At 58.8% G+C, this 55,667-nt stretch carries 58 protein-coding genes, 1 tRNA gene and 3 pseudogenes (1 of these 62 cut by a window edge); 38 read left to right on the top strand and 24 right to left on the bottom strand.

Annotated elements, in window-relative coordinates; genetic code table 11:
* The 4 genes from J2J99_RS18010 to J2J99_RS18025 all read left to right on the top strand — a co-directional run.
* On the top strand, positions 1-249 hold the final stretch of the coding sequence (locus J2J99_RS18010; protein ID WP_168296165.1) for an HlyD family secretion protein. It extends 861 nt beyond the left edge of the window; 249 of the gene's 1,110 nt are visible here — the last part of the coding sequence; the start codon falls outside the window, past its left edge; it ends in the stop codon at positions 247-249.
* Positions 250-262: 13 nt separating this feature from the next.
* Positions 263-3,013 (top strand): ribosome-associated ATPase/putative transporter RbbA, encoded by a 2,751-nt coding sequence (gene rbbA, locus J2J99_RS18015; RefSeq protein ID WP_207600932.1) that lies wholly within the window; start codon positions 263-265, stop codon positions 3,011-3,013.
* A gap of 3 nt (positions 3,014-3,016) precedes the next feature.
* Positions 3,017-4,129: an ABC transporter permease gene (locus J2J99_RS18020; protein ID WP_168296164.1), complete on the top strand. Its 1,113-nt coding sequence runs from the start codon at positions 3,017-3,019 to the stop codon at positions 4,127-4,129.
* 191 nt (positions 4,130-4,320) lie between these two features.
* Positions 4,321-5,196, top strand: coding sequence for a bile acid:sodium symporter family protein (locus J2J99_RS18025; RefSeq protein WP_168296163.1), 876 nt, complete (start codon positions 4,321-4,323; stop codon positions 5,194-5,196).
* Here the strand turns inward: J2J99_RS18025 and J2J99_RS18030 are convergent.
* On the bottom strand, positions 5,183-6,574 hold the full coding sequence (locus tag J2J99_RS18030; protein WP_246638673.1) for a DUF2254 domain-containing protein: 1,392 nt from the start codon (positions 6,572-6,574) through the stop codon (positions 5,183-5,185). The two genes, J2J99_RS18025 and J2J99_RS18030, sit on opposite strands and share 14 nt — an antisense overlap.
* 230 nt (positions 6,575-6,804) lie before the next feature.
* Here J2J99_RS18030 and J2J99_RS18035 point away from each other — a divergent pair, with 230 nt between their 5' ends.
* Both J2J99_RS18035 and mgtA read left to right on the top strand, forming a co-directional pair.
* Complete coding sequence (locus J2J99_RS18035) at positions 6,805-7,578, top strand: CBS domain-containing protein (RefSeq protein ID WP_168296162.1); 774 nt, start codon at positions 6,805-6,807, stop codon at positions 7,576-7,578.
* Between the two features lie 74 nt (positions 7,579-7,652).
* Entirely contained in the window at positions 7,653-10,262 is a 2,610-nt protein-coding gene (gene mgtA, locus J2J99_RS18040) for a magnesium-translocating P-type ATPase (protein ID WP_168296161.1), read from the top strand.
* Positions 10,263-10,315: 53 nt separating this feature from the next.
* Here the strand turns inward: mgtA and J2J99_RS18045 are convergent, their stop codons facing one another.
* The 3 genes and pseudogenes from J2J99_RS18045 to J2J99_RS18055 form a co-directional block, all read right to left on the bottom strand.
* Positions 10,316-10,756 carry a baeRF12 domain-containing protein gene (locus J2J99_RS18045; RefSeq protein WP_246638672.1) on the bottom strand — a complete coding sequence of 147 codons (441 nt, stop codon included), beginning with the start codon at positions 10,754-10,756 and terminating at the stop codon, positions 10,316-10,318.
* A gap of 154 nt (positions 10,757-10,910) precedes the next feature.
* Positions 10,911-11,267: a GNAT family N-acetyltransferase gene (locus J2J99_RS18050; protein WP_246735344.1), complete on the bottom strand. Its 357-nt coding sequence runs from the start codon at positions 11,265-11,267 to the stop codon at positions 10,911-10,913.
* 246 nt (positions 11,268-11,513) lie between these two features.
* Positions 11,514-12,545 (bottom strand): annotated as a pseudogene (locus J2J99_RS18055) (zinc-dependent alcohol dehydrogenase family protein); the annotation flags it as partial.
* A 289-nt stretch (positions 12,546-12,834) separates the two neighbouring features.
* Here J2J99_RS18055 and J2J99_RS18060 point away from each other — a divergent pair.
* Positions 12,835-13,194, top strand: a complete 360-nt coding sequence (locus J2J99_RS18060) for an ATPase inhibitor subunit zeta (protein WP_168296159.1) — start codon at positions 12,835-12,837, stop codon at positions 13,192-13,194.
* A 235-nt stretch (positions 13,195-13,429) separates the two neighbouring features.
* Here the strand turns inward: J2J99_RS18060 and J2J99_RS18065 are convergent, their stop codons facing one another.
* From J2J99_RS18065 to J2J99_RS18075, 3 genes are all read right to left on the bottom strand, one after another.
* Complete coding sequence (locus tag J2J99_RS18065; RefSeq protein ID WP_168296158.1) at positions 13,430-14,077, bottom strand: BON domain-containing protein; 648 nt, start codon at positions 14,075-14,077, stop codon at positions 13,430-13,432.
* Positions 14,078-14,269: 192 nt separating this feature from the next.
* Complete coding sequence (locus J2J99_RS18070; protein ID WP_168296157.1) at positions 14,270-14,485, bottom strand: ChaB family protein; 216 nt, start codon at positions 14,483-14,485, stop codon at positions 14,270-14,272.
* Positions 14,486-14,544: 59 nt separating this feature from the next.
* Positions 14,545-14,844 (bottom strand): hypothetical protein, encoded by a 300-nt coding sequence (locus J2J99_RS18075; protein ID WP_168296156.1) that lies wholly within the window; start codon positions 14,842-14,844, stop codon positions 14,545-14,547.
* 343 nt (positions 14,845-15,187) lie between these two features.
* Here J2J99_RS18075 and J2J99_RS18080 point away from each other — a divergent pair, with 343 nt between their 5' ends.
* Both J2J99_RS18080 and J2J99_RS18085 read left to right on the top strand, forming a co-directional pair.
* Positions 15,188-16,018, top strand: coding sequence for a universal stress protein (locus J2J99_RS18080; protein WP_168296155.1), 831 nt, complete (start codon positions 15,188-15,190; stop codon positions 16,016-16,018).
* 60 nt (positions 16,019-16,078) lie between these two features.
* A complete protein-coding gene (locus tag J2J99_RS18085; RefSeq protein WP_168296154.1) occupies positions 16,079-16,726 on the top strand; it encodes a phosphoribosyltransferase in 648 nt (215 codons plus the stop codon).
* A 147-nt stretch (positions 16,727-16,873) separates the two neighbouring features.
* On the opposite strand, the gene groL is transcribed toward J2J99_RS18085, so the two are convergent.
* The gene (groL, locus tag J2J99_RS18090) at positions 16,874-18,493 is read right to left on the bottom strand and encodes a chaperonin GroEL (RefSeq protein ID WP_168296153.1); all 1,620 of its coding nucleotides are present in this window, start codon (positions 18,491-18,493) and stop codon (positions 16,874-16,876) included.
* Between the two features lie 247 nt (positions 18,494-18,740).
* Between groL and J2J99_RS18095 the strand changes: the two genes are divergently transcribed.
* Positions 18,741-18,962 (top strand): hypothetical protein, encoded by a 222-nt coding sequence (locus tag J2J99_RS18095; protein WP_168296030.1) that lies wholly within the window; start codon positions 18,741-18,743, stop codon positions 18,960-18,962.
* Here J2J99_RS18095 and J2J99_RS18100 read toward each other — a convergent pair.
* Entirely contained in the window at positions 18,938-21,229 is a 2,292-nt protein-coding gene (locus J2J99_RS18100; RefSeq protein WP_168296214.1) for a heavy metal translocating P-type ATPase, read from the bottom strand. The genes J2J99_RS18095 and J2J99_RS18100 overlap by 25 nt on opposite strands.
* A gap of 386 nt (positions 21,230-21,615) precedes the next feature.
* Between J2J99_RS18100 and J2J99_RS18105 the strand changes: the two genes are divergently transcribed.
* From J2J99_RS18105 to J2J99_RS18130, 6 genes are all read left to right on the top strand, one after another.
* A complete protein-coding gene (locus tag J2J99_RS18105) occupies positions 21,616-21,873 on the top strand; it encodes a hypothetical protein (RefSeq protein ID WP_168296152.1) in 258 nt (85 codons plus the stop codon).
* Positions 21,874-21,883: 10 nt separating this feature from the next.
* Positions 21,884-22,126, top strand: a complete 243-nt coding sequence (locus J2J99_RS18110; protein ID WP_168296151.1) for a hypothetical protein — start codon at positions 21,884-21,886, stop codon at positions 22,124-22,126.
* Positions 22,127-22,183: 57 nt separating this feature from the next.
* Positions 22,184-22,831: a BON domain-containing protein gene (locus J2J99_RS18115; RefSeq protein ID WP_168296150.1), complete on the top strand. Its 648-nt coding sequence runs from the start codon at positions 22,184-22,186 to the stop codon at positions 22,829-22,831.
* A gap of 98 nt (positions 22,832-22,929) precedes the next feature.
* Positions 22,930-23,475, top strand: a complete 546-nt coding sequence (locus tag J2J99_RS18120) for a hypothetical protein (protein WP_168296149.1) — start codon at positions 22,930-22,932, stop codon at positions 23,473-23,475.
* A gap of 219 nt (positions 23,476-23,694) precedes the next feature.
* Positions 23,695-24,447, top strand: a complete 753-nt coding sequence (locus J2J99_RS18125; RefSeq protein ID WP_168296148.1) for a helix-turn-helix domain-containing protein — start codon at positions 23,695-23,697, stop codon at positions 24,445-24,447.
* Positions 24,448-24,592: 145 nt separating this feature from the next.
* Positions 24,593-24,748: a hypothetical protein gene (locus tag J2J99_RS18130; RefSeq protein WP_168296147.1), complete on the top strand. Its 156-nt coding sequence runs from the start codon at positions 24,593-24,595 to the stop codon at positions 24,746-24,748.
* A gap of 113 nt (positions 24,749-24,861) precedes the next feature.
* Here the strand turns inward: J2J99_RS18130 and J2J99_RS18135 are convergent, their stop codons facing one another.
* Entirely contained in the window at positions 24,862-25,293 is a 432-nt protein-coding gene (locus J2J99_RS18135; RefSeq protein ID WP_168296146.1) for a DUF3775 domain-containing protein, read from the bottom strand.
* Between the two features lie 269 nt (positions 25,294-25,562).
* On the opposite strand from J2J99_RS18135, the gene ftsH reads away from it, so the two are divergent.
* Positions 25,563-27,413 carry an ATP-dependent zinc metalloprotease FtsH gene (ftsH, locus tag J2J99_RS18140; RefSeq protein ID WP_168296145.1) on the top strand — a complete coding sequence of 617 codons (1,851 nt, stop codon included), beginning with the start codon at positions 25,563-25,565 and terminating at the stop codon, positions 27,411-27,413.
* Between the two features lie 9 nt (positions 27,414-27,422).
* Entirely contained in the window at positions 27,423-28,469 is a 1,047-nt protein-coding gene (locus J2J99_RS18145; protein WP_168296144.1) for a lysylphosphatidylglycerol synthase transmembrane domain-containing protein, read from the top strand.
* A 55-nt stretch (positions 28,470-28,524) separates the two neighbouring features.
* Here the strand turns inward: J2J99_RS18145 and J2J99_RS18150 are convergent, their stop codons facing one another.
* The 3 genes from J2J99_RS18150 to J2J99_RS18160 are packed head-to-tail and all read right to left on the bottom strand — an operon-like array spanning position 28,525 to position 31,660.
* Positions 28,525-30,432 carry a hybrid sensor histidine kinase/response regulator gene (locus J2J99_RS18150; protein ID WP_246638671.1) on the bottom strand — a complete coding sequence of 636 codons (1,908 nt, stop codon included), beginning with the start codon at positions 30,430-30,432 and terminating at the stop codon, positions 28,525-28,527.
* Positions 30,433-30,443: 11 nt separating this feature from the next.
* On the bottom strand, positions 30,444-30,791 hold the full coding sequence (locus tag J2J99_RS18155; protein WP_168296142.1) for a hypothetical protein: 348 nt from the start codon (positions 30,789-30,791) through the stop codon (positions 30,444-30,446).
* Positions 30,788-31,660 (bottom strand): LysR family transcriptional regulator, encoded by an 873-nt coding sequence (locus tag J2J99_RS18160; RefSeq protein WP_168296141.1) that lies wholly within the window; start codon positions 31,658-31,660, stop codon positions 30,788-30,790. The genes J2J99_RS18155 and J2J99_RS18160 overlap by 4 nt, the downstream gene beginning before the upstream one ends.
* A 116-nt stretch (positions 31,661-31,776) precedes the next feature.
* Here J2J99_RS18160 and J2J99_RS18165 point away from each other — a divergent pair, with 116 nt between their 5' ends.
* Positions 31,777-32,757, top strand: a complete 981-nt coding sequence (locus tag J2J99_RS18165) for a zinc-dependent alcohol dehydrogenase family protein (protein WP_425526064.1) — start codon at positions 31,777-31,779, stop codon at positions 32,755-32,757.
* An 823-nt stretch (positions 32,758-33,580) separates the two neighbouring features.
* Here the strand turns inward: J2J99_RS18165 and J2J99_RS18170 are convergent.
* Positions 33,581-34,813 (bottom strand): tyrosine-type recombinase/integrase, encoded by a 1,233-nt coding sequence (locus J2J99_RS18170; RefSeq protein WP_168296139.1) that lies wholly within the window; start codon positions 34,811-34,813, stop codon positions 33,581-33,583.
* Between the two features lie 79 nt (positions 34,814-34,892).
* Positions 34,893-35,519 (bottom strand): hypothetical protein, encoded by a 627-nt coding sequence (locus J2J99_RS18175; protein ID WP_168296138.1) that lies wholly within the window; start codon positions 35,517-35,519, stop codon positions 34,893-34,895.
* A 112-nt stretch (positions 35,520-35,631) separates the two neighbouring features.
* Between J2J99_RS18175 and J2J99_RS18180 the strand changes: the two genes are divergently transcribed.
* From J2J99_RS18180 to J2J99_RS18250, 15 genes are all read left to right on the top strand, one after another.
* Positions 35,632-35,838, top strand: a complete 207-nt coding sequence (locus tag J2J99_RS18180; RefSeq protein ID WP_130822564.1) for a hypothetical protein — start codon at positions 35,632-35,634, stop codon at positions 35,836-35,838.
* A gap of 132 nt (positions 35,839-35,970) precedes the next feature.
* Positions 35,971-36,501 carry a hypothetical protein gene (locus J2J99_RS18185; RefSeq protein WP_168296137.1) on the top strand — a complete coding sequence of 177 codons (531 nt, stop codon included), beginning with the start codon at positions 35,971-35,973 and terminating at the stop codon, positions 36,499-36,501.
* A complete protein-coding gene (locus tag J2J99_RS18190; protein ID WP_168296136.1) occupies positions 36,498-37,898 on the top strand; it encodes a phage/plasmid primase, P4 family in 1,401 nt (466 codons plus the stop codon). The genes J2J99_RS18185 and J2J99_RS18190 overlap by 4 nt, the downstream gene beginning before the upstream one ends.
* A complete protein-coding gene (locus J2J99_RS18195) occupies positions 37,895-38,110 on the top strand; it encodes a hypothetical protein (protein WP_168296135.1) in 216 nt (71 codons plus the stop codon). The genes J2J99_RS18190 and J2J99_RS18195 overlap by 4 nt, the downstream gene beginning before the upstream one ends.
* Positions 38,088-38,663: a hypothetical protein gene (locus tag J2J99_RS18200; protein ID WP_168296134.1), complete on the top strand. Its 576-nt coding sequence runs from the start codon at positions 38,088-38,090 to the stop codon at positions 38,661-38,663. The genes J2J99_RS18195 and J2J99_RS18200 overlap by 23 nt, the downstream gene beginning before the upstream one ends.
* Positions 38,664-38,713: 50 nt before the next feature.
* Positions 38,714-39,058, top strand: coding sequence for a hypothetical protein (locus J2J99_RS18205; RefSeq protein ID WP_168296133.1), 345 nt, complete (start codon positions 38,714-38,716; stop codon positions 39,056-39,058).
* Between the two features lie 61 nt (positions 39,059-39,119).
* Positions 39,120-39,317, top strand: a complete 198-nt coding sequence (locus J2J99_RS18210) for a hypothetical protein (RefSeq protein ID WP_168296132.1) — start codon at positions 39,120-39,122, stop codon at positions 39,315-39,317.
* Between the two features lie 13 nt (positions 39,318-39,330).
* The gene (locus J2J99_RS18215) at positions 39,331-39,549 is read left to right on the top strand and encodes a hypothetical protein (protein WP_168296029.1); all 219 of its coding nucleotides are present in this window, start codon (positions 39,331-39,333) and stop codon (positions 39,547-39,549) included.
* 61 nt (positions 39,550-39,610) lie between these two features.
* Positions 39,611-40,030, top strand: coding sequence for a hypothetical protein (locus J2J99_RS18220; protein WP_168296131.1), 420 nt, complete (start codon positions 39,611-39,613; stop codon positions 40,028-40,030).
* Complete coding sequence (locus J2J99_RS18225; RefSeq protein ID WP_168296130.1) at positions 40,027-40,434, top strand: transposase; 408 nt, start codon at positions 40,027-40,029, stop codon at positions 40,432-40,434. Before J2J99_RS18220 ends, J2J99_RS18225 begins: the two co-directional genes overlap by 4 nt.
* Positions 40,431-40,601 (top strand): hypothetical protein, encoded by a 171-nt coding sequence (locus J2J99_RS18230; protein ID WP_168296129.1) that lies wholly within the window; start codon positions 40,431-40,433, stop codon positions 40,599-40,601. The genes J2J99_RS18225 and J2J99_RS18230 overlap by 4 nt, the downstream gene beginning before the upstream one ends.
* A gap of 203 nt (positions 40,602-40,804) precedes the next feature.
* Entirely contained in the window at positions 40,805-43,378 is a 2,574-nt protein-coding gene (locus J2J99_RS18235; RefSeq protein ID WP_168296128.1) for an AAA family ATPase, read from the top strand.
* 110 nt (positions 43,379-43,488) lie between these two features.
* Entirely contained in the window at positions 43,489-43,806 is a 318-nt protein-coding gene (locus tag J2J99_RS18240) for a hypothetical protein (protein WP_246763144.1), read from the top strand.
* 260 nt (positions 43,807-44,066) lie between these two features.
* Positions 44,067-44,357 (top strand): CopG family transcriptional regulator, encoded by a 291-nt coding sequence (locus J2J99_RS18245; RefSeq protein WP_168296127.1) that lies wholly within the window; start codon positions 44,067-44,069, stop codon positions 44,355-44,357.
* Between the two features lie 56 nt (positions 44,358-44,413).
* Positions 44,414-44,611, top strand: a complete 198-nt coding sequence (locus J2J99_RS18250; protein WP_168296126.1) for a hypothetical protein — start codon at positions 44,414-44,416, stop codon at positions 44,609-44,611.
* Between the two features lie 22 nt (positions 44,612-44,633).
* Here J2J99_RS18250 and J2J99_RS18255 read toward each other — a convergent pair.
* Both J2J99_RS18255 and J2J99_RS18260 read right to left on the bottom strand, forming a co-directional pair.
* Positions 44,634-44,867: pseudogene (locus J2J99_RS18255) on the bottom strand (antitoxin Xre/MbcA/ParS toxin-binding domain-containing protein); the annotation flags it as partial.
* 8 nt (positions 44,868-44,875) lie between these two features.
* Positions 44,876-45,142 (bottom strand): AbrB/MazE/SpoVT family DNA-binding domain-containing protein, encoded by a 267-nt coding sequence (locus tag J2J99_RS18260; protein WP_168296125.1) that lies wholly within the window; start codon positions 45,140-45,142, stop codon positions 44,876-44,878.
* A gap of 188 nt (positions 45,143-45,330) precedes the next feature.
* Between J2J99_RS18260 and J2J99_RS18265 the strand changes: the two genes are divergently transcribed.
* Positions 45,331-46,362: an IS110 family RNA-guided transposase gene (locus J2J99_RS18265; protein WP_168296124.1), complete on the top strand. Its 1,032-nt coding sequence runs from the start codon at positions 45,331-45,333 to the stop codon at positions 46,360-46,362.
* A gap of 281 nt (positions 46,363-46,643) precedes the next feature.
* Here the strand turns inward: J2J99_RS18265 and J2J99_RS34730 are convergent, their stop codons facing one another.
* Positions 46,644-46,973: a hypothetical protein gene (locus J2J99_RS34730; protein WP_168296123.1), complete on the bottom strand. Its 330-nt coding sequence runs from the start codon at positions 46,971-46,973 to the stop codon at positions 46,644-46,646.
* Positions 46,974-47,201: 228 nt separating this feature from the next.
* Between J2J99_RS34730 and J2J99_RS18275 the strand changes: the two are divergent.
* Together J2J99_RS18275 and J2J99_RS18280 are read left to right on the top strand one after the other, a co-directional pair.
* A pseudogene (locus J2J99_RS18275) lies at positions 47,202-47,571 on the top strand (thermonuclease family protein).
* Positions 47,572-47,663: 92 nt separating this feature from the next.
* Positions 47,664-47,981, top strand: coding sequence for a sunset domain-containing protein (locus J2J99_RS18280; protein WP_168296122.1), 318 nt, complete (start codon positions 47,664-47,666; stop codon positions 47,979-47,981).
* Positions 47,982-48,194: 213 nt separating this feature from the next.
* Here the strand turns inward: J2J99_RS18280 and J2J99_RS18285 are convergent, their stop codons facing one another.
* The 3 genes from J2J99_RS18285 to mnmA form a co-directional block, all read right to left on the bottom strand.
* On the bottom strand, positions 48,195-48,854 hold the full coding sequence (locus J2J99_RS18285; protein WP_168296121.1) for a hypothetical protein: 660 nt from the start codon (positions 48,852-48,854) through the stop codon (positions 48,195-48,197).
* A gap of 546 nt (positions 48,855-49,400) precedes the next feature.
* Positions 49,401-49,477 (bottom strand) — tRNA-Met (locus J2J99_RS18290).
* A gap of 138 nt (positions 49,478-49,615) precedes the next feature.
* Positions 49,616-50,815, bottom strand: coding sequence for a tRNA 2-thiouridine(34) synthase MnmA (gene mnmA, locus J2J99_RS18295; RefSeq protein ID WP_168296120.1), 1,200 nt, complete (start codon positions 50,813-50,815; stop codon positions 49,616-49,618).
* A 495-nt stretch (positions 50,816-51,310) separates the two neighbouring features.
* Between mnmA and J2J99_RS18300 the strand changes: the two genes are divergently transcribed.
* On the top strand, positions 51,311-51,577 hold the full coding sequence (locus J2J99_RS18300) for a hypothetical protein (RefSeq protein ID WP_168296119.1): 267 nt from the start codon (positions 51,311-51,313) through the stop codon (positions 51,575-51,577).
* 78 nt (positions 51,578-51,655) lie between these two features.
* On the opposite strand, the gene serA is transcribed toward J2J99_RS18300, so the two are convergent.
* The 3 genes from serA to J2J99_RS18315 form a co-directional block, all read right to left on the bottom strand.
* On the bottom strand, positions 51,656-53,251 hold the full coding sequence (gene serA / locus J2J99_RS18305) for a phosphoglycerate dehydrogenase (RefSeq protein ID WP_168296118.1): 1,596 nt from the start codon (positions 53,249-53,251) through the stop codon (positions 51,656-51,658).
* Between the two features lie 82 nt (positions 53,252-53,333).
* Positions 53,334-54,512, bottom strand: a complete 1,179-nt coding sequence (locus tag J2J99_RS18310; RefSeq protein ID WP_168296117.1) for a phosphoserine transaminase — start codon at positions 54,510-54,512, stop codon at positions 53,334-53,336.
* A gap of 185 nt (positions 54,513-54,697) precedes the next feature.
* Positions 54,698-55,534: an outer membrane protein gene (locus J2J99_RS18315; protein ID WP_168296116.1), complete on the bottom strand. Its 837-nt coding sequence runs from the start codon at positions 55,532-55,534 to the stop codon at positions 54,698-54,700.
* Positions 55,535-55,667 lie beyond the last annotated feature (133 nt).

The following is a 55,667-nucleotide window of genomic DNA, read 5'->3' on the forward strand; positions in this document are numbered from 1 at the left end:
GCTGCACCGAAATACGTTATCCCCGCGCATATATCCTTTGTTTCGGATGTTGCGCAGTTCACGCCGAAGACCGTGGAGACGGAGGAGGAGCGGGAGAAACTGATGTTCCGCCTGCGCGCGAGTGTGCCCAGGGAACTTCTTCAGAAATATATGGCGCAGGTTAAAACCGGCCTGCCCGGCCGCGCCTACGTCAAGGTCGATCCAGCCGTGAAGTGGCCGGCACCGCTTTCGACACCTCTTACGCCGTGACCTGGAGCCGCCCGTGACCTCCGAAACGGCAGAACCACTATATGTCGCACGCCTCAGGGGCGTGACGCATTCCTATGGCGGGCGCAGGGCCGTGGATATGGTCACGCTTGACATTCCTGCCAGCCGGATGGCCGGTCTCATCGGTCCCGACGGCGTCGGTAAATCCTCGCTCCTTTCCCTGATTGCCGGAGCACGGCAGATTCAGGAGGGTGAAATCACGGTGCTCGGCGGCGACATGCATCGCACCAGCCACCGCCGACATGTCTGCCCTTCAATTGCCTACATGCCACAAGGCCTCGGCAGGAACCTCTACCCGACACTATCCGTGTTCGAGAATATCGATTTTTTCGGCCGCCTGTTCGGCCAGGACCGGGAAGAGCGGGAATATCGCATCCGCACGCTCCTGAAGCGGACGGGGCTCGCCGGCTTCGAAGATCGGCCGGCGGGGAAGCTTTCAGGCGGCATGAGACAAAAGCTCGGCCTTTGCTGCGCTCTCATCCACGACCCTGATCTGCTGATCCTCGACGAACCGACCACCGGCGTCGATCCACTGTCACGGCAGCAATTCTGGAACCTCATCGATGAGATCCGGTCCGACCGGCCGCAGATCAGCGTCGTGATCGCCACCGCCTATCTGGAAGAAGCCGCACGCTTCGATTGGCTGGCGGCTATGGACGATGGAAGGGTGGTGGCTACCGGATCGCCGGATCTCCTTTTGCGTCACACGAAAGCCGACACGCTTGATGATGCTTTCATCGCGCTGATGCCGGCGGACAGGCGGGGGTCACACCATGCCGTGGACTTGCCGCCCCTCCCTTCAAGTGATGAACCAGATTTCGCCATCGAGGCCAAAGGCCTCACGATGTGCTTTGGCGACTTCACTGCCGTCAACGATGTGAGCTTTAAGATTAGACGCGGCGAGATATTCGGTTTTATCGGCTCGAACGGCTGCGGCAAATCAACGACGATGAAAATGCTGACCGGTCTTCTGCCGGTAAGCAAGGGCGCGGCAAAGCTGTTTGGCAAGCCGGTCGATTCCCGCAACCTCGATCTGCGCCGCCGCATCGGCTATATGAGCCAATCCTTTTCGCTTTACACGGAATTGACCGTCCGACAGAATCTTGAGCTGCACGCGCGGCTTTTCGGCATGCTCTCCGGGGAGATCGATACACGGATCGTGGAATTGGGACGCCGCTTCCGGCTCGACGACGTCATGGCATGCTTACCTGATATCTTGCCGCTCGGCGTTCGGCAGCGGTTGTCGATGGCGGTGGCCCTGATCCATGGGCCGGAGTTGCTCATTCTCGACGAACCGACATCTGGCGTCGATCCGATCGCCCGCGATGAGCTCTGGGAAGCCCTGATCGAACTCTCCCGCAAGGACAAGATCACGATCTTTATCTCCACGCACTTCATGAACGAGGCGGAACGCTGCGATCACATCTCTCTCATGCATGCCGGCCGTATTCTAGTAACTGATACCCCCGAAGCGTTGCGTGCCAGCCGCAGCGCAGCCTCACTCGAGGCAGCCTTCACAAGCTACCTTCAAGACGCAATCGGCAACCCGGCACCACCAGATCGAGGCGCATTTCACGCGACAGGTCGGCAAAAGCCTCTGGCTACGGCCAAGCGGCGACGCGCTTTTGATCTGCGCGGTATCTTGAGCTATAGCCGTCGCGAAGCGCTGGAGCTGCGTCGCGACCCCATCCGCGCAACGCTTGCCTTGATCGGCAGCGTCGTTTTGATGTTCGTCCTCGGATACGGCATCAACATGGACGTCAAGGACTTGGCCTTCGCTGTGCTCGATCGCGACGACACGGTCACCAGTCGCGATTATGTCGCAGATATTGCAGGCTCCCGCTATTTCATCGCTCGATCGCCGATCAGTGACTATGCCGACCTCGACCGGCGCATGCGCGACGGTTCGCTGAAGCTTGCAATCGAAATACCCGCAGGTTTTGGCGAGCAGCTAGCCCGTGGCCACGATGTCGAAATCGGCGCCTGGATCGATGGGGCAATGCCGCAGCACGCGGAAACGACACGCGGCTACGTGCAGGGCATGCACCGCAGCTGGCTTGCAGGCAAGGCACGCGAGATCTATGGGCGAAACACGCCCGGGCAGTTTTTGGTGGAGACCCGCTTTCGCTACAATCCCGGTATCGAGAGTCTGGTGGCCATGGTGCCTGCGGTCATACCGCTCCTTCTGCTTCTGATCCCAGCCATGCTTTCAGCCCTCTCGATTGTCCGGGAAAAGGAGCTGGGCTCGATCGTCAATCTCTACGTCACACCGGTGACGCGGCTTGAATTCCTGCTTGGCAAGCAGTTGCCCTATCTGGCCCTCGGCATGGTGAACGCAGGGCTGCTCTGGCTCTTCGCGGTCTTCGCCTTCAACGTGCCGTTTACCGGCAGCCTTTCCGTCTTCGTGATCGCGGCAATTCTCTACGTCATTTTTGCAACCGCCTTCGGATTGTTGATCTCTGCCTTCATATCCAGCCAGATCGCCGCAATCTTCGGCACCACCTTGCTGACCATCATCCCGGCTGTGCAGTTTTCCGGCATGATCGATCCGGTGTCATCACTGCGAGGTCTTGGCGCACTCGCCGGTCGTGTCCTTCCGACGACCTATTTCATCATCATTTCGCGCGGCACATTTTCGAAGGGTCTCGGTTTCGACAATCTGGACATGACCCTGCTTCCACTCCTTGTCGCAGGCCCGCTGCTTGTCGCCATCAGTGTCCTCCTCCTTAGAAAACAGGCGAAGTGATCCATGCGGCTCGCAACAATCTTCCATCTCGGGATAAAGGAATTGCGGGGACTGATGCGCGATCCGATCCTGCTGGGATTGATCGTTTATTCCTTCACCGTAGCCGTCTATGCTGAAGCCAGGGCAGTACCCCAGACCCTTCGCAACGCGCCGATCGCCATCGTCGATGAGGATGGTTCGCCGCTTTCGCTACGCATCGCCGATGCTTTCCTGAAACCCTATTTCAAACCGCCGGTTACGATTACCGCCGACGAGATGGACGCGCGGATGGATGCGGGCACAGACACCTTCGCGATCGACATTCCACCGCATTTTCAAAGCGATCTCATCGCAGGCAAAACACCGGTCATCCAGCTCAATGTCGACGCGACCCGCATGACCCAAGCCTTTTCCGGATCGGGTTATGTTCAATTCATCCTCGCGCAGGAAGTTGCGGGATTTTCCGCCAAGCAGACGATTGCCCCCACACCCCAGGTCAATCTTGCGCTGCGCGCCCGGTTCAATCCCGAACTCAATCAGACCTGGTTCGGATCGGTGATGAACGTCATCAACACCGTCACCATGTTATCGATCATCCTGACCGGCACCGCGCTGATCCGCGAGCGAGAACACGGTACGGTGGAGCATCTCCTGGTCATGCCGGTCACACCAATCGAAATCATGCTCGCCAAGGTGTGGTCGATGGGACTGGTCGTGTTCGTCGCCACCGCTCTTTCTCTGGTCTTTGTGGTCGAGGGCCTGCTTCGAGTGCCTATAGAGGGTTCGCTAGCACTTTTCATGGCGGGAGCAGCAATCCATCTTCTGGCGGCGACGGCGATGGGCATTGCGCTTGCAACGATCGCAGGCTCCATGCCGCAATTCGGGTTGCTGCTGATGCTGGTGCTGATGCCGTTGCAGATCCTCTCCGGCGCTACAACGCCGCGCGAAAGCATGCCCGAGGCGATACAGACGATCATGCTGGCCGCACCGAACACGCACTTCATCACCATGGCGCAGGCCATCCTCTACCGCGGTGCCGGCTTTTCTTCGGTGTGGCAACAGTTCCTCTGGCTCGCAGGGATTGCCGCCGTGCTGTTCGCGTTCTCGCTAGGTGGTTTCCGCAGATCGTTGAGATGATGTGCCGCCAGTTGAATCCGCGACGGGCCGACACGGCAAATACGCAACGCGATCACGCTTGACGGAGATCAAGGCGCTCTTCGTTGATTGGTTCAAGTATGAATATCCACCGCGCTTGTATCTCAAGCCCTTTGATGAAGATCGAGTTCACAAGGCCAATATCGTTCCGTTAACAGACGAAGGAGGCGCGCATGATATCGGAAATATTGAGATATACCTTACAGATCGCCCTCATTTCGTTCATGCTCGGCAGCCTGGTGGACGTCGGGCTTAAGCTGGACGTCAAAGACGCCTGGACGGCGCTGCATGACAGGAAATTCGTCCTGCTCAGCATTCTGTCAGCCTTCGTCTTTGGGCCGCTTCTCGCCATTGTCATCGCAAGAGTGTTCGAATTGCCGGGCGGCTATGCACTCGGATTGCTATTGCTCGGCCTGGCGCCGTGCGCGCCATTCTTGCCGTTGCTGGCAGATATCGCGAAAGGAGATCCTGCATATTCGGCCGCCTTCATCCTGATCGCTGCCCTTGGCACGATCATCGTGATGCCGATCGCGCTTCCCTTCGTCGCTCCAGAACTGCATGCAGAGATGGTATCAATTGCACGGCCGCTTTTGCTTCTGGTCCTCGCCCCCTTCGGCATCGGAATTGCTGTCCGTCGTGTTTCCAAGAAATGGGCAGATCGAAGCGACCCGGTCATAAGAAAGCTCGTTTCTTTCAACGTCTTGATACTCCTGTCAGTGGCATTTGCACAGAACTGGGACCGCATCCTCGATACGATTGGAACCTTGGCGATAGCAGCGCAATGTATTTTCTATTCAGGGCTCGCCCTTTTCTCCTACGCAGTTTCGTACCGGCTCCCTCATGATCGGCGGTGCATCGTCACCCTGGGGAGTTGCACCAGAAACGTGGGGGCGGCACTTGCCCCACTGTCCGCCGTTCCAGATGCGGATCCCCAGTCGACCACGATGTGCATCCTGGCCGCCTTCATCACTCTCATGATCGGGTTTGCTACAGCCAGAATTTTGGATCGACTGAGGCCGAAGCCAGGTTTGCAGATCAATGCTGGTTAGCGTGGCTGGCCGATCTGGCGGAGCCGCCGAGCCCTTGCGAGTCCGGCGTACGTGCCAGCATCAAATCCTCAGGAAACAAGTAAATCCTCTCCAGCATCCGGTCGAGAAGATCCAATTCGATAAGGAGGGCCGGTCGGCGGTCATCCGGCAATACCTGCGAAGCGTATTCGATCATCGCTCGCAATCGCCGAGCCACTTGAAAATTTTCAGCGCCGTACAAGCGTATCTCGCTGAATGTCAGCTGGACGAAATCCTCCCAGTTCGGCGTTCTGCGAATGAGTCGCAATTTGCCGTTTTTGCCTCGTATTTCCTCGTCGAGAAGATGTCGTCCTCCGACGAAGCATAGAAGACGTTGGAGTTGGTCGATTGCAAGAACCGCCGTCGTCGGATCATTGATCGCCTTTGATAGCGCCTTGATGCCGATGTCCACGATGATCCTGAACGCAAATGTGGAGTCCTGTTCAAGTGTGCGTTCCGGCCCGAGAGCGACCAGCGCCTTCAAGGTGCGCTCAGGCGGCAGGTTCCGGCCATATAGACGAAAAAGCGCCTCGCCTGTTCCAACGAAATCGCCCACCCTCGGCACGAGCTCGATGGTCGAGTCCGTTTTCTCGGCTAGGGCAAGCAGCCCCTCCATGTTGGCCGCGACGACCACGGCCGGGTTGGCTTGATGGCAAACGATCTTATCGGGAGTACCCGCGAAGCGATTGGCTCCTGCACTCGAACAGCCGCTCTCGGCGGGCTCGGGATAGACTTCCTCTATGACCGCATGTCCGCTTTCGCCTATCTTCAAGATGATACTGACTGGTCGCAGCAGGCGCGCGGCGTAATCTATCAGATAGAGGAAGGCTGCAATGGAGAAAAACCCAAGCAATCCGGCGGCCCCTGACACGCCTTGAGGAACAGTTTCACCAAGGCGCGAAAGAGCACCGGTTGCGAAAAGCAGCGTGAAGATGAATAGACCAACGGTGAATCGAATAGCGTTGTCGCGCAACAGAGTCGTCGCAATAATCCGCGGGGTCAACTGGCCACCAGCAACTTGAATCGCCACGAGCAGCGAGCCGAACGTGAAAACGACGAATGTCAACGTCATGGTGATGATTGTTTCGAGCATCCTTTGCGTGCCCGCCACTCCCCAAGGCCAAACATCAGCCCACAGGCCCCAGTTGTCGAAGGCGTAGACCAGTCTGATGGCGATCAAATAAAGGAGCAGGGCAATAAACGGGACGACCCATAGGGAAGATCTGATGTAACTCCTCAGGCCGTACCACCGGTTCCAACTCATCGGAAACATCTCGTTCGTGAAGATTTTCAGCAGGCAAAACTTGCTTTCAAGTTTGCCTGACGGGGTGGAAAGCGCATTGACCCCGATCAATACCAAACTGATTCCGATTGAACCGAAATAGCTGCGACCTCCGCAACTTGATTGCCCAAGTCATCGAAACAGCCGGAGTGATAACCGATATCGAGATTAGGCCCGCGCCGCCGCGGCTCGCTATTCTTGGCCGTGGAGAGCATTGTTATTTATGACGGCAGAAACTGTGCTGCGCGCACTAGGCGGGTGGTGCGGAAACCTGGGCCGTCGTTCGCACGGGTTGCGACGGCTCTACATTGACGGCGATCAACGAAACGCCGGCCGAGCGGCCGTATCCTGTCTTCAGTTCGGGAGGCACAAAAATGCTGAAAGTTCGATCGATCATGAGCTCCGATCCAACAACGATCGGCCCAAATGCGAAGATCTGGGAGGCCGCCAACGCGATGCTGGACGATCACATCAGCGGCTTGCCGGTCGTCGATGAGGCGGGGCGCCTGCTCGGGATTATCAGCGAAAGCGATTTCCTGCGGCGCGGAGGAAAACATACCGACACTCATCACGGTCTTTGGCGCACGTTTTTCTCGTCTCGCGGTCTGCTTGCGGAAGAATATGCGAAAAGTTTCGGGAATGACGTCGCCGAAGTGATGTCCTCTCCCGCGGTGACCATTGAGCCGAATGCATCCGTCGAAACCGCCGCCGAGATCATGGCCGAGAAAAATGTCAAACGCCTTCCCGTCGTCGAAGGCGAGAAAGTCATCGGGATCGTCACCCGCTTCGACATCATGGCGGCACTTGTGCGGGAGGTGACTAGCCTCTGTTCCACTCGGACCGACAGCGATATTCGAAATGCACTCGAAGCAGAACTCGCAAAGCAGAAATGGGGAGACTCTGTCACTCTGCATGTCGCTGATGGAGTGGTCACCCTTGAAGGCCGGGTACTCGACCTTCGGGAGAAGACCGCGCTGCATGTGGCGGCGGAAAACACGACCGGCGTGAAACGGGTGGATGACCGAATTCAGGTCGTCGCACCCCCCGATATGCCGGTGCCGCCCCCTGGATTTTATCTTTGACGCCGTCAGGGCGATCTCCACCTCCTCTGAGGACCATAGGAAGCCTCTCGCAAATCCGTGGAGAAGGAATCGGAATGGACACGCTCACCGGTCACGGAACGCCAGCCTACTGGTCGATGCCCGCCGCGTCAGTCTTGGCTGAGTTGCACAGCGGTGAGGCCGGGCTTTCCGCGTCGGATGCCGCGCGACGGCTGAAGGAGACCGGTCCGAACGCGCTCGACAAGGAGAGGAGTCTTTCGGCGCTCACGGTGCTCGCACGACAGTTCCGCAGCCCGCTCGTCCTGATCCTTGTTGTCGCGGCGGCGATTTCCGCGTCGTTGGGTGAAGCGCATGAGGCGATCATCATTACGCTCATCGTGCTGGCAAGTTGCCTGCTCGGTTTCTTTCAGGAATACGGGGCCTCACAAGCGACGGAAAAACTCAAACAGCGCCTATCGCACAAAACGACGGCCGTGCGCGACGGCATCGAGATCGTCATACGCTCCGATGAGGTTGTGCCTGGTGATGTTCTGCATCTTTCCGCAGGCAGTCTGATTCCTGCCGACGGCGTCATTCTGGAAGCACGCGACCTCAATGTCAGTGAGGCCGTGCTGACAGGCGAAACCTTCCCCGTCGTCAAGAGGCCCGGCATTGCGGAAGCCGGCGCGCCGCTTTCCCGACGCAACAATGTTGTTTTCGCCGGCACTTCGGTGCGTAGCGGCACCGCCTGCGTGCTGATCGTCAAGACCGGCATGCAAACGGAATTCGCAGCGATTGCGGCGAGCCTTGACCGTCAGGTTCCGGAAACGGAGTTTTCCCAGGGGATCCGGCGCTTCGGGCTGTTGATGACCGAAATCATGTTCGTCATGGTCATTCTGGTCTTCTTTGCAAATGCGCTGCTTGGACGGCCGCTGATCGATTCCATTCTCTTCTCCCTGGCGCTCGCCGTCGGCCTCACGCCGGAACTCCTGCCCGCGATTATTAGCGTGACTCTTGCCCGCGGTGCTCGGGCGATGGCCGCCAACGGTGTCATCGTCCGTCGACTCGAAGCCATCGAGAATCTTGGGAGCATGGACGTTCTCTGCACCGACAAGACCGGAACGCTAACGGAGGGCGTCATTCACCTCGACGCCTGGTTGGATCCGACGGGGCAGCCATCGAACGACGTTCTCATGCTTGCCCGCCTCAATGCCACCCTCCAGAGCGGCTTGCCCAACCCACTGGACGAAGCGATTGCGGCCGCAGCGGCGACAAGCCCGCGCGAGCAGTCCTTCGTCAAGCGCGACGAGTTTCCCTACGATTTCACCAGAAAGCGTCTCTCCGTGATCGTCGCCTCGCCGGAAGGAGAGACCGTGCTGATCTGCAAGGGAGCGATCGACAAGGTGCTTGATATCTGCGGCTCGGTTCGCGACGCCGGAAAGGAAATATCTCTCGACGCAGAGAGACGCGGCGCCATCGAGGAGAAATTCCGAAGTTGGAGCACAGAGGGCTTTCGGGTGCTCGGTCTCGCAACACGACGACTAATCTCGCTCGTACCCAACGGCCGGAGCGACGAAGCTGGCCTCTGCTTCGAAGGTTTCCTGCTTTTCCTCGATCCCCCGAAACAGGGGATCGAGCAATGCCTTGCCGATCTGGCGAAACGCGGGATCACCGTAAAGATAATCTCTGGAGACAACCGCTATGTTGTCGCCCACCTTGCTTCAGCGATTGGTCTGCCATCAAGCCACGTCCTCACTGGAGCGGACCTCACACACATCTCTTCGCAAGCGCTCGCGGCAAAGGCTGCACACACCGATCTCTTTGCCGAGATCGATCCCAACCAGAAAGAACGTATTGTAAGGGCGCTCAGATCGCGCGGTCACGTCGTCGGTTACCTCGGAGACGGGATCAATGACGCCCCTGCCCTGCACGAGGCCGATATTGGAATTTCCGTCGACAGCGCCGTGGACGTGGCACGGGAAGCCGCTGACGTCGTCCTTCTGAAACGCGACCTCAGCGTTCTGGTCCAAGGCGTTGACGACGGACGCACCACCTTTGCCAACACGATGAAGTATATTTCCATCACCACCAGCGCCAATTTCGGCAACATGATCAGCATGGCGCTCGCCTCGATCGCGCTTCCCTTCCTGCCGCTTCTCGCCCAGCAGGTTCTTCTCAACAACTTCCTTTCCGATATTCCTTCGTTCGCAATCGCCACGGACAATGTCGATGAGGAAGACAGGCGCAGGCCACGTCACTGGGAGATCGGCTCGGTCGGGCGTTTCATGATCACGTTCGGCCTGGTCAGCTCGCTGTTCGACCTTCTGACTTTTGCTTTTCTGATCTTCCTGGCCGGTGCTGGCGAGCAGCGTTTCCAGACGGCGTGGTTCGTGGAATCGCTGCTCACGGAATTGCTGATCGTTTTCATCATCCGCACGCGGAAACGCTTCTGGCAGAGCCGTCCTTCGCGCCTCCTCGCCGCGTTATCTGCTCTCATCGTATCGATGACCTTTGCGCTGCCCTTCCTACCGATCGGGCGCTGGTTCGGCTTTGTTCCTTTGCCGGTCCCCACGCTGCTGGCGCTTCTGGCGATCAGCGTGATGTATCTGCTGGCCTCCGAGCGAACAAAGCACTGGTTCTTCGAGCGCGAGGATCGAGGACGGCTTCATCCTGACCGGCGCACGCGAAAGGCGCTGCGGCAAGGTGCTGGATCGCGAACCGGGTGATACCCTCAGGCATCACGGCAGAGATCCAGACGCCATGAGGATGATAACTATCCTCATGACATCAGATGCTTCTCGATTTCATCGATCGGAAGATGGACGATATCCTTGTCGTATTCAGCCACCACGCGCTTCCGGACCACGTCCGGCATCGCCCGGCGCAGGTCTGCAAGTGCCTTTGGGGGAGCGACGACGATAAGCTTTTGGATATCGTTGGCCACGCAGATCGCCTCGAGCTTTTCGGCGACCATGGAACAAAACCGATCTTCTTCCAATTGGTGAAAGTCAGTCTGCCCGAGGCTGCTGCGATGGCTGCCGCTGGCGGTACGACCCGGCCGATCTGTTCCCTGTCCACGGGTAGGGGCATTGCGCGGTGCCTCGATCACCTGCTCGACCTCCAGAGCGAGCTCGAAAGCGGTTCCGGCATTTCGCAGCAGTATCGCCTTACTCGCATCCGCGACAAGCACCCGCGCGTTGTAAGCAATGTTGCGGTTCATGACACTCATCCTCTTCATTGATGGGTCTTCAGAATAATCGCGTGCGGGAAGCGATATTTGATCAGTGTCAATCACGTGATGAGTTCTGTGAAATGCATTGGTCGGCGCTCGCCGCCACACACCCAACCGCTGGATATTCTACCCTTGCCCGCGATTAGTGACTGATGCCTTTAGACGGTCGAAGTTCTTTTTGAATCAGCACCAGAGTTGGATCGTCGGGAAAGGGTTTGGCGACGAAGCCCTGCTCCCGCTCGAGTTCGATCGCCTCATGATTCTCTCTGCTTTCGATCGACTGCAGTATCCTGATACCATTGGCCTCCGCATAATTCGCGACGTAACGAAGCAATTCCCAAGCCACGCCCTTGTGCCTGTAGTCGGCGTGCACCGCAATCGCCACTTCGGCCTCTGCCCCAGAAGGGTTGCGCGCTAACATTGCGGACGCGACAAGGGCTTTCCCTCCTTCAGCAAATACGAGGAAATTCTCCGTACGGCGATGATCCACATGGGTCATTGAAACCAGCCTCTCATGACTGACTTCCTGAACGCCGCCCAGGAAGCGGAATCGCAGATCTTGCGGCGTCAGATGTTTGAAGAATTCAGCAAGCAACTGCTCATCATGGTCCCGAACCGGACGCACATCGAGCGATAGGCCGGTATGGGTGCGAAGACGAATGCCTCCGGCAGTGTTTGGACCGGCGACAGAAGTCCGCGCGCTCGCTCGCACAACGTCGTCGTCCAAATCGCCGGCAGCTTCCAGATCAATAATCACCTTCAGTGCATGACTATGCGCGGCATCGCTAAACGTGTCGTACGCATCGAGGATCTCGTCGAGCTTGAAGCGGTGCGTGATCAGCCGCTTGGGATCGACCTTTCCCGATTGCACCGTTCGCAACAGCATGGGCGTGGTAACGGTGTCGACGAGCCTGGTCGTGATCGCGATGTTCTTCGACCACAGCTTTTGAAGGTTGAGATCGGCCTTCAGGCCGTGGACCCCAATATTGGCGATGATCCCGCCCGCTGCGACGATTTCCTCGCAGAGTTCGAAAGTCGCAGGGATACCCACCGCCTCGATCGCTGTGTCGACGCCCTTGCCTCCCGTCAGATCGAGGATCCTTCTCAGCGCATCGGGATCGTCTGCGCGAACGGTATCGGTGGCTCCGAGGCGGGCAGCTGTTTCAAGGCGATTATCGTCCAGGTCTGCGGCGATGATCTGGGACGGCGAGTAGAATTGGGCGGTCAGAAGCGCCGCAAGTCCCACCGGTCCGCACCCGATGATCGCAACAGTGGCGCCCGGCTGCACCTTGCCGTTCAGAACACCGCATTCGAAGCCTGTCGGGAAGATGTCGCTCAGCATGACGAGTGCCTCTTCGTCCATGTTGGCGGAAATGGGATAGAGGCTGGTGTCCGCGTGCGGAATACGGACATATTCCGCCTGCGTGCCATCGATCGTATTGCCCAATATCCACCCTCCGCTCAGACAATGCGAATACATTCCGCGCCGGCAGTAGTCGCATTTGCCGCAAGAGGAAATACAGGAGATCAGGACCCGGTCGCCTTTCTTGAACTGAGTCACGGCAAGGCCAACCTGATCGACGATGCCGACGCCTTCGTGACCGAGCACACGGCCTGGCTTGCAGCTCGGAACATCCCCCTTGAGAATATGCAGGTCGGTCCCGCAGATCGTCGTTCTTGTGACTTTCACGACGGCATCGGTTGCACATTCGATCACGGGGACCGGCCTGTCCATAAGGGATTTTCTGCCGGCACCTTCAAAAACCAGAGCTTTCATCGTCCGTCTCCTGTCCATGTGAACCTGCCGGCATCCTGCGCCGAACACCGACTGCGACATTGACCGCGGTCAATCGCCGCGTGAGCTGGGACGAAGAGCGATGAGAGTTAGCCCGCCTCTCGGCCGTGGCCCGTCTACCCCGGGGAGGTCTGTCCAACTTCGGGGACGTCGCTCGGAACAGTGGTGCGGATGCGGCCGGCTTTGACCAATCGCAAGGAGATGTTGGCGATGTGCGCTATACTTCTCGAAGTCGAGCGATTGAAACGAGATCAGCAAAGAGGTTCGTGAAATGACCGCTGGCGATGCGAAACGACGTTTCCTTGAGGAGAAATACATCCTCGACTTTCAGATGCTCTTGAAGACGCGAGCCCGCCGCAATCGAATGCTCGCCGCCTGGGCCGCGTCCAGGCTCGGACGCGCGGATGCCGATGCCTATTTAAAAGAGGTACAGTTGGTGGATGCCGCCGTTGGTGGCGACGATGATGTGCTTCAGAAAATATTGGCGGATTTGCGCAGCGCCGGACAGAAGGCCGATGAAGACGATATCCACTCCATGATGAAGGAGATGATGTTTGACGCCGCCGAATGGCTTGAAACCAATCGCGACAGCGCCGAAATCGAGCAGGACCGAGCCTCTGGTGGTCCTTGATTTGTACGAGAAGACATCGGCAATGACCTTCCGTCGAGAGCTTCGCCGTCTTCGCTCCGCTCCGTCTATGCTGCCGCGCTCGCGGGTAAGACGGATTTCTGGGCAGCGCGGTACCCTCCAAGTATGAACTTAAGGCTCTGATGAACGCAGGCGGCGGCTACGCGCGGCATCGGCTCTGCCGCGGGCGGGAATCGTCGCTCCGGTCAGACCGAGAGCTGCTGTGAGTGCTCCCGTTTCAGGTGACCGCAATGCGGTTGTCGACCCTGGTGACGCCTGGAACTGACCAGGCAGCCTGTTCGGCAGCGCGGCGCTCATTCCAGGAGTGAACATCCCCCTGGAGTGTGACATCGCCACCGGTGACGTTAGCTTTAATGCCGGAAGCCTCTATCTCCGCATTGCGCCGCAACGCATTCTCGATCCGCTGGCGGATGTCTGAAGCGCTGGCGGCTGGACGAATGGTCACAAGATTGGCGACGGCGACGACGCCGCCGAGTTTCTTCACCGCATTCTCCGCAGCAATGCGCTGGAAGTGCCATGGCACCTCGCCCGTCAGCTTGACGCAGCCATGCTGGACAGTGACGCCGATCGCACCGTCGGGAAGTGCTGTATCCCAGCTGATGATCTTCAGCGCTCGAGCGGCGATTTCATCGTCGGCATGTTTCTTGCGCTCGGGATACCGGACCTGGATTTCCTCTGCGATCGCCCGCACACCCCTAACCCGACGTGCGGCAGCTTCGGCCGCTGCTTTTTCCGCGTAACTTTCGACATGGCCGGACAAGGTGACAATGCCATTCTCGACAGCAACACCGATGTTGGCGGCGTCGATGCTCGGTTCGAAGTCCAGCTCATCCAAAACGTCCTGGTAAATGGTCGTATCGTTCATGTTCTTTCTCCATGTTTAAAGATTTGAGAGGTGGAACCTGGACAGGAACTATGGGCGAGTCCGTTCTGCACCGCATTGCGATCGATCAAAAGGCGTCAGCGTGCAAGCCTTGTCGACTGGGTCAGCGAGCCACCATGCCGAGGCGCGCTTTCGTCTCGGGAATGAACGCGGCAAGCCGACCTGACGCGGTTCCTACATTCGGCCCCGGGCGGTCCACTCGCCCCCGATCTTTGCATAAGATCTTTTGACAGCTGCCCAGGCGATCCTGTGAGCGACTTCTTCTTGGCGAGGATCGTGACTGTGGGATTGGAACGCGTGATTGAAGGCTTCGCGATAGATGTCCTGGGCGTGATCCGGCAGCACATGCCGGACCGAAGGCGGCAGATCCTCGTTGATGGCGTAAGGCATATCTTGCCCCTCCACTGATCGCACAGCTTGCCGTGCATGCCTTTGAACATCGTGGCCGCTCAGAACAGATCCTTGCCGCCTTGGCCGACAAATTCAGTTCGCAATCCCTTCTCGTGTGCATCCTTCACGAAGGAATTTGCGCTGAGAGCATCCGCTCGAATGATGTTGTTGAAAGTTTGCGCAAAGGGGCAGCAGAGTTCTTCATGCACCCATGCGCGGGCGCGTGGCGATACGGCCACAATCTCCCACTCATCATTGCTTTTCCGCTCAAGGCGAAAATCGACGCCGCTGGAAGCGCCCTCGCAGTTCCCCGCACCAGCCAATAACGCTTCCGCGGTCCGTGAGAGAACTTCGCTCATATCGTCTCCTTTCCCTCCCCAATCGATGAAAATCGCCACATGAGTTGCGCTGGCGAGGTCATCCGATGGTCAAGCATGTCAAGAACCTGTTCTGCTTGTCCGGCAAATGCGCTCGAGGGGCATCGATTGCTGGACGTCTCTCGATTGACCATCATCAGTGGTTCGGGGCTTCTCTTCATTGACACGTATCAAAATATGACGATCGGTCACATTTTTATCCGTTTGTCATCCGTCAGGATTTTCGGATCCCGAAGGCTTCCCTCCTCTTGATGTGCGTCAAAGCATGCATGAGCCAAGGGCATAAATTTGAGCGAATGCAGCCGAAGAGGCAGGAGACGTCGCCTTGCGGTACAGAACGATTCTTACAGTGCTTGGGGTCAATGATTTTCGAGACGATCTCGACAACGCAATCGTGATCGGTCAGTCCGTCGACGCCCATCTATCGGTCGTGGTGATGGCGATCACAGCGCCACCGCCTTTCGGCGCGTCTGCGGAGATCGTCTCGGCCGTTCGGCTCGAGGAGCGTGAAGGTAATCTGGCCAAACTGGCCGAAAGCACAAGGCAGGCGGAAGAGCAGCTGGCATCGTCCGGCCTTTCATTTGACGTTCAGTCTCTATGCACCGAAGCCGCCTGGGCGGACGAGGAGATCGCGGCGAGAGCCCTCTATGTCGATCTCACCCTTGTGGGTCACCGGGCTGCCCGCGACAAGGAGCTGTGCCGTCAAATTGTAAATGGAACCCTGTTCCAGGCGCCCGCGCCCATGCTTTTAAACCCGAGCGATCACCCAACCGACCTCGAGCCTAGCTCTGTTCTCATCGCCTGGAATTCTCGGATCGAAGCAGCGCGCGCGGTTCAGCAAGCCCTTCCAATCCTTCAGCAAGCCAGAGCGGTGCACCTTGTCATGGTGGATCCAGGAGCGTCGGCCAGCGGCGAAGACCCAGGTGCCGATGTCGCTGCCTATCTTGCACGGCAAGGCGTAGCGCTTTCAGTCGAAGCCGTCGCCAGCGGTGGAAGACCGATCGAAAAAGTCCTAAAGCAACGAACAATCGAGATCGGAGCGGAGCTTATTGTAATGGGCGCTTACGGTCATTCCCGATTGCGCGAACACATTTTCGGCGGCGTTACCCGAGCGATGATTGAAACCGCCAATCGACCACTCTTCCTGAGCCACTGATCTCGGTGAGCCGGCGAGGAAGATGTTGCAGCGTCTCGTTAAAGAGGGAGTCGGAAGATCATGTTCAAGGACAGACAGGATGCGGGCCGGCGGCTTGCTGCGGCGCTCCTTAAATATCGTGGACAGGACGTGGTGGTGGTCGGTCTTCCGCGCGGTGGAATTCCGGTCGCGCTGGAGATCGCCAGAGCCTTGGCCGCACCGATGACCATGATCTTCGTCAGGAAAATCGGGGTGCCAGCAAGGCCGGAGGTCGCGATGGGTGCGGTTGTCGATGGAGCAAATTCATATGTCGTCAGAAACAGCGACATCATTCGCCTGACCGGGGTTTCGGAATCCGTTTTCCAATCCGCCATGGACGCAGAACTGAAGGAGATCGCACGCCGCAAATCGCTCTTCAAGGGCATTCTTCCGAGCATCGATATTGCCGGCAAGATCGTCATTCTGGTCGATGACGGAATCGCCACCGGCGCAACAATGAAGGCGGCGGCGATTGCAATCGAGCAGTGCGGCGTCGAACGGATTGTCATCGCTGTTCCGGCTGCGCCTTCAGAGGTGGTGGCCGATCTCGAGAATGACGCTGAAGAGATCGTTTATCTGGAAAGCGCATCCCCCTTCGGCGCCGTCGGCAGCTTTTATCTGAACTTTCCGCAGTTGTCCGATGGCGATGTCATCGACTGCTTTCAACAACTGACGGCGAGCGCAAGCTGATTGCGTTGCCGCGAGATGCATTTGACCATACAGGCAGACGTTTCAAAACTTGCCGGAAAGCTGGAAGACGCAACTGGTCCGCCAGGCGCACGTGCTACGTGCTGACGCGATGTTCTCGGGCAGCGCTGGCAAAGAAGACCTGGCCCGCTAAATTTCCGTCTGGGGCGCTGCCGTTTGCTGGAGCGGCTCCGGGATTTCCGTCATCGTGGCTTCCGTCAGCAGCAATATGCTGGCAACAGAAACTGCGTTCTCCAACGCCACTCGCACAACCTTGGTCGGATCGATGATGCCTTCCTGCAGAAGATCGACATAGCGGTTTCGGGCCGCGTCGAACCCGATCGCTCCCTCGCCTTCGAGCATCTTGGCGACGACGACGCCCCCATCGACGGCCGAATTTTCGGCAATCTGGCGTGCTGGAACCTCCAGCGACCGCTTGAGGATCTGAACGCCCGTCCGTTCATCACCGTCGCAAAACGCCTCTTCTTCCGACACGGCCTTGATGCAGCGCAACAGTGCGAGCCCTCCGCCGGGAACGATCCCCTCCTCGACGGCGGCCTTGGTTGCATTGATGGCATCGTCGAGCGCGTCCTTTCTGGCCTTGCTCTCCGCCTCCGCGGGAGCGCCGACCCGGATGACCGCAACTCCGCCGGAAAGTTTCGCGAGCCGTTCCTGAAGCTTCTCCTTGTCGTAATCACTGGTGGTGGTCTCAATCTCCTTGCGGATCTGTTCCGACCTTGCCTTTATGGCCTGCTGCGAGCCGCCCCCGCCAATGATCGTCGTCGTGTCCTTATCGACGACAACGCGCGCCGCCGTGCCGAGTTGCTCGAGCGTCGTCTTGGCAAGCTTGAAGCCAAGATCCTCGGAGATAAGCTGCGCTCCGGTAAGCAGAGCCAGATCCTGCAATATGGCCTTGCGGCGGTCGCCGAAGCCGGGCGCCTTGACCGCGCAATTGCGAAAGGTGCCTCGGATCTGATTGACGATCAGAGTGGCGAGGGCCTCGCTTTCTACGTCCTCTGCAATGACGAGAAGCGGCCTGCCGGACTTGGCGATTTCTTCGAGCAGGCCGACCAGATCGCCGAGCGCCGTTATTTTCCGGTCGAAAATCAGAATCCGCGCATCTTCGAGAACGCACTCCATTTTCTCGGGATCCGTTGCGAAGTAGGGGGAAATATAGCCGCGATCGAACTGCGTGCCTTCTACGACGTCGAGGCGCGTTTCCATCGTCTTGGACTCTTCGACAGTGATGACGCCTTCCTTGCCGACCTTCGCCATCGCCTCGGCCACGAGCTGTCCGATAGTTTCATCATTGTGGGCGGAGATGGCCGCAACCTGCTGCCTCTCCCTGTCAGTCGTCACCGGCTTGGAAATATCGCGCAGCGCCTTCACCGCCCGGCCGACGGCGCGATCGAGGCCGCGCTTGAGGTCGATCGCGCTCGCGCCCGCCACGACATTGCGATGACCGTCCGCCAGGATCGCATGCGCCAGCACCGTCGAGGTACTGGTTCCGTCTCCCACCACTTCTCCGGTCTTTTCAGCCGCGGCGCGTAGCATGCGGGCTCCCAGGTTTTCCTCGGGATCCTTCAGATCGAATTCCTTGGCGATCGTGACACCGTCATTGCAGACGATCGGAGCGCCCCATCTTTTCTCGATCAGGACGGACTTGGAACGTGGTCCGAGCGTGATGCGGACTGCATCGGCAAGCCTGGCAGCCCCCTGAAGAACCTTACCTCTTGCCTCCGTGTGAAAGAGAACTTGTTTGTGTGGCATTTTCACCTCCCCGAAGTGTCGTGGCCTGGCTTGCCGGGCTCATCCGCAATCACTGACATGAATTTGCCAGCATGGATTTGACCCGCGTCAACAAGCGCTGGCAACAGACCTGTAGCGGCCGGCTTTTGATCCTCCGCAAATGCCTCTTGGCGGGCACGTCTTAGACTGTCGCTTGATCGCCGCATCAACAAAGCGTCAGGGAACATCGCCTGCTGTTAGGCACGCCGTCGCCGATCGGAGGAACACTATGAACCATTTCTCTGCTGGACGTTGGGTGCGCTGGCTCATCATCGATCATCTTATGCTGATCGTTCTTGTTCTGATGCTCGCCACCGTCTTCGGCATCCCGCTTGTCAAATCGATCGTGGAGCACGACCAGCGAAACGCCCCATTGCTACGCTCAACGGTGCAGCGGCCCACGCCCGCCGAGCAGGCGATAGCGCCTCACCCTGATTCCAGAGATCGGTAGATTTCTTCTTCCTGCGCAAAATGCAGGCGCATGATCGCTTCGAGCCCATACAGCAGTCGTTCGACGTCATGGAGCTGTGCCTCCGTCGGCGCCTCTTGGTCGAATGCCTTGCACATAACGTCCAGATTGTGCACCTGCCGCTGGATCTCCATATGGGTTCGGCTCATTCCGGCCAGAGCGTCCGGTGCTGCGCTTCGTCGGCGAAGGCGCGCGTAGACCTGTTCGTCCTGTTTCTCATGGGGAAGGAGACGCTCACGCAGTTCGCAACCGAGCCTACCGAGCTCTTCCTTCACTTGCGTCTTCGAAAGACGGCGAAGGCGATCCGACGTCATGCGAATATCGTCGATCACATCTGCCAACGCCACATGTTCCGCCTCCAGCTGCGCGAGCTCTTCGTTGCTCAGTTTCGGTCTCGCACCAAGGGAGATGGCCGGACCCAGCGCGCGCAGTGCATTCAGTATGACGGCAACATCGACGGCCTCCTGGAAAAGTGCCCCTCCCACCGGCGCAAGGTAACCGAACGCAGCCACCATCATGCCGGCAATCGAGAGACCAATGCCTACATAGACGCTCTGCAGCGCGATCCCGCGCGAGCGGCGGGCGATATGGACAGCGTCGACCACCCGATCCAAACGGTCGACCAGTATCACGACATCTGCTGCTTCGGATGACGCCGCGGCGCCGCGCGCACCCATCGCTATTCCGACATCGGCCGCCGCGAGCGCCGGCGCGTCGTTGACACCGTCACCGATCATGACGACGGGGCGGCTCCTTGCCCTTTCCGCCTCGACGGCGGTCGTCTTATCCTCGGGCTTCATTTGGCTGATGACTTCGTCCACTCCGACAAATGCGCCAACGCCGGCAGCAAGATCGGCGCGATCGCCGGTGACGAGCACGATTCGTGCAACCCCTGCTTCCCGCAGATGCCGCAGGACGGAACCCGCTTCGGGGCGAATCTGATCCGCCAGAAGGATGGCTCCGGCAAGCTTGCCGTCGATCGCCACAATGACAGCGACCGTTCCCTCCCGCCGTATCCAGGCTTCGATCTCACTATTGAAATCCGCGCCTTCAATCCTGGCACGCGCAAAGGCCCATCCTCCGACCAGCACGTGCAGCGTGCCGACATGCCCCGTCAGTCCAGAGCCGGGCGCCTCGCGGACGTCTGCAGGCACATCGAGCCTAAGCCCTCGTTCACGCGCGGCCGCTACGAGAGCCTGCGCTACCACGTGAGGAGAGCTTTGATCCAGCGATGCTGCCAGCCTCAGGACCTCAAGCGGATCGAGACCGTCACGTATCTTCATCTCGATCAGTCGGGCGCGACCATCGGTAACTGTCCCGGTCTTGTCGAGAAGCACGACTTTTGCTGCCGCAAGAGCTTCGAGAGCGCCTCCGTCCTTCACCAGGATGCCTTTCTTCGCGCAGCGCGAGATGCCGGAAACGATGGCGACCGGCACGGCGAGGATCAGCGGACAAGGCGTTGCGACGACAATGACGGCGAGCGCCCGAGTGGCCTCGCCGGTGTATCCCCACGCCAACCCTGCAATCGTCAAAGTCAAAGCCAGGAATCCCAGACCAAACCGAGCGGCCAACCGCACCATCGGCGCCTTTGTCTGCTGGGCCGCCTCGACCAGCCTGACGACCCCGGCATAGGTGCTGTCGGCGGCCGCACTGGTGGCTTGAAGATCAAAAGCATCCCCTGCGTTCGTGGAGCCGCTCATCACCGCTTGCCCGGAATTTCGCCGGACAGGCAAGGCTTCACCGGTCAGCGCTGACTGGTCGAGAACAGCGTCAGGTCCACCGACGATGCCGTCGACGGGAACAATCTCGCCGCGGCGAACCAGTATGAGATCGCCGGGAACGATGACCGACAAAGCCACCTCATGAAGGCCGCCGCTTTCATAGCGGACCGCGCTGTTCGGCATACGGCTGAGCAGTGCTGTCATCTCGCGGCCAGCCCGGCCCTGGGCGAAGTTCTCCAGGAATTGTCCGCCGGTAAACATGAGGGCCACAACGATTCCGGCTAGATATTCTCCGAAGAAGATGGCACCGCCCATCGCCAGCGCCGCGATTAGATCGAGGCCGAATTCCCTCCTGTGCAGACCGATGCCGATATCGATCGAGAGGACCGCGAAGATCGCCGCCGTTCCTGTCGCCCACAACTGCGCGGCAAGTTCCTCCTGGCCGGTGAACCTGGCGACCCCGCCGGCGACGAGCGCCACTGCGACAAATGGCAGCGTCCATTCTTTGGCTCTACGCCAGCCCCGCATCAGCGGGTGGACTTCGTTTCGTGCCGGCAACCGCGGTCCTCCTGAGGCTCGGTGTGACCGGCGGCAACGACCGGCCTGCCACACGATCCGGCTGCCATGCAGAGGCCGCCTTGACACAAATCAAGAAAGCCCCGATCGCCCGAGCTGCTCCGTCAGCCTGAAGCCGTCGCGCCCTGAACCTTCTGAGACCGGCCGACGCCTCTCACTCCGCGGCAGGTTTTAATCGGCCTTTTTTGATTCGAATCAAAGAGAGTGCGCACAGCTTGCCTATGGTTAACGGGGCAGTGGCCAGGAAACGCACTGGCGTATGCCTGCCATTACTTGATTGAACCGGGACTGCCAGAAATCCCCTTATGAATCTGCTTGCAGCGATAAAGGAGAACTGAATGTCTGCCTTCATTGCATCTGTCGAGCGACAAGCGCTGGATTTCAGGATTCGGCGAGAACAGGCTAGACACTGGACGGGCCGCGCGCTGACGCAACAGGCCGCCCATTGGATGCGCGCGAATTTCGCCGACTGCTGCCCCGAGGAAAACCAGCCCATCGATACCAATCTCATCGGTGCCAACGCACCGATCTGGAAAGCTCATTCCGTTGGTTTCCTGACGGAATACGTCGGGCCGGATGCCAATTATCATACTTGAGGAGAAGGCGATGCGAATGCCAACAGCAATCGTCGTCACTTCCATCGGCCTTGTTGGCCTCATGAGTCTCGGCGAGTCGGACGAGCGGGTTTCGAAGGGCCCACGGATTGCCTTGCCGACGGCGGTCTCCGCCGAACTCGGCCGGGTTCAGCAATCGCGCGCAAGGCTTGATGCACTGCGTGGTGCTTTGCTCCAGCAGAAGGAGCGGCTGCGCGCGAAATCGGCAATCGAACGCATCGTGCTACCCGCCTAGCGGGCGCGCTTTCGTCGGCTGCGCGAAAGAAGTCCCTGAAGCTGAAAGGAGCAAGCCATGGACGATATTACCTTGAGACAGGACATTCTCGATGAGCTCGATTTCGAGCCGAGCATCGACGCTGCGAATATCGGCGTTGCCGTAGAAGACGGCATCATTACCTTGACGGGTCATGTCAGTTCCTATTCCGAGAAGGAGACTGCGGAAAGGGTCGTGAAGCGGGTGAAAGGGGTACGCGGCATTGCACAGGAGATCGAAGTCAGGATCTTCGGCAACCGCGAGACTTCGGACGACGACATTGCCCGCCGCGCCGCAAATATGCTCGACTGGAACGTTTCCATTCCAAAGGGCGCAGTCCAGGTGAAGGTCCAGAAGGGCTGGGTTACGCTGACCGGCAAGGTCGAATGGCAGTATCAGAAGAATGCCGCGGCCGATGCCGTTCGCAACCTCGCTGGCGTGGTTGGCCTATCCAACGTGATCGAGCTCACTCCCCGCGTCAGTGCGGCTGACGTGAAGAAGCGGATCGAGGATGCATTCAAACGCGACGCCGAACTTGAATCGCAGGGCATCCGTGTCGAAGTCTCCGGGGGCAGCGTCACCCTCAGGGGTAAGGTTCATACCTGGTCGGAACGCAGAGCAGCTGAGCGTGCGGCCTGGTCGGCGCCAGGCATCAAGACGTTGAACGATCAAATCGCGATCGGATAACCGAGATCGCAAACTGGGTATTCAATCGCGCGCCGCTTACCGGCGGCGCGGTCTGCGGCGTCATGGCGAACTATGGTTCAGTTTGGATGGGCGTTGACATGGCAGCAGCCGGAATCATCAGCTTCACGATCCGCCCTCTTCAGTGGCCGCAAATCCAGCGCGCCTACGTCTTGGCTCAAGCGGCGATGCCGAATCTGACGTTAGAGCAATTCGAGCAGGAGTGCGCTGCGACCTTGAATCCCGAGTTACGCGAAGAAAAAGAGGACAAAGAGAAACAGGATCTTCCCGGGCCGCGGCAAGATCGGAATGGCTCTACATCCTGGCGCTACGCCGACAGCGGATTGCCGCGCTGCAACTTCATAGTCGCGACAGATATCAATGATCACATTCGAGGCCTGTGTTACACTCGAATTGAAGAACATCTGACCGCCGGGCGCTTGTTCGACGTTCCGATCTTCATTGTCGTTAGTCTGCTCCAGGAGCAGGAGATCGCCGCAAAGCTCTTTGATGTCATGAGGAAGAGAGCGCTCCATGCGCAGTGTAACTATCTGAGGGTCTGGGCCCTCAGGCCAGAAAACTGGAGCCTCCTCGACAACGACGAATTCCGTCATCGATGGGACCACGGAACGATCTTCCCGCTCTGATGCCTTTCGAACAACCTGCTCTTTCCAGATTGACGGGGACCAAAGTAACTGGATAGGCCAGCAGGGATCATTTCTCCCCACAGTCTGCGCAGTCTGCACCTCACCGATCTATGCCTGTTACAGACTGTTACACAATCGCACCGTTTTTAACGCTCGGGACATCGGCATGTCACCGGTGAGGCGTTTAGCTGTCTTCACCGACAGCACGGAGGGACGGAGATGCTGCAGAACGCTAATTTTCACCACGGGAAGGAGGCCACGAATGTAGCGTTTATCGATCGCGAGCCGCACTGCCTGCTCGGGCTTTTCAAAAAGCTGCCCATCGAGCGCTTGGCCGCAGGTCAGTCGCTGTTTTTCGAGGGCGATCCCGCCAAAGGTGTTTTCGAGGTCGTCGAGGGCAGCCTGCGCATCTTCAAGATCATCTCCGACGGTCGCCGCGTGATCACCGGCTTCCTGCATGCCGGCGATATTATCGGCGTGTCGTTGAAGGACCGCTATCTCTACAGCGCCGAAGCCATCACCGACATCAGGATCCGCCGCATCTCACGCAAGTCATTCGATGCGGAAGTCGCCAATTCGCCCGAACTGCGGCCGGAAGTTTTCGCCCGTCTCTGCGACGAGATGGCCGCCGCCCAGGATCAAGTGGTGCTTCTCTCCCGCAAGAATGCCGAGGAACGGGTCTGCACATTTCTGCTGAAGGAGCTTCTTCGCGTGCTGTGTGATGGACGAGGCGACCTGGTCATCGAGCTGCCCATGACCAGGCTCGACATTGCCGATTACCTCGGCCTGACGATAGAGACCGTCTCTCGAACTATGACCAAGCTGAACAAAAAAGCCATCGTTGTACCTGCCGGCCGCCATTCGATTCGCATCCTGAAGCGGTCAGGGCTTGCGCAGCTTGCCGGGAATGACGATGAAAATGGCGGAAGTAGAATGGAAATGGCGCCGCATTTGAAGAGCCTGCGCCATTGAGATCGTCACCGTCGCAGGTTTACACAGTCAAGGCGGCGACAGGCCGACTACCCAATGCCACTCATCGATAGCGAGAACGAATTATTGATCTTGGCCGAGACCGGACTAAAATGGTGGCGGATGTGGTCTGGATCGGGGGTCATCGATGGACCCATACGTCGTTCAACAAAATATCAGGCGATTTCAGGAGATGCTTGAACGGGAACGAGATCCCGTCGAGCGTGCAAAACTGTCGCGGATGATCGAGCGCGAGCAGGCGCGGCTGGAAGAGTCAATTCAACAAGGCACGGCGAGAAGCTGACCTCTCTCCCTTTCGCTTGCGCTGATTGACATCTTGCGCTGATTGACATGCCGTCAATTTTGCTGGCTGAAGGTCGTTTTTGGCGCCCGTCGCCACAGGTTGCGCTGATGCGATTACAGTTTTCCCTCCATGGCGGCGCTCGAGCTTTCTCCGAATTGATCGAGGGCCTCTTCGAGATAGTCTGGCAGAAGCGGCAAGCCTAAGAGATAGAGCGCGGTATGGGCATTGTGCGCTTCGGCCGCCTGACGTCGCAGGTCATCCCATTCACTGGCCTCACCGTCACCGCGGCCGAGCCAGGCGAGGGCAACGAGATCGACCTGTTCGTCTTCGTTGAGGGCCCAGATCGCGCTTGTCAATTCCCTTTCGACAACATCATCCGGATGCTCTTCCAAGATCTCGATCATGTTGTCATCCGTCGGATTGGAACCTGGATCGGGCTCCGTGAGCACATCCTTGACGACGAATTCCCTGCTCTTGAGGATGAAATATCGCACCTTGTCGGGTGAGATGCTCGGCCTCCAATTCTCGCTTGTAACGGTGCTCATGCTGCTTCCTCGCATTCTTTCCTCTCAGCTTCGCACTTTACCATCTGCCCCGCCCGGCCGCGTTGGCCTGGATCAAATTCTAGTGGCGGCGCGGTCGATCTCTCGCGGCAGCGTCGCCTGACCGTGGATCTCGGCTCGTCTGAACGCCCGTCAGCATTTTTGCGACGCGCTTCTTCAAGCGATCAGCACCCGAACTTGATCGGCGTCAATGATGCTCGCAGGCAGCTGTGGAAGGAAGATGTGTGGGCGTCTGGAAGCTGGAGAGACCGATGGAACGCAAACACGGCTTCAATATTGGTTATTTTGTCGTGACGATCGTGTTGGTTGGTCTTTTCCAGCTCTGGCTCGCTTCGCGAGATGTGCTCAACATCCCCTACAGCGATCTGATGCGCATGGTTGCCGACGGGAAGGTGCAGTCTGTCACGCTGACCGAGACGATGATCCAGGGGGTGTTCAAACAGCCGCAAAATGGGAAGACCCTGTTTGTCAGCAATCGTGTCGATCCCGAGGCAGCAGAGGTTTTCGAGAAGGCCGGCGTTGAGATTTCAGGAGGCACAGACAGCAACTGGCTGACGGCGATCCTCTCCTGGGTGCTGCCGACGCTGCTATTCCTCGGCGTCTGGATGTTCCTATTCCGCGGCTTTGCCGAGCGACAGGGGATGGGCGGCCTGATCAATATCGGCAAATCCCGAGCCAAGGTCTATCTGGAACGCAAGACCGGCGTCACCTTCGAGGATGTCGCCGGCGCCGACGAAGCCAAAGCGGAACTGCAGGAGATCGTATCTTTCCTGAAGGAGAAGGATAAATACGGTCGGCTTGGTGCCCGTATCCCCAAGGGAATTCTGCTTGTCGGTCCGCCGGGCACGGGCAAGACACTGCTCGCCCGCGCTGTTGCCGGGGAGGCGAATGTTCCATTTTTCTCGATCTCCGGCTCTGAATTCGTCGAAATGTTTGTCGGCGTGGGCGCCGCACGCGTGCGCGATCTTTTTCAGCAGGCGCGCGAAGCAGCGCCGTGCATCATCTTCATCGACGAGCTCGACGCGCTCGGCCGCGCCCGCAGCCCGGTCTCGGGCTACGGCGGCAGTGACGAGAAGGAGCAGACCCTGAACCAGCTTCTTTCCGAACTCGACGGCTTCGATCCCAGAGTTGGCATTGTTCTGTTGGCGGCCACCAACCGGCCGGAGATCCTCGACGCGGCGCTGCTGCGCGCCGGCCGTTTTGATCGTCAAGTTGTGATCGACCGGCCAGACCGGAAAGGTCGTGCCGCGATCCTCGCCGTGCACGCAAAGAAGGTGACAATGGCACCCGACGTGAAGATCGATGACATTGCAGGCCTGACGCCGGGTTTCACGGGCGCCGACCTCGCCAACCTCGTCAACGAGGCGGCCATCGTTGCGACACGCCGCAATGGCGCTACCGTTACCTTCGTCGATTTTGTCCAGGCTGTGGAGCGCATCGTCGCCGGCTCGGAACGCCGCAGTCGGCTGCTCAATCCGCAGGAGCGCGTACGGGTCGCTTACCACGAGATGGGACATGCCTTGGCGGCGGCCGCCCTGACGAAAACCGACCCTGTGCAAAAGGTTTCGATCATTCCGCGTTCTATCGGCGCTCTTGGCTATACACTGCAGCGCCCGACGGAGGATCGCTTCCTGATCACCCTCAGCGAATTGAAGGAGCGTTTGATCGCCCTTTTGGCGGGCCGGGCCGCGGAGGCCGTGGTCTTCGACGAGGTGTCGACAGGAGCCGCCGACGATCTTGCAAAGGCGACCGACGTGGCGAGGGGATGTGTCACGCGCTTTGGCATGAGTTCGGTCGGTCAGGCCGTGTTGGAGCCGCAGCATCTCCAATGGCTGGGCAACGGCCAACCGGAATTGCGGCAGCGGGATTATTCCGAGGCCACCGCTCGGGAAGTCGACATCGCGACCAGGATCATGCTCGATGAGGCTTATGACCAAGCCAAGGCTCTACTGACGGCCCGCATCGCCGATCTCCACGCCGGCGCTAATCTACTGCTCGAACGCGAGACAATCACCCCTGCCGATTTCCCGCCGTTACGGCGAGCGGGCAGCTTAGATGTCGGTGCCACGCAGGATCTCCTGCCGGCCGCCGCAGCCCAATAGGATTCAACGATGGTCAGCCGCCGACCAGACGTCGCGGAACCAGACAACCCATCCCCCGCGCCGGATATTCCATCCTTCTCCAGTGAGCCGAGCAGGGTTGGCCTGATCGTCGGCTGGGGAGTCGGCATACTGGTCCTGGGAGGCCTTGTCGGTTCCATCTTGCATTTCGGCGACCTCCGTCTCTTCATCGTCACCATGGAATCGGCCGATTCCCAGTGGCTTGGGGCCGCGCTCGTCGTCCAACTCGCCACCTACGTCTGTGCGGCGGCGATCTGGGGACGAGTCATGGCTAGAGCCGGATATCGCAAACAATTTTCCGACCTGCTCTGCCTTGCAGTGGTTGAACTTTTTGCCAATCAGGCCATACCGATGGGGGGTCTCAGCGGCAGCGTCATGGTGGTGCGAGGCCTGATCAACCGGGCAGTTCCCTCGCCGATCGCGATAACGGCGCTTCTGATAGCAGCGATCTCCTATTATGCGGCTTATCTGCTCGTGGCAATGATTGCCTTTGCAATGTTCTGGTACAGCGGCGACCTGACGGATGTCTGGTTCTCGCTGTCGATTGCCTTCGTCGGAGTTGTCATTCTCATTGCAGCCGTTCTGCTTCTTGTCGCGCACTCCCGCGGTCGGTTGATCCCCGGATCAATGCGGTCCTGGCCGCCCGTCGCAAGGATTGCGGAGGCACTGGCCAAAGTCAGACGCGATCTGGTGAGCGATGGCATCGTCTTGGCCGAGGCAACGGCCTTACAGGCGGCAATCTTTCTGCTCGACGCCGCGACCCTGTGGCTGGCCCTACGCGCCATAGGCGTAGAAACAGCGTGGTCCGATGCTTTGATCTGTTTCGTTCTGGCCTCGGTCGTCGCCACGCTTTCGCCGCTCCCCCTCGGCCTTGGCCCCTTCGAAGGAAGCTGTGTCGGCCTCCTTCATCTTGTCGGGGTACAAGTTGAGATGGGTCTTGCCGCGACGCTTATCCTGCGAGGGTTCACGTTCTGGCTGCCTATGCTTCCGGGTCTCTGGCTCATCCGCCGTGAGGGCAGGAAGGGCGGTGTACTTTGAGCTGAAGGCCTGCCTTATAGGCAGCTTTTGATCGAAAAATTGGCGCAAACAGACTTCAATCGAGCAGCTTGCGGAGCCGGGCCGCCAGCTCGCGGGCAGTATAGGGCTTCTTCAGCCAATTCCCGGAAAGGGCCAACTCCCGGCCGGCAATCGTTGGCTCGGCATAGCCCGACGTGAAGAGGACCTTGATATCAGGGTTCTGCGACCTGACAATATCGGCCAGTTCATCACCGGGCATGCCGCCTGGCATGACGATATCGGTAAAGAGCAAGGCAATATCGGGATGCTCGTCCAGCCGCTGTAGCGCTTGATGACCATCCGACGCCTCTACCACCGTATAACCGGCGTCGACAAGGCGGGAAACGGCGACGCGGCGCACGCGTGGGTCGTCTTCGACGATCAGGATCTTTTCGGCGCCGCCGGGAATCCCCGGCTGCGTTCGCTCTTCCGCTCCGGTCTCGCCGCTACTATCGACCCCCTTGTGCCCAGCCGGAAGAAAAACGCGTACGCTCGTGCCCCGGTCGATCTCGCTGTAGAGCTGGATATAGCCGCCGGATTGCTTGGCGAAGCCGTAGACCATGGAAAGCCCGAGCCCCGTACCGGCGCCCAGACCTTTGGTGGTGAAGAAGGGTTCGAATGCCCGTTGCTTCACCTCGTCAGTCATGCCGCTGCCGGTGTCAGTCACCGAGACCAGCACGTAATCGCCGGTGCGCACCTCAGGATACATCTTGGCATAATCGACATCGAGCTTGACGCGCGATATTTCGATCGAGACCCGCCCGCCGCGGGGCATCGCATCCCGGGCGTTGAGCACGAGATTGAGCAGCGCGTTTTGCAGCTGGGAACTGTCGACGAGTGCTTTGTTGTCGGTACCCGTAACAATGGTGCGGAATTCGATCGCCTCGCCGAGAGTACGTCGCAAGAGCTCGGAAAAGCCGGAAACGAGTTGGCCGACATTGGTGAGCTTCGGATTCAGCGGTTGGCGGCGGCCAAAGGCGAGCAGTTGGCCCGTAAGCTTTGCGCCGTCATCGGCAGCGCCCTGCGCCTCGTGTAGCAGCGGCCGCAGTCTTTCGTCTGTCAGCTTGTCCTCGATCATTTCGAGATTACCGGTGATGACGGTCAGAAGATTATTGAAGTCGTGCGCCAGTCCGCCGGTCAATTGACCGATCGCCTCCATCTTTTGCGATTGGCGCAGTTCCTCGTCGATTCTTTGTCGGCTGGTCAGGTCGCGGATGAAGCCGGTGAATATCTGCTTTCCATTTGCGATTGCCTCACCGACGGCCAGCTCCATCGGAAAGACAGAGCCGTCCTTGCGCTGGCCACTCACCACGCGGCCGTAACCGATGATGCGCCGTTCGCCGGTCGTCATGTAGCGCGAGAGATAGCCGTCATGCGCGTCGCGATCCGGCTGCGGCATCAAAATCTTGACGTTTTTGCCAAAAACTTCCTCGGCGGAATAGCCGAAAAGGCGCTCCGCCGCGGCGCTGAAAGACGAGATGGTGCCGGCATTGTCTATGACGATCATCGCCTCAGGAACGGTATCGAGGATCGAACGCAAATGCGCTTCCCGCTCTGCAAGATCGTCCTGTGCCTTCTTCATCTCCGTCACATCATTATTGGCTTGCACGATCATGCCTGTCGAAGAGGAATGGTTGATCCCGACCCAGCGTGTGGCGATGAAGAGGGTGCGTCCATCCTTGTGGCGATGCATCACTTCGCCTTCCCACGCCCCATTCCTGCGAATCACATCACGAATCTCTTCCACAGGGCGGGGGAACTGCGTTGCCAGAAGTTCGTGTACGACCTGACCAACGGCTTCTTCGCGCGACCAGCCGTAGAGCGTTTCACAACCACCGGTCCAGCGGCTGATCACGCCGTCGAAGCCGTGAATGATCAGGTTGGCTCCATCGAGCAGTCGAGCAATCTCGACGAGTTCGGTTTCGGTTGCGGGTTTGGTCGTCATATGGCCGTTCATCACGCTTCTTGTTGCAGGTAGATCGCGCTGCCTCCATCGTCACCGATCATGCCGCTTTCGTCACCGTCATATTCGTCATCCGGTGTCGGATTGGCAATGGCCGCGTGGCGAAGTTTCTTCCTGTGCAATCTTGATCTGCAACCTGTAAATTGAACCGTCCACCGCCGGGCTACGGCCTCAGCACGGCCGCCCCGCTCAACACAGCAAGCGGGCGGCTCCACGGCGATATTGACTGAAGAGGCCACTGATGAAGTCTTGCCGCGCTGATGATGGTGCCAGACCTTCATCATCAGCAACGACCAGCCGGCAGGACCACTCTTCTCACCTGGACAAGCCAGCAGGCTCACGTTTCCGAGGAGAACGCAAATTTGGGCATGCGCTCCACGATGAAATCTATTAGCGCACGCAATCTTGCCAGCCTTCGAAGGTCCCGGTGGTATCCCAGCCATGTATCGCGACCCGGTGGTGGGACGGAAACGTCGACCCGGCGCAGGTCCTTGTTTGCATCGCCCAGCAACCTTGGAATGACTGCCATCCCAATTCCACCGGCGCACATCCTGGCCTGGACGTCGCGGTTGTTGCTCCGAAAGACGATGCTGGCGTTGGGATAATGTTCCCTCAGCCAGGCCACGTCGGGCATCCCGCCGAAGGCCTCGTCCATGGTAATGATCCCGTGCGAACGTCCATCACCGTCGATCGGATCGGCCATGGCAAGCGGCACATAGAGCCCATAGGGGATATGAACCAGCCTTCTCGACACCACTTCCGCGTCGGCGAACGGCCTGATGCGAAAGACAAGATCGGCTTCCCGCCGCGCGAGGTTGAGAAGTCTGGAATCGGTCAGCAGTTCCACGACGACATTCGGATGCAGCGCGGCAAATTGCGACAGCAGCGGACTGAGCACGTGGATGCCGAACCAGTCGGAACAGGAAATCCGGAGAGGCCCGGAAAGACCTTCCCCGGTGCCCGCGATCCGACGCTCAAGTGCGATGGCCTCCTCTTCCATCCGCTCGGCGTGGGTGAAGACGACCTGACCCTCGGTGGTGAGAACGAAGCCGTCATTGGTTCGCTGGAAGAGGCTATGGCCAACCGCTTCCTCGAGAGCCTTGAGGCGACGCCCCATGGTGGGCTGGGTCAATCCAAGGGAGCGGGCGGCCGCGCCCAACGTTCCCTCGCGCGCGATCGCCAGAAACAGTCGAACATCACTCCATTCCATGACGGAGACCCATACAAAAACGAATGAACAGCATGCGAATTGTATTATTTCCAAACGAGGTCCGCCACCCCACATTCACTCCACCGCGACCAAATGGAGTAGTCGAAATGAGCACGATGAAAGGATTGCTGCTTGAAAGCCCAGGCGACGTATTTCGCCTCGCTGAAATCCCCCGCCCCGTTCCGGCCAAGGGCGAAATTCTCGTCCGCATCAAGGCAAGCGGGGTCAACCCGCTCGACACCAAGATAAGATCCGGAAACGCCGCCCATGCGCGTCATCCGCTGCCGGCCATCCTCGGCATCGACATGGCCGGCGTGGTTGAAGGGGTCGGACCGGGCGCCGAACACTTCCGCCGCGGCGACGAAGTCTACGCCATGACGGGTGGCGTCGGTGGCGTACAGGGTTCTCTGGCGCAGTTCGCATCCGTCGACGCCCGGCTGCTCGCCCGCAAGCCTGCCAATCTGTCGATGCGGCAAGCCGCGGCCCTGCCCTTGGTCTTCATCACGGCCTGGGAAGGCCTGGTTGATCGTGCCGGCGTTCACGCCGGCCAGAAGCTTCTCGTCCTCGGCGGTGCCGGCGGCGTCGGCCATGTTGCGGTTCAAATCGCAAAGTCCTTTGGCGCCGACGTCTATGCGGTCGATGGAGCGCGCAAGGCCGACTACATCAGAAGCATCGGCGCAACCCCGATCGATTATGCGTCCGAGGCTGTCGAGGACTACGTAGCGCGCTACACCGACGGCAAGGGCTTCGACGTCGTCTACGACACCATCGGCGGCCCTGGCCTTGATACCGCCTTCAAGGCGGTCAAGCGCTTTGGACATGTGGTGAGCTGCCTCGGATGGGGCACTCATGCGCTCGCACCGCTATCGTTCAAGGCGGCAACCTATTCCGGCGTCTTCACACTGATTCCGCTGCTGACCGGCGAAGGCCGCGAGCATCATGGAGAAATCCTCGCGGAAGCGACCAAACTCGCCGAGGCCGGTAAGCTGACCCCTCGCCTCGATGGTCGCACCTTCAAGCTCGACACCGTGATGGATGCCCATGAGCTCATCCAGCGGGGCGGCCTCGAGGGCAAGCTGATCGTCGATATCGACTGATGAAATCCGACGCTGCGCGCGCCTTACGACCCATGGCTTCACCGCCTGGGCAGCCTCGACACGCGCCAACACACGCACTTCTACAGCGCGGGACGCATGGCGGGTGCACGTATTTCCGAGCCGCTGCCTACCGGCAGGGGCTCTCCGAACAAACCGGTTTCGATATTCATTCAGGAATTTCCTTGAAGCCAGCACGCGCTCGACCTCCACCCGCAAATCCGGAAGGGGCCTCGAGCTTGCATCCGTTGCATGGCGCGGTCCATCGAGCAGACACCGATGTTGCTCGCCGTCCACCCCCCATCGATGGCGCGGGTCCCCAGAGGCCCGTCATCTCGATCCCGCCGACCCTGAGATCATGCCCGTGGATTCGGCGGTCATGACGGATGGGGAAGCCTCTTCACGCCACCATGCCAATGCCTCGATTGGACCGAGCCGCAGATCACTTGTCGAAGCCGCGAGCAAATCAGTCAGCGGCGCCATCTCCTGTGGGTGGCTTCGGAGCCGCCCGCTTTTTGATGGTTGAAATAAGCAGCGCGAGTGAGAATTGGCGTCGAGGACCGTTTGAGACTCGCCGATAACAGACGAGAAATGAGACGCTAAAATCTAGGAAAGACAAGGCAGACGTATGGCCCAAGCCACTGAAAAAGCACTATCGCCTCAAGAACGCGCTGCTGAGGATAGCTTGAAAAAACATGTGGTAGCGGAGGAGGGATTTGAACCCCCGACACAAGGATTATGATTCCCGTGTCACCGTTGTTTTTATTAGCTTTATTCCAGTTATGTCGCAGTTATGTCGCAAGAACGGCAGCCGCAGCTTGCCGCACTAACCTAGAAGGGACCGCTCAGCTGCCGCCAGTTCGTCGGCGTCGTCGCCGCGCGGGAATAAGTGCCCGTAGGTGTCTAGCGTCATCTGGATTGACGAATGCCCTAATCGCTCCTGCACCGACTTGACCGGCAATTCCAGGCCGCCGTCAGCCTTCCGGTTGATGCACCACGAGGCGTAGAAGTGCCGCAGGCTGTGAAGGCCCGTGTACTTCGCCCGCATGATCGGATTGCCGTCCTTATCCACTTTCCCCGTATCGATCGACACGCCGGCTTTGACCAGAGCGGGTTTCAGCGCGCGGTTAACGATGTTGGCGTGGCTCTCCAGGTTCCCTTTGCCGTTCGGAAAAACATAGTGAAGTTCCATGATCGGATTGCCGGCGTCATCGACTTTGCCGGTATCCCGGCGCGGGCAGACAAGCCGCCATTCCCGGAGCGTATTCACCACGATCGGCGGGATGGGAATGGTGCGCTCACCTGCCTCGGATTTCGGCCGGCCGATCTTGCCATATTCATCGGCGCGCTGGCAGACATTGATCGCCCTTCCCTCTAAGTCAACATCGACCCAACGCAGCCCGCGCAACTCCGAAGATCGCATGCCGCTGAAAATGTCGGTTATCAGGAGCGGGCGCCAGTGTCCTTCCAGTGTGGGGAGGATGGTCCGGATTTCAGCCGGAGTCGGTATGTGAACCCCCACCTTGAGTTTGCCCTTCTGACGCTTCTCCTGCCGCTTCTCTTTGCCGTTGCGGCGCTGACGCATATCCCTGACCGAATTGCGCATAGCGAGCCCGCGTTCCACGGCGTCGCCCAAGATGCCGCCGAGACTTACGAGGACCTTCTTGACCATTGCGGGGGAACGCCCCGCCTCCCGGAGTTGATCCTCAAACTCGCGGATCAGTGGAACTGTCATCTTAGAAACCAGCTTGTCGCCGATGAAGTCCTCGATATGGAATTTCAGGTGCCGCTTCCGTTGTTCGATGGTGCTCCGCTCAAGCCCCTCCCCTTCTCCCGTTGTGATCCACAGCTTGCCAGCTTGCTTCACCGTGATGCTATCGCGGTCGGCAATATGAATGCCCTCCCGCACCTCCACGTCCGTCTTGCTCGCGAAGGTGTCGGCGTCTCGTTTCTTTGCGAACGTCTTCTGACGCTTTACACCTTTGGTGTCGAAGTACGTGACGATCCACGCCTCCTTCTGGACGCCGTGTCCGGTCCATGTGCGTTTGCGTACCGACATGATCAGTCCCTTCCCGGCCGGTCTGGCTTGTCGATGACTATGGTCCATTTGCCTGGGCTGCGTTCGCGGATATAACCCCTCATTTCTCATCTCCTTGCCGAAGACTGCTGCCAATGAACTCCAAAAGCGCCGCGTCACTCACAAAGGCATCGAAATCGTTTGAATATCCGGACCGGTGGAAGTCATTGGGCGTCTCAAGAAATTTGATTGAAGCGACAAGTTCGCTTGCCCGGTGTGCGCCATAGTCAGCCGGGTCTTTCATGAACTTGCCAAAGTCGGCGCCTGGGGACGCCGCCTGCATCCGGGCGGCTTGCTCTTCGAGTCGATCAGGAACACGCACGTTGTCCCAAAATCCAAAATAGTGGATTGCAATGTTAAGGGCGGCTTTGAGGGCGCTGCCGGTGAAGGCGTCTTTGTGCCAATGACGCCCGGTTCTTATTTCAAGGTCCGTGGCGATCTTGGCGACCGCGTAAGCGAGCGCACGGACATGTTTGTCGCCTAATGCACGCTTCCAGCGTTCTGGGTGGTCAAAGCTGTCACGCAGTCGGCGTTCAACAATTTGCGACAGCGACTTCCCTGTCTCCTTGCTTTCCTTTTCGAGCGCGGCCCGCAACTCGGGCGTTATCCGCGTCGAAAAGGCTGCCGATTTGCCCGAAAACTCGCCCTTTGGCTTGCGGCCGGCGCCCGGTTCCCGTTTCCCCGCCATCAGAGGCTCCTTATTTGTCTTAATGAATGCATGACAAATGTATTGCGATCTGTTGGCACGCGCAAGGACAAATAGTAAACCCAGGGGTATTGGAAGACAGAGGAGGCCACCGATGACCCTTGAAGATGTCCTAAGACGTCCGACTGTTCCTATCCCCGATGCAGGCCGTGTCTTCTACGGACTCAGCCGCAACGGCAGCTACGAGGCGGCCAAGCGTGGCGACATCCCCACCGTTCGAATCGGACGCAAGATTATGGCGGTGGTTGCTCCAATTGCAGAACAGCTCGGACTTCATCATAATTTTGGTGAAGCAGATTGAGCCCCGCCGCGCGTGGCGCAACAAGGGCTCGATCAGACGGTAGCTAGAAGGTTCTCTTGGACGAGTTCTAAATTCTAGGCTGACCTTTGCCCTGCGTCAATTTGCCGGCGGTTTCCATATCGGAGATCGCAGATGACGAATTTCGTACTATGCCATCGTGAGATGCCGGTTCTCGGCGGGCTTTTGCAGCGGCATATCAATTGGCTACGCACCTGTGGCGTGCCGATGCCCGCTATAGTCCAACCTGAGCTGGTCCGCCTTGCCCATGGCTATAGGGGGTCGGACGGACTATTCGACCCAGATGAGAGCGGCCCCGCTTGGTTCGCGTTTGCCGAAGTCGGAGATGTGATCTTCTGGCGACCGGAAGATGAGCTGGCGCGCTGGACGGGCCGGGCGTTCGCGCTAGGCGAGCAGGCAGTCGACAATGCCGGAACCTATTCCCTCGGCCACTGCCTTCACGTCTACAGGAGCCCCCTTCACTGGCTTAAAGCCGGCCGCGATGGGATCGTGGTCATCGATTGGGAGCGCGCCTTCGATGAACTTCGCCATTGCCCGCGTGTCGCCGTCGATGAAAACCTCCTGTCGGTCTACAGCCGGCACATGCGGCCGCGCCGGCTGCCCGAAGTGTATGTCCTCCCTGAGCGCAGGGGGGTGGCTTCATGACCGACGAACCGAAGTTCGCAGCGTTCAGACTTAACGAATATCAGAAGGCCCACAGAATAGCGGAACCCGATCCGCCGGCCTTTTCGGAAGAGGCCCTGGCGCTTGAATTTGCAGATCGGAACAATTTTCACTTCCGATACGTGGCCGCCTGGAGCCAGTGGATGGAATGGGACGGTATGGTCTGGCGAGCGGACAAGACGCTCGGCGTTTACGACCAGTGCCGCCGACTGTGCCGAGAATTCGCCTCAGATTGCGATGGCAAGGAGGAAGTGCGACGGCGGCTTGCCAGTGCCAAAACCGTGGCAGCCGTCGCCTCACTAATCCGGGCGGACCGGCGGATTGCAGCAGCGATTGATCAATGGGATCGAGACGATTGGATTATCAATACGCCGGCCGGCGTCGTTGATCTGACAACCGGCAGATCACGCATCGCTTCCCCCGGCGACTACTTGACAAAAATCTCGACGGTAGCGCCCGGTGATGATTGCCCGATCTGGCGCGCCTTCCTCGCCCGCGTCACGGCCGGCGACGAGGAACTGCAAGCCTTCCTCCAGCGGATGGCGGGGTATTGCCTGACCGGCATCACCCGCGAACACGCGCTGTTCTTTCTGTTCGGCCACGGCGGCAACGGCAAATCTGTCTTCATCGACACGCTGATGAATGTTGTCGGTGATTACGGCAGGAGCGCACCCATCGAGACGTTTGTCGCGTCTAGTGGTGACCGTCATCCCACCGAGCTTGCCGGCTTGCGAGGCGCGCGGCTTGTGACGGCGGTGGAGACGGAAGGAGGACGCCGTTGGGCGGAATCGAAGATCAAGGCGCTAACCGGCGGCGACCGTATCGCCGCGCGCTTCATGCGTCAGGATTTCTTCGAATACAAGCCGCAGTTCAAGCTCGTGATCGCCGGCAACCACAAGCCCAGCTTGCGCTCCGTTGACGAGGCGATCCGCCGTCGCTTCAACCTGATCCCCTTCACGGTGACAATCCCGCCCGAGGAGCGGGACGAAACCCTGACGGAAAAGCTCCGGGAGGAATGGCCGGGGATTCTCACCTGGGCCATCGAAGGTTGCCTCGAATGGCAGCGCCTCGGCCTGTCACCGCCAAAAGCGGTGACGGAAGCGACGGCGCATTATCTGGACGCTGAGGACGCGCTTAGTGCATGGATCGAGGATTGCTGTCAGCGCGATCCGCAGGCATTCGAGGGCACAGTCCCGCTCTATACATCCTGGAAAGGCTGGGCGGAACGATCCGGCGAGACCGCAGGCTCGCAGAAGCGCTTCAAACAGGAACTCGAAGCGCGTGGATTCACGTCCGACAGAGTTCACAAAATGAGGGGTATTCACGGACTTAGACTTTCCGAGCCAGCTCGGGGAGGACGCTATGGAGAGTTCGATTGATCGCCTCGGTGCCACGTGTGCCGCGACTTTCCATTTCGGGCGTCAACGCGCGCGGCGCGCGAACACTGGAAAAGCAAACTCATGGCAAACATGGCACGCGAACCGTCGAGGAGGCGTTGCGGCGGGGTTTCGAAGTTTCAATGAGAGATGAGAAAGGCGTCAATCCCGGCGCCGGTGCAGGAAGGAAAGATGATGACAAACGACCTGAATAGCGAGCAGCGGAGCAAGCTGGCCGACATCATGGCCAAGGCGACGGATGACGGGGTTCCTTACTGCGGTGACCTCGAACTCGTAAAACGCTTTCGCGTGGCTTGCCCGGAATTGAGCCCCGAGGTCGCAGATAACGCGGTGCGCGGCATGATCCGAGCGGGCCGGATGATGGGTCATATTCCGGTATCCGCTGAACCGGAATTGCCACCTGACTATTCGAAGCTCCCGCCGGAAATGGCCCTGCATCGGCGCATGGTCGATATTTTCGTCAACAACAAGGATGTTGAGGACATGCGGCGGCAGCTCATCAGCGAATGCGGCCATGCGACTAACGAGCAGTTCAGGAAAGCCGGTGAAGAAGGCTTGCACGTGCTCAAAGAACGAATGGAGGAACGGAAACGGCGGATGGAGACGCACGCTCGTTTCGCCCCCCTTTTCGATGACATTGGGGACCTGGAAGCGGGCGTGATCGAGCACGCGGAGCGGAAAGCCGAGCAGGGCGATCCGCTTGCAATCGAATTCCTTCGCTATGTCGCTGCCAATCTGTCGGCCTGATCACCATACGGCAATGCCGGAGCCGTTGATCCGGCGGAAGGAGAATGAAAATGCGCAATCGCAATGATGTTGGCTTGTTTTACCTCCACGACCCGGCTCGTATCGCGGAAACTGCTGTGTTCAAGGCGGACCAGATAAGGGCGGTTCTAGATTGCAGCCCCTTCTGGTTTGGTGAATCCGAGGCGGGCGACCCCTTTGCCGAGGAGAAGAAAGCCACGGTTGTTGCCAAGCTGGCGTTAAAGGGGCCGCACTACAACAAAATTACGAATGGCGAAAGCGTGCTCGCTACGATCCGCGCGCTGTCGATCATCAGCCTCGAACTTCAGGATCGGTTCGCCAAGTTCGGCTACGAGCCGGGCGACTTCGATGAAGACGAAGATGACGAAGCGGCGTGATTAAGGCCGTGGGCGTCCGCAGGACTTGGGCGGGCGCCCGCAATCCGAGCGAGGGAGTCAGATGAGTGAAATCGAACGAGCAGCACACTGGATGTTGAACTGGGTCAAGCAGCATCCCGAAGTCAGGCATCAACGTTGGCTTGCCGACAAGATGGTCTATGAGGCGGTCGAGGCGTTCCCCGAGGTGCGGCCGGAAGAGCTGCAACTCGCGCTATCCAGAGCGATAGAACTTCGCCGCGCCGAAGTGCGCAATCAATAGCCGGGACTAAACGATGAGTGCCACCTCCAGAGAGCGCCAGCGCCGGTATCGGGACCGGCGAAAAGCCGGCCGCCGCGTGCTCCAAATTGAGATCGACGAGGTCGAACTCACCGCCGCGCTGGAACGGTTGAAGATTCTAAGCCCGCTCGACGCCGACGATGACGAAACATTGCGGCGCGGGCTCAATAAGATGATCCAGGTGCTCTGCCGGGGGCTGGCCGATGACGCATAACGCGCCGCTTCGAGGCGATTTGCTACAGTGATAGCTCTCGCTATTTGAATAGGCGGCATAGATGGCAAGCCAAAATGCGTTACACGAAGCCGGCCATGTCTTGGCGGCCCTGCGGCATGGGATCGGCGTCCTTCATGCATCGATCGACGAGATAATCCTGAGGCCACCCGGTGATAGTCTTGAGCGCGGACGGCACCACGGCGCGGTGGCGGTAGGATACGGAATAACCGCGCTAGCGGGCGGAGCTGCGGCGCCTGAAACCGGACTGTCGAAATCGGATGAACTGCTTCTGGAACATGCGTTTTTTCTGGGCTCGTGGTCCGATCCGCCCGACGAGATGCGCCGCGCGCTTTTGGTGCTCGCCGAGGATTTTGTGCACAGTCACCGTGAGGAGATCGAGGCACTTGCCATAATCCTGGATGAACGCCGCAGCCTACCAGACGCCGAGGTCGAGGAAATTTTCGGGAGCATGGGGCAATGACCGACCGCGACGATGAAGAACAGCTTACCATTATCTCGGCGCGCGCCAAGGAGATCAAAACCGGCCTCGACTCCAACTTCACGGAAGAGCAGCTTCAACGGCCATTGAGCAGGCGAATGGTTCACGCACTCGTCGCGGCCACCACAGCCGCCACAGCCGTGAAGCTAAAGGCGCTTTCCGCCCGAGTCGAAGCACTTGAGGAAGGCGGGATCAAATATCTGGGGAATTTTCAGCGCGCGGCCGCTTACGCAAAAGGCGATACTGTCACGCATTCCGGCAGCCTCTGGGTTGCCCTACGGGCTGTCCCTGCGGGGACCGCGCCTGGCAGTGATCCAGCCTGCTGGCAATTGGCTTCGAAAGGCAACAAGCCGGCCAAACGTGCCCCGGTGGGACCGACGTCATGATCAGCGTCGATTTAACTCCCCAAATAGCCGGTACGATCAAAAGGGCATTTGATCTGGCAACCGCGCACCTGCAAAGGCCCCTCACGGATAAGGAAGCCGCGATGATCGTTGCGGCCGTGTTCCGGTATTTCGATGAGTCCGATGCGCCAACGACACGGCTCTCTTAGTCCGCAGTCGCCGATGGACTATGGGTGTGTTACATCGTCTCGGGACGCAAAACAACTGACTCGGGAATTCATTACTAGCGGAGAGATTGCCATCTCTTGCTATTTTCCCTCGGATAACCGCTTCGGCCGCCATTTTCTTTGTTGCAGAATCACACGCACGTGCGAGTTTCTCCTCTCGGTTGTTAGAAACGCGAGAGAACTTTATGAACCTGCTCTATCAGAACACCGGCATTGCAGCGGCCATCCAGCAAAACCACCTGCCGGCAACACTGGCGGAGCTGTTCGGAGACCTCTTTGATGAAGATACCGGCCGGATTCTTCTTCAAGAAACGACGATCATTGACTTCAAAGAAACGATTCCAGAGAGTTTTTCTGAGGGTTACGGTGCCGGCATTATCCGACTTGCGCTTTCCTTCCACAATACTTTCGGCGGGCTAATCGTGTTCGGGGTTGTCGATCGCACTGGCGTGCCGTCCTTGGCGAAGGAGATATTTAATATAGAAGCCTTCAACAGAGTACTCTCTGACTTTAGTGGGAACCAAATTGAATGCTCCCTTCGTCGATACGCACTAAAGGAGGGTGCGGATACTCTGCCAATCCAAGTTGTATTGGTTCCTGCTCGTCGTGCTCAGCGACCGGCTCGGTTAACGCGATCCCTATCCAAATACGGGCAAGGTGCTCTTTGGGTGCGAGATCGCCACGAGGTATTAATAGCGGAACCTCGCCATCTACCACTTCTGTACGGCAATCGTTCGTCATTCTTTTCTAGAAACGAGGTTGGAAGCGTATCAGTACACAGGTCGCTGCCACCTTCTCCATCAACGATGGACGAGTTTGTCGGTCGGTTCGGTCTTCTACATGATTTGTGGGATTGGCTCGTATTTAGTAATCATGTCCGGATGTACCTGCATGGGCCCGGAGGAAGCGGCAAGAGCACGTTGGCATATGAGTTTGCTACCGCAGTAGCGCATTCGCCTTATAGGATTACGCTACCGAAGGGCAATACGCTCGACTACGTGTTGTTTCTGTCTGCCAAGGAAACTGCGCTCGACCCCTTCCAGCAGAAAGAAAGCAACTTCACTCAACGCGATTTCGCGACAGCTGAGGAGCAAGTAAAGCAAATTCTTTACCACGCCGGACTTGTGGCGAGCACTGAGCTAGAGGGGTTATCGGAAGAAAGCGTTGAAGAGCATCTCGACGAACTTGTCGACAATTTTTCTGGTTTAATAGTGATCGACGACATCGATGCTCTTACCCGCCGAAATCGGGACACTGGCGAGGAACTACTTTTCCAAAAAGCAGCACAGTGTTCCGGCCGCCTCAAAATCCTATACACCTCCCGCTACGCACCACCATATGCATTGAAAACCGCCAAAGAAGTGCCTTCGCTCGACTTCGAACACGAGTTCTTTAGGTTCATGGAATCCTGCTGTCGCCAGTTCGAGGTTGCTCCACCGGCGGGCAACAATGCTCTCCGGTTGTTTGAAATCAGCGCCGGCCTCCCAATCCTCATAGAGACGATTATCGGCCTCAGACGCAATTGTTCGTCATATGAAGAGGCCTTCAAAGCATACGAAAGTCGCGAAGGAGATGCGGCGCGTCGCTATCTCTATCAACGGGAATACGATCGACTAGAGGCGGCCACCAAAGCGCGCCATATGCTTGCAGCATTGAGCCTAATTGAAACCCCTGTCTCCATTACCGCAATTGGGCACATCACTTCATATTCAGAAGAGCAGATTAGAGATGCGGTCACGCAAACAAAGGGGATATTCCTAAAATCTACTGAGAACGAAAATGGAGATACCCTGTACGAACTTGCTACGCCTGCCATAGGTTTCGTCAGACAAGTTTCTCCAGATTTGCCATACTACCCGGCTTTGCAGAAAGCTATCAGTCACTTTAAGCAAGAGAGCGGACGAACACCTGCGCATGAAGCAGCGATCCTTGTTAGGATGCAGAAGCTCGCTCGCACCTCGGATTTCGACCGCATTGTCGAAGAAGGGACCGCTATTCCAACGAGTGACTCGATATGGGGAAATCCGCAGTTCCTTGGCCTTTTGGGGCAGGGCTATGCGGCACGCGGCGCCGCAAATGCCGAAGATGCGAGAGGCTACTTTGCACGCGCTTTTGCTCTCCACTCGCGTGACATTTTTATGCTTAGGACCTGGTATAAGCTTGAATTTTCCGCACCGCACACCATCAAGAGTGCAGAGGACCTCTGCCGGAAGGTGTTACAATCTGGATCGCTCTCGCAGCGACATCGATCAGAGTTTTACTCGAAGCTTGGGCAGGTTCTTGAAACCCAAGCACGGCCGTTCATTCACACTGATAAGACCCGGGCAATCAGCATGATGAAAGCATCGCTGGAAGCTTATTTTGAAGGGAAATGGCTAGCGCGGGATGTCGAGCAACTCGACTCAACACTGCAAGATGATTGGATAAGTAGCCTCGCTGGCAAGCTATTCCGTCTGCTGCAGGACGACCTCGAGCCTCTCTTTGATTTCATCGAAAAACTGTCCGACAAAAACCACGACGTCGACTTGGAAGCCATCCGAATCTTGATTGATCCGATGAAGACGATGGTTCACAGTGCCAAGCCTTCGGCCTGCAGTAAAGTTGCCGCTCTGGCCCGTCGCACAGCTGCTCGGTATGCGCGCCTGAAAAAGCCCCTCAGCGAGCAACCAGGGTTTTCGTATGTGACTGAAGCCCTGCGCGACATCATCCAAACCTTACATTCCAAGATGAAGACTGACCAAGGTGAACATACGCGCTAACCTGGGGGGCGGAGTAAGGCTCAAAGGACAACGTGCCAAGGGACCCGCGCGCCTCTCATCCGCAGATTTTTTTCTGGCGCCCAAAACTACATGAGAGGTTTTTCCCGTCCGTGGATGAAGCACCCGAAAAGTACCCCGGCCGCCGACCTCATCGCCCGACGGATGTACAACGCCGTCTCGTCCAGATGCTTGCCGCCGAGGGCATTCCGCAACGCGAAATCTGCCGCGCACTGGAGATTGATCCGAAAACATTGAGGCGACACTATCGGCGTGAGCTGGACATCGCCGCCGCGAAGCTCGAATCCGCCCTGACTTTCCACCTCCTCCGCATCGCCGGAGGGAGAGGCGCCGTCGCGTTGAAGGCGATCCGGTTCGCGTTGCAGTCACGCTTCGGATGGTCGGAATTTGCGCCACGACCGCCCGGTTGAGGGCCGCATGCGCCGGATTGCGCCAACCGAGCCAACGGGTTGGAGGTAGCTACGGCCCTTTACAAAAATCGCGACGATCGTTGTAGTGCGGATATGATGACTCGCTGCATTTGCATTACCCTTTTGGCTTCGCTCGTCGGCGGCTGCGCCCCTCCATATCCCAGGGTTTGGGTTGGATGTCCTTTTGAAAAGCAGATCGTCGTAGATAATGATTTCCGCTGCGCCGACCGCGATACAGAACCACGCCGGGGTGAGACGCCATGACCACGGCCGACACCGCTACCCTCCTCGAAGACGCCGCCGATCGGATCGCGGACGTCTCCCGACCCGACCTTCAGATCATTCTTCGCCGTGCCGCGCTGCTGTTGCGCAACTCCAGCTCGATCGCCTTCGACGACGACGTTGAAGAAGCCCTCCGGGATCTGTCTGGCGAGTTCGGCAAGACGCGCAACGATACCGTCCGATTCATCGTCCGGGAGTGGTTGGAGCAGAACACCTATCTGCCGGTGCACGAACTGGACGAAGATGGCGATGTTGATGGGAGTGCCTGAGCCGCGCTATTCTTGGCCGGCACCGACGACGTGCGAACCCGAAGTGGAGCATCGACATGCCAAGCCTCGCGCAGATGACCGGTTCACTGCATATCCACAATTTCTACATCGGAAAGCTGAAGGCTAAGCAGGAACAGCTTTTCGACAGCGACCCCGACCTGGCGATGCTTCTCGACAATGTGGCTGCCATTCTGTCCGAACACGCTGCCGTATTGGCTGAGGACATTGCCGACATTGAAGATGATGATACGTGAAAGGCGGCCCGCGCCAAGTCCGTCATGCGTAGACGCCGTATTCAAGACGATCAAGATAGTCTTCAATAAGTTCGAGGCCGGCGGGCGTCCCGAGAAGATCGATCGGGCGGCGCTGGTCGAGCCCGATGGCTGGGCGCTCCAGCCATTGCTCGGCCTCAGCATGAGATGCGAAGATACCCGCCGCCTTCGTAAGAATTTCTGCGAATTTACGCGAGTGGCCGCTCCGTTCTAGGCTGCGCGCCTTCGAGCAGGCATCAACATTGGTCATTGCCAGACATCCTCTTTGGCGGCTGTCCATCTCGCGGCCGAGATTTCGTTCATCTCTTCAATGGTCAACGGCTCTCTCGTCTTGCCAGCATGTCGTCCGATGAATTCGTCGATAGTTCCCGTTGGCCGAGCAGCCTTTATCCCCAGTTCGCCCCTGGGAAGCTTTTCCACTTCAATGTGCTCCCCCGGCCTGACACCAAGGTGCGCCAACAAATCGCGTCCCAACGTGAGTTGTCCTTTCATTGTAACGAAAAGGGAAGGCATCGGAAATCTCCAATCGGTCACAAGCGAAGTAGTTCTGATTTACAGAACTTACAGCATATACAGCATATACAGCATTTACAGCGCTGGCCTGCTTGAGCCTGTGTCTTTACGACGCGGCGCAAGATCGGTCACATAGTGTACATCGCGTGAGCACATATTCCTGCCGCAACACCAGCAGGAGAACACGCATGAGTGAAATCGCAACAATCGGATTGGACTTGGCCAAGCAGGTATTCCAAGCCCACGGCGCGGACGCACAAGGGGCAACAGTGTTCAATCGGAAACTTCGTCGCGCCGAGTTGCTTCCGTTTTTCGAGAAACTTCCTCCTTGCATCGTGGGAATGGAGGCGTGCGGAAGTGCTCACCACTGGGCCAGAGAGATCAGCGCTTTAGGGCATGAGGTCAGAATATTGCCGGCGCAGTATGTGAAGCCGTTTGTTACCCGCGGGAAAACAGATGCGGGCGACGCGATAGCCATCACTCAGACGATGAAACGACCCGATGTCCGCTCCGTTCCGGTGAAGACGGCAGCGCAGCAAGGGGCGACAATGGTTCTGCGCACGCGGACCTTCTTTGTCCGACAAAGAGCAAATGCGGTCAACGCACTGCGCAGTCATATGGCAGAGTTCGGCCTCGTTGCAGATCGCGGCATTGCAAACTTCGGCAAACTTGTCGCTGCACTTCCAGAACGAGGCGACGCTCGCATTCCTCCGGCGGCGCGTCTGATGCTCGACGAAATCCTGGACGAGATCGAGAAACTTACGGAGCGAATTCAGCGCATCGACGACCAGATCGCAGCTCATGCAAAGCAGGACGAGGATATTCGCCGATTGACGGCCATTCCCGGTATTGGGACCCTGACAGCATGCGCAATTCAAGCGCACGTGCCTGACCCCGGCTGCTTCAAATCCGCTCGCCACTTTTCGGCATGGCTCGGCCTGACGCCAAAGCCGAATTCGAGCGGCGAAAAGCTGCGATCGGGAAAAATTTCGAGGATGGGAAACGTTGATTTGCGTTCCCTTCTTTATATTGGCGCTATGGCTGTGCTTAGCGCGGCTCGCCGGTTCGGCACACGCTCTGGATGGCTGCGGAGGCTTATGGACAGGCGCCCGCTCAGAGTGGTCGCAGTCGCGCTCGCCAACAAGACTGCGAGAGTTGTCTGGGCGCTGCTCACCAAAGGCGGAGGTTACCAAGCGCCGGCGGAATTGGCAGGAAATTAGTGTTCCAACCACGGCTCTTGGCGGGATACCAATAGGTGCGGGAGTTTAAAGCGGCAGCATGACAAGTTCCAAGTAGGACAGGCTGGACCACAACAGGCGCCGTTGGAGTGCGAGGAACATAATAGCCACCTACTTGCCGTGTCGACGCATGGCCGCCGTCTAAAACTTGACGACGAGACCGATGAGCATGTTGGGTCATGGCTATGGCCGCTCCATACAATCCCCGTACCGCGGGTCGTCTGGCGAGAGCTGGGCGGCCCGCTCACCACGATGCAGGCTGATCAGCAGAAGGGATCGCGCTGTTGTTCAGCGGGGCCGAGGAGATGGGACGCCCCGAACACAAAAATTGCTATCCACATCCGCATTAGCGGCTTCACTACGTCGCGATTTGCTTTCAAGAAATGCAAGCGTACCGCTAATATCATCATCAAGTAAGCCTGCGGACACATAATCAGCATTCCAAGAAGTGGGCCTTGGAATCTAGCTGCATCGTAAACTTCTTCGTAGAAGCTTTCATAATAGTCTATCTGCCTCAACAATACGTAGAAGGAGATAAAATATATAAGAGAGATTATTGTTATTGTTTTCCTAGCTATATTGATTTTATTCAATTCTAAATCTCACATGCGTTGTATGTCAGCATGTCTGCCGAGAGAAAAAACTTGCGGGTGGCCAAAAAAAGGGACGCAGGACGGGACGATGGATAGATACTTGAGGAATAGCAAGCGGCATATAGAAAAATGTGCAACGTCGCAGACAAGCAGGAGACCGTCTGACGCGCCGGTGGTCCACCGAGCATTGTCCCTCTGGGTCGAAATCAAGAGCTGGAGCAACACGAAATGATTGCCGGAGTGATCCTGTGCGCCTCGCTGACGGCGGTGGACGGCGACACCGTGAAATGCGACGGGCATGCGACTGCTTGGGGAAGGAATTCCGTTCGTTTCGGGCATCGACACGCCGGAGATCGGTTCGCGTGCGAGGTGCTTGAAGGAACGGAAACTGGCGCTAATCGCCAAGGGACGACTCAAAGAGCTTTTGGCTGAAAGGAGTCTGAGGGTGATGTTCAGCGGCGCGGTGGACAAGACACAAACGCACAGGCCGCTCATCAACATCTACCGAACGAATGGTGAAGAAATCGGCAAGAAGCTGCTGCGGGAGGGCTTCGCGCGGACCTGGAGCCCGAAGGAACGGAATGACTGGTGCGGTTAGTTGGCGAGGCCCCCGCGCGCTACGCCTTTTGGACGGATATCGCCGTGCTCCAACCGTCGCTACAATCCTCGCGCGAAATGACGGGGATGGGGATGCGTCAGAGTTATCGCAATCCGCAGAAGAAATCGGTGCTATTCAGGGCGCCGGGTTTGGTCATCGGCGCGGTCGCATTTGGTGCGGCCGGCGGCTGGACCGCTAGCGACATGCTGGCTTCACGGAGCGCCTCTGGCGGCGCCGGACTATCATGCCGGATCAAGGGCAACGTTTCCATCGAGACGGGCGAGCGCATCTTCCACGTGCCGGGGCAGAAATACTACGCACAGACGAAGATCAGCCCCCAGTATGGAGAACGATGGTTTTGCTCGGAATTTGAAGCTTGGGCGGCCGGCTGGCGGAAATCGAAATCGTGAGGCTTTGGCGTGGACATGCCGTTGGAAATGGACTTGACCGAAGATGGCGTCGGTAAGCTTGCCGAAGTTTTCCGGGTGCCGCCTAAAGAGACGGCCCCACGCACGCAATGTTCTCTCCGGAGCATAATCCCCGGCCATTATCGATGAAGCGCGCTGGCGGCCCGGTGGGAGGCAAAGCGGGGCATCAGCGCCGCCTTGCCAACCGCTCGGTGATCAGCGCAGGACGAGTTGCCGCGAGAGCCAAGCGGGCAATGCCGCATTAAGTCGCGGGTGAAACTCGGTGCTCGAGACCACGCCAACGACGGTTCTACGCACCGTATCGAGGACTATAGGGCTTCCGCTCATCCCGGCCTTGGCTCGTTCGCTAGTCAAAACCGACCGGGCGGTAATGCCCAAACCGCAGTGAACCCATCTGTCTTCGAGCGTCAACCATGCGCCGCTGCGTTGTTGCACACCGTTAAATGCCGCGTCTTGTTCGAGGGCAAGAGGCAAGCCCTTCCGGTCCTCAACGAAAGCGTCATAGGCTTCGGCTTCGTTCCATAAAATGTCGCCGTCTGGTTCGCCAAGCACTGCAACGTCGGCTACCGGATCGACAAACAGGCATTCCACCGTGATCGATGGCTCATCCCCGAGCGCGCCGACTAGGCGGGGATAGGTCCTCTCCTCGGTCATCATTATGCCTCCGATGGCAGGCGGCATATTCGGCAGGCAATGTGCGCAGGTGATGATGATAGGACTATGGACCGTTCGCGCCACGAACCCCCGGCCATCCCCGACCCGGACCACGGAGTCCTTGGCATTGGTATATTCAAGCGGAGTCTGCCTGACGGTATTGAGCGTTAACAATTTTGCAGGGGTGGTGTCTTCGGACATCACAAAACCTCCTCAAGGGTTGAGATTGAAGAGGCAGGTGGCCGTCCCCTGATCACGCTCGTCGGGCCGTCCTACCAGTCAGCTTTGCGATGCCTTACCGCGACAATCGGAGAGAGGTTTGCCCTCGCTCTCGACGCCCCGTCGCCTAGGATCAGGTCGGCTACGGAACTCGGTCTGCATCTGAGACCTGTTGATATGATGCCACGGCAACCAAAACTTGCCAACCCGTCGAATAAAGGGAGAACTGCCCAGGGATGCCGCTGATGGGGGTGCACTGGTGAAAATGGTCATCAGCGCCGGCTGGCGAAGTTCCACAGTTCGCAGAGCACATCGAGGTATTCTCGGAGGTTGCGACTGCCACGAGCATCGCCTTTAGGACCGGCGATCTTGGCCATCGATGTCGCAGTTTATGTCGCATGGACACGCCGACACGGAAAAGGACACGTTGGAAAACAAAGGTATTTGTTGCGACATTCGTGCGACAAAGGCCCCGGAGGTCCGGAGCCATTTTTCTCTTTAAACCGCTGCTTTTGTTAGGGAAATTGATGGTAGCGGAGGAGGGATTTGAACCCCCGACACAAGGATTATGATTCCTCTGCTCTGACCTACTGAGCTACTCCGCCACTGGTCAAACGATACCTGCTCGCGAAGCGCTGCGGGCTCGTGGGATGAGCGGCTTATAAGGTGCGCTTCGCCTTTGTGTCAAGCGCATGATGGAGAAAAACGGTGGGGCTTGGCCGCCCCATCCTCTCCTATCGGTTTCAGGCAGCGACGGGGCTTGCGAGCAGGGCCTTGAGCGATGCCTCGGCGGCGGGTTCGCGCTCGGAGCGCTCGATGAAACCGCCGCCGAAGACGCGGGCATCGTCGCCGGGAGCGGAATAAAGCGCGCAAGCCTGGCCAGGGGCAATCCCCGCTTCGCCGACCGTCAGATCGACATAGGTGCCGGTGACATCGACATGCAGCACGGCGGGCGCCGGCGCCCGTGTCGAGCGGACCTTGGCGTAGCAGGCAAAGCCGTCGCCGGAAGCGGCCTGCACGAGCGTCTCGTCGCCCAGCCAGTTGACGTCACGCAGATAGACGCGGTGGGTTTCCAGCGCCTCCTTCGGGCCGACGATGACGCGGCGCGAGCGGGCGTCGAGATAGACGACATAGAGCGGTTCGCCGGTGGCAATGCCGATGCCGCGGCGCTGACCGATGGTGAAATGCAGGATGCCTTCATGGGTCCCAAGCACGCGGCCGTCGAGATGGACGATCTCGCCGGCCAGCGCCGCATTCGGCTTCAGCTTGGTGATGATGTCGGAATATTTGCCCTGCGGCACGAAGCAGATATCCTGGCTGTCGGCCTTCTTGGCGACGACGAGGCCCATCTCTTCCGCCAGCCGGCGGGTTTCGGCCTTCGGCAGGCCGCCGAGCGGAAAGCGCAAATAGTCGATCTGCTCCTGCGTCGTGGCGAACAGGAAATAGCTCTGGTCGCGGTCGGCGTCGGCCGGACGGAACAGCGCGCGGCGGCCGGGATGTTCGGGCGAGGGGTTCGGCCGCGAACGGATATAATGGCCGGTCGCCAGCGCATCAGCGCCAAGCTCCTTGGCGGTCGCCAGCAGATCGGCAAACTTGACGGTCTGGTTGCAGGAGACGCAGGGGATCGGCGTTTCGCCGGCCACATAGCTTTCGGCGAAAGGATTAATCACCGTCTCGCGAAAGCGCTTCTCGTAGTCGAGCACATAATGTGGAATGCCCAGCGTTTCGCAGACGCGGCGGGCATCGTCGATATCCTGGCCGGCGCAGCAGGACCCGGCGCGATGAACGGCGGCGCCATGATCGTAAAGCTGCAGCGTGATGCCGAGCACGTCGTAACCCTGCTGCTTGAGAAGGCCGGCCACGACGGAGGAATCGACGCCGCCCGACATGGCGACGACGACGCGGGTCTCTTCCGGCTTCTTGTCAAAATCCAGTGTGTTCAACGGTGGTGCCAAATTCTGCGCGCTCATCATCCACCCTTGCGCTGCAATTGCGGCGGATTGCTGTATCAGGCGGGATCGGCCGCCTTTCGATAAGCGATCGATATAGAAAGGATTGTATCGGGACGCAAGGGCCGGCTTCGGCGGCCGATGGTTTCGCCAGCGAGAAAGGAAAGGCGCGGCCGAGACCACGCCTTGAAAGCGGGGGGGTGCGGCTCAGGTGCCGATCAGCTTGTTGCAGGCGAATGCGATGCCTGGATTGGCGATGATGGTGGTCATGAGCGCCAGTCCAATTATCGAGAATGAATAGCGTTTCATATACATCCTCCTTCCAGCCCATGCGATTATGCGGCTGCGGCCGCCGTTTTCAAAATGACGAATGCTTGAGCACCAGCTCAACCGGAAATCGTTGGCAATTAAATATCACCCTATGGAACTATTCTCTCGATCATGCGTTTCTTCGCATCAATGTCGCAATCGAATGCTGCGGAGGGTTTCATGGCCAGGTTCGGCACGACGGCGGATTACAACAGGATCAGACACTGGATCGAAAGGCGAGGCGGCCATCCCGTTCGCATCAAGGACGCGAGCGACAGTGAAACCGTCCGCGTCGACTTTTCCTCGGAAACGCAGGATGAGATTTCCTGGGACGAATTCTTCCAGGGTCTCGACGGCAGCAGGCGCGCCTTCCTTCATCGCACCGAGACTGAGGACGATAGAGCCCGCTTCGGCAAGATCGTCCGCCGCAAGCGGCTGCCTCACTGAAATATACATTGCTGAGGCAGAAAACCCGGCGTCGTTTCCGGCGCCGGACTTTCCGTTTTTCCTTGGGAGGAAAGACACTCAGTCGATGTTGAACGTCAGCAGCTTTGCCTGGCGGATTGCCTGGTGGGCTGTCAGCTGTTCGAGCACGCCGTCCTCCACCTCGCCGTCGACATAGAGCAGCGCGATGGCGTCGCCGCCTTGCTTGTCGCGGCCAAGCTGGAAGTTGGCGATGTTGACGCCGGCAGCACCGAGCGTCGTGCCGATGAAACCGATCATTCCAGGGACGTCGGTGTTGGTGATGTAGATCATGTGGGAGCCGACGTCGGCATCGAGATTGATACCCTTGATCTGGATGAAGCGCGGTTTGCCGTCCGAAAACACCGTGCCGGCGATCGAACGCGTCATGCTCTCGGTCGTCACCGTCAACTTGATATAACCGTCGAAGACGCCCGTCTTGTCGCGCTTGACCTCGGAGAGCACGATGCCTTTTTCCTTGATCATGATCGGCGCCGAAACCATGTTGACGTCGGCGACCTGCGGCCGGATGAGGCCGGCGAGGACCGCGCTCGTCAGCGCCCGCGTGTTCATGTTGGCGGTGACGCCATCATAGAGGATCTCGATTTCCTTGATCGGCTCGTCGGTGACCTGACCGACGAAGGCGCCAAGAACGTCGGCAAGACGGATGAAGGGCTTGAGGATCGGCGCTTCTTCCGCGGTGATCGACGGCATGTTGATGGCGTTGGAGACCGCGCCCTTGACGAGGTAATCCGACATTTGTTCGGCAACCTGCAGGGCGACGTTTTCCTGCGCTTCGGTTGTCGAAGCGCCAAGATGCGGCGTGCAGACGACGTTCGGCAGGCCGAAAAGCGGGCTTTCCTTGGCAGGTTCGACCTCGAACACGTCGAAGGCGGCGCCGGCGACGTGGCCTGACTTGATGGCTTCGGCAAGGGCTGCCTCATCGACCAAGCCGCCACGGGCGCAGTTGATGATGCGTACGCCGGGCTTCGTCTTTGCCAGCGCTTCCTTGTTGAGGATGCCGCGCGTCTTGTCGGTCATCGGCACATGCAGCGTGATGAAATCGGCCTGGGCGAAAAGTTCTTCCAGCTCGACCTTGGTGACGCCCATCTCCTCGGCGCGCTCCTTGGAGAGGAACGGATCATAGGCGATGACATGCATCTTGAGGCCGATGGCGCGGGCGCAGACGATCGAGCCGATATTGCCGGCGCCGATGACTCCGAGCGTCTTGCCGGTGATCTCGACACCCATGAACTTCGACTTCTCCCACTTGCCGGCCTGCGTGGAGGTATCGGCGGCCGGCAGCTGGCGGGCAACGGCGAACATCAGCGCGATCGCATGTTCTGCCGTGGTGATCGAGTTGCCGAAAGGCGTGTTCATGACAATGATGCCTCGGCGCGAGGCGGCCGGGATATCGACATTGTCGACGCCGATGCCGGCGCGGCCGACGACCTTGAGGTTCTTCGCCCCTTCGATGATCTTTTCCGTCACCTTGGTGGCCGAGCGGATGGCAAGGCCATCATATTTGCCGATGACTTCGAGCAGACGGTCCTTGTCCTTGCCGAGCTGCGGTTCGAAATCGACTTCGACGCCGCGGTCGCGGAAGATCTGGACGGCGGTTTCCGACAATTCGTCGGATACGAGAACGCGAGGTGCCATGAGGGACTCCTTCAAAAATGTTCAGCGATGGATGAATGGAGATGCGAGGCTCCGCCCTGTGGCGGAGCCGGATGCGATTACATCAGGCTGCGGCCTGAGCAAGCTGCGCCTTCTGCGTCTCGAAGGCCCAGGAAAGCCAGGGCATCAGCTTCTGCATGTCGGACGCCTCAATCGTGGCGCCGGCCCAGATGCGCAGGCCAGACGGCGCGTCACGGTAATGGCCGATGTCATAGGCGACACCTTCCTTTTCCAGAAGGCCGACCAGGCCCTTGGCGAAATTCGCCTGGCCATCGTCGTCGAGAGCCGCGATGTCCTTGTCGACGATCTTAAGGCAGACGGAGGTGTTGGAGGCCGTTTCCGCCTTGACGGCAAGATTGGCGATCCAGTCGTTTGCCGCGACGAAATCGTGAATGACCTTGGCGTTTGCATCGGCGCGCGCTATCAGCGCCTTGAGACCGCCGAGCTCCTTGGCCCAGAGCAGCGCATCGATATAGTCCTCGACGCACAGCATCGACGGCGTGTTGATCGTCTCGCCCTGGAAAATGCCTTCCGTCAGCTTGCCGCCCGAGGTCATGCGGAAGATCTTCGGTAGCGGCCAGGCCGGCGTATAGCTGGTCAGCCGCTCGACGGCGCGGGGCGAAAGGATGATGACGCCATGTGCGCCCTCGCCGCCCAGAACCTTCTGCCAGGAGAAGGTGACGACATCGAGCTTGGCGAAATCGAGTTCCTGGGCGAAAGCGGCCGAGGTGGCGTCGCAGATCGTCAGGCCCTTGCGGTCGGTGGGGATGAAATTGCCGTTCGGCACGCGCACGCCGGAAGTGGTGCCGTTCCAGGTGAAGACGACGTCGCGGTCAAAATCGACAGCGGAGAGATCAGGAAGCTCGCCGTAGCCGGCTTCGAGCCTGCGCACATCCTTGAGCTTCAGTTGCTTGACGACGTCGGTGACCCAGCCGGCGCCGAAGCTTTCCCAGGCGAGCATGTCGACGCCGCGTTCGCCGAGCAGCGACCACAGCGCCATTTCGACGGCGCCGGTGTCGGACGCCGGAACGATGCCGATGCGGTAATCCGCCGGCACTTCGAGAATTTCACGAGTAAGGTCGATGGCCTGCTTCAGCTTGGCTTTGCCGACCTTCGCGCGGTGCGAACGGCCGAGGGCCGCGTCGGAAAGGGCTTCGAGCGACCAACCGGGGCGCTTCGAGCAGGGGCCAGAAGAAAAATGGGTATTGTGCGGACGGATGTCCGGCTTTGCGGTCTTCGCCATGATGCTATCCTCTCAGATAGAAAGCCCTTCGTTGGGGAAGGGTGTCCCGCCGCCGTGTGTATGGATCGGCGGCGTCATAGTCAAGATCGAAGTGTCGCAGAGGGGAGATAATTTGACGCAGGTGCGCTTGACGCAACGAAAAGCCGCCCGGACCGGGCGGCTTTCGAATTGAGGATGATTGCGTTTTACTTGTAGACCGGCTGCTGCAGCGGGATTGCCGGCGGCTCGTAGGCGACAGGCTGGGCGCATCCACCGAAGAGGTAGCGGCCGCCGACGCGGACTTCGTGGGCGCTGAGGCCCTTGTCACGGCCCGGACCGCCATTTTCGGCATAGCCGAACATGTTGCCGCCATCGATATGGAGATAGCGGTAACCGACATCGGCCTTGAAGTTGCAGGTCACGTCGATCGAGGCGCCGGCCATGAGGGCATAGGTGAAGCGCCAGTTGCCCTTGCCGCCATGGGTGACCTCGTCATCGCAGAAGCTGCCGTCATCGGCGCAGGCGACGTTGCGCAGGTTTTTCCACTTGACGTAGGAGCCGCCGATACCGGCGCCGACATAAGGCGTGACGTAGCCGTAGGTGCCGAGATCGACATAGGCATTGGCCAGCAGCGTGTAGGCGGTGAGCGAAGAGCGATCTGTCGAGGTGCAATCCACCAGCGGGAAGCCGCACTGGCCAAGCGTCGAGCCGCGGAAATCAGCTTCCGTGAGATAGTCGAAGGTCAGATCGGTGCGGAGGTAGCTGTTGATCTGATAGCCGACACCGCCGCCAATCGTCCATGCGTCGTCGAGGTCAGCGTCGTCGAAATCGACTTCGTTGGCATTGCTACCCTGGAAATAGCGGGCGCCGCGCAGATCGGTAAAGGCATAGCCGACATCGCCGCGCAGGTACCAGCCCGTCGCCTCACTGACCGTTACCTCGGGCGGCTGCTCCGGGATGGGCTCGGCCGGAGCCAGGTCCGCGGAATAGGCGTTTGTCGCGATCAACAATGCCGCGAAGATGCCGGACAAGCTTCTTTTCATGGATCCCACTCCAAAATCCGTTACATCGGCAGGCTCAAGTCGCTGCCAATCTGATACGCTTCGTATGGATAATGAACCGGAAACGTTAAAAGCTGCTTAACCACGATTATTTACTGTAGATCTTGAAGCTTCC

It is taken from the genome of Rhizobium binae, from assembly GCF_017357225.1.
Classification (GTDB): Bacteria; Pseudomonadota; Alphaproteobacteria; order Rhizobiales; family Rhizobiaceae; genus Rhizobium; species Rhizobium binae.

Coding starts and splice junctions, on each gene's coding strand:
- J2J99_RS18175 (WP_168296138.1), bottom strand. CDS start 35,519: ATGGCGGGGAAACGGGAACCGGGCGCCGGCCGCAAGCCAAAGGGCGAG.
- serA (WP_168296118.1), bottom strand. CDS start 53,251: ATGGCACCTCGCGTTCTCGTATCCGACGAATTGTCGGAAACCGCCGTC.
- J2J99_RS18070 (WP_168296157.1), bottom strand. CDS start 14,485: ATGCCTTACGCCATCAACGAGGATCTGCCGCCTTCGGTCCGGCATGTG.
- J2J99_RS18225 (WP_168296130.1), top strand. CDS start 40,027: ATGACCGACCGCGACGATGAAGAACAGCTTACCATTATCTCGGCGCGC.
- J2J99_RS18200 (WP_168296134.1), top strand. CDS start 38,088: ATGATGACAAACGACCTGAATAGCGAGCAGCGGAGCAAGCTGGCCGAC.
- J2J99_RS18230 (WP_168296129.1), top strand. CDS start 40,431: ATGATCAGCGTCGATTTAACTCCCCAAATAGCCGGTACGATCAAAAGG.
- groL (WP_168296153.1), bottom strand. CDS start 18,493: ATGCCACACAAACAAGTTCTCTTTCACACGGAGGCAAGAGGTAAGGTT.
- J2J99_RS18075 (WP_168296156.1), bottom strand. CDS start 14,844: ATGAGCGAAGTTCTCTCACGGACCGCGGAAGCGTTATTGGCTGGTGCG.
- J2J99_RS18180 (WP_130822564.1), top strand. CDS start 35,632: ATGACCCTTGAAGATGTCCTAAGACGTCCGACTGTTCCTATCCCCGAT.
- J2J99_RS18280 (WP_168296122.1), top strand. CDS start 47,664: ATGCGTCAGAGTTATCGCAATCCGCAGAAGAAATCGGTGCTATTCAGG.
- J2J99_RS18215 (WP_168296029.1), top strand. CDS start 39,331: ATGAGTGCCACCTCCAGAGAGCGCCAGCGCCGGTATCGGGACCGGCGA.
- J2J99_RS18045 (WP_246638672.1), bottom strand. CDS start 10,756: ATGAACCGCAACATTGCTTACAACGCGCGGGTGCTTGTCGCGGATGCG.
- J2J99_RS18265 (WP_168296124.1), top strand. CDS start 45,331: ATGAGTGAAATCGCAACAATCGGATTGGACTTGGCCAAGCAGGTATTC.
- J2J99_RS18110 (WP_168296151.1), top strand. CDS start 21,884: ATGCGAATGCCAACAGCAATCGTCGTCACTTCCATCGGCCTTGTTGGC.
- J2J99_RS18190 (WP_168296136.1), top strand. CDS start 36,498: ATGACCGACGAACCGAAGTTCGCAGCGTTCAGACTTAACGAATATCAG.
- J2J99_RS18125 (WP_168296148.1), top strand. CDS start 23,695: ATGCTGCAGAACGCTAATTTTCACCACGGGAAGGAGGCCACGAATGTA.
- J2J99_RS18105 (WP_168296152.1), top strand. CDS start 21,616: ATGTCTGCCTTCATTGCATCTGTCGAGCGACAAGCGCTGGATTTCAGG.
- J2J99_RS18020 (WP_168296164.1), top strand. CDS start 3,017: ATGCGGCTCGCAACAATCTTCCATCTCGGGATAAAGGAATTGCGGGGA.
- J2J99_RS18185 (WP_168296137.1), top strand. CDS start 35,971: ATGACGAATTTCGTACTATGCCATCGTGAGATGCCGGTTCTCGGCGGG.
- J2J99_RS18050 (WP_246735344.1), bottom strand. CDS start 11,267: ATGACCCATGTGGATCATCGCCGTACGGAGAATTTCCTCGTATTTGCT.
- J2J99_RS18260 (WP_168296125.1), bottom strand. CDS start 45,142: ATGCCTTCCCTTTTCGTTACAATGAAAGGACAACTCACGTTGGGACGC.
- J2J99_RS18205 (WP_168296133.1), top strand. CDS start 38,714: ATGCGCAATCGCAATGATGTTGGCTTGTTTTACCTCCACGACCCGGCT.
- J2J99_RS18060 (WP_168296159.1), top strand. CDS start 12,835: ATGACCGCTGGCGATGCGAAACGACGTTTCCTTGAGGAGAAATACATC.
- J2J99_RS18285 (WP_168296121.1), bottom strand. CDS start 48,854: ATGTCCGAAGACACCACCCCTGCAAAATTGTTAACGCTCAATACCGTC.
- J2J99_RS18135 (WP_168296146.1), bottom strand. CDS start 25,293: ATGAGCACCGTTACAAGCGAGAATTGGAGGCCGAGCATCTCACCCGAC.
- J2J99_RS18120 (WP_168296149.1), top strand. CDS start 22,930: ATGGCAGCAGCCGGAATCATCAGCTTCACGATCCGCCCTCTTCAGTGG.
- J2J99_RS18300 (WP_168296119.1), top strand. CDS start 51,311: ATGGCCAGGTTCGGCACGACGGCGGATTACAACAGGATCAGACACTGG.
- J2J99_RS18250 (WP_168296126.1), top strand. CDS start 44,414: ATGCCAAGCCTCGCGCAGATGACCGGTTCACTGCATATCCACAATTTC.
- J2J99_RS18065 (WP_168296158.1), bottom strand. CDS start 14,077: ATGAACGATACGACCATTTACCAGGACGTTTTGGATGAGCTGGACTTC.
- J2J99_RS18145 (WP_168296144.1), top strand. CDS start 27,423: ATGGTCAGCCGCCGACCAGACGTCGCGGAACCAGACAACCCATCCCCC.
- J2J99_RS18220 (WP_168296131.1), top strand. CDS start 39,611: ATGGCAAGCCAAAATGCGTTACACGAAGCCGGCCATGTCTTGGCGGCC.
- J2J99_RS18025 (WP_168296163.1), top strand. CDS start 4,321: ATGATATCGGAAATATTGAGATATACCTTACAGATCGCCCTCATTTCG.
- J2J99_RS18160 (WP_168296141.1), bottom strand. CDS start 31,660: ATGGAATGGAGTGATGTTCGACTGTTTCTGGCGATCGCGCGCGAGGGA.
- J2J99_RS18310 (WP_168296117.1), bottom strand. CDS start 54,512: ATGGCGAAGACCGCAAAGCCGGACATCCGTCCGCACAATACCCATTTT.
- J2J99_RS18150 (WP_246638671.1), bottom strand. CDS start 30,432: ATGACGACCAAACCCGCAACCGAAACCGAACTCGTCGAGATTGCTCGA.
- J2J99_RS18210 (WP_168296132.1), top strand. CDS start 39,120: ATGAGTGAAATCGAACGAGCAGCACACTGGATGTTGAACTGGGTCAAG.
- J2J99_RS18245 (WP_168296127.1), top strand. CDS start 44,067: ATGACCACGGCCGACACCGCTACCCTCCTCGAAGACGCCGCCGATCGG.
- J2J99_RS18165 (WP_425526064.1), top strand. CDS start 31,777: ATGAAAGGATTGCTGCTTGAAAGCCCAGGCGACGTATTTCGCCTCGCT.
- J2J99_RS18095 (WP_168296030.1), top strand. CDS start 18,741: ATGAACCATTTCTCTGCTGGACGTTGGGTGCGCTGGCTCATCATCGAT.
- J2J99_RS18170 (WP_168296139.1), bottom strand. CDS start 34,813: ATGTCGGTACGCAAACGCACATGGACCGGACACGGCGTCCAGAAGGAG.
- J2J99_RS18315 (WP_168296116.1), bottom strand. CDS start 55,534: ATGAAAAGAAGCTTGTCCGGCATCTTCGCGGCATTGTTGATCGCGACA.
- ftsH (WP_168296145.1), top strand. CDS start 25,563: ATGGAACGCAAACACGGCTTCAATATTGGTTATTTTGTCGTGACGATC.
- J2J99_RS18115 (WP_168296150.1), top strand. CDS start 22,184: ATGGACGATATTACCTTGAGACAGGACATTCTCGATGAGCTCGATTTC.
- mgtA (WP_168296161.1), top strand. CDS start 7,653: ATGGACACGCTCACCGGTCACGGAACGCCAGCCTACTGGTCGATGCCC.
- J2J99_RS18235 (WP_168296128.1), top strand. CDS start 40,805: ATGAACCTGCTCTATCAGAACACCGGCATTGCAGCGGCCATCCAGCAA.
- J2J99_RS18085 (WP_168296154.1), top strand. CDS start 16,079: ATGTTCAAGGACAGACAGGATGCGGGCCGGCGGCTTGCTGCGGCGCTC.
- J2J99_RS18130 (WP_168296147.1), top strand. CDS start 24,593: ATGGACCCATACGTCGTTCAACAAAATATCAGGCGATTTCAGGAGATG.
- J2J99_RS18100 (WP_168296214.1), bottom strand. CDS start 21,229: ATGCGGGGCTGGCGTAGAGCCAAAGAATGGACGCTGCCATTTGTCGCA.